This window comes from Paenibacillus sp. FSL M8-0212, from assembly GCF_038004645.1.
Taxonomy (GTDB): Bacteria; Bacillota; Bacilli; order Paenibacillales; family Paenibacillaceae; genus Paenibacillus.
The window spans coordinates 691,676-749,346 of the sequence record NZ_JBBORP010000001.1 but is presented as its reverse complement, the minus strand read 5'-3'; the positions used below and the strand labels follow the sequence as shown (position 1 = coordinate 749,346).

General features: G+C 44.2%; 59 protein-coding genes and 2 pseudogenes (1 of these 61 cut by a window edge). 40 read left to right on the top strand and 21 right to left on the bottom strand.

The window, feature by feature from the left end; translation table 11 throughout:
- The 5 genes from MKX68_RS03485 to MKX68_RS03465 all read left to right on the top strand — a co-directional run.
- On the top strand, nt 1-590 hold the 3' portion of the coding sequence (locus tag MKX68_RS03485; RefSeq protein WP_017689932.1) for a response regulator transcription factor. 145 nt of this gene lie to the left of the window's left edge; the window shows 590 of its 735 coding nt (coding positions 146-735); its start codon lies off the left edge, out of view; it ends in the stop codon at nt 588-590.
- Nucleotides 591-645: 55 nt separating this feature from the next.
- Nucleotides 646-1,779: a sensor histidine kinase gene (locus tag MKX68_RS03480; protein WP_338592375.1), complete on the top strand. Its 1,134-nt coding sequence runs from the start codon at nt 646-648 to the stop codon at nt 1,777-1,779.
- A gap of 98 nt (nt 1,780-1,877) precedes the next feature.
- Nucleotides 1,878-2,618: a hypothetical protein gene (locus MKX68_RS03475; RefSeq protein ID WP_340909147.1), complete on the top strand. Its 741-nt coding sequence runs from the start codon at nt 1,878-1,880 to the stop codon at nt 2,616-2,618.
- Nucleotides 2,612-4,480 carry a transglycosylase domain-containing protein gene (locus MKX68_RS03470; protein WP_340909145.1) on the top strand — a complete coding sequence of 623 codons (1,869 nt, stop codon included), beginning with the start codon at nt 2,612-2,614 and terminating at the stop codon, nt 4,478-4,480. The genes MKX68_RS03475 and MKX68_RS03470 overlap by 7 nt, the downstream gene beginning before the upstream one ends.
- Before the next feature lie 110 nt (nt 4,481-4,590).
- Nucleotides 4,591-5,136: a DUF2569 domain-containing protein gene (locus tag MKX68_RS03465; RefSeq protein ID WP_340909143.1), complete on the top strand. Its 546-nt coding sequence runs from the start codon at nt 4,591-4,593 to the stop codon at nt 5,134-5,136.
- Nucleotides 5,137-5,266: 130 nt separating this feature from the next.
- On the opposite strand, the gene MKX68_RS03460 is transcribed toward MKX68_RS03465, so the two are convergent.
- From MKX68_RS03460 to MKX68_RS03395, 14 genes and pseudogenes are all read right to left on the bottom strand, one after another.
- A complete protein-coding gene (locus MKX68_RS03460) occupies nt 5,267-5,725 on the bottom strand; it encodes a threonine/serine exporter family protein (protein WP_074094046.1) in 459 nt (152 codons plus the stop codon).
- 18 nt (nt 5,726-5,743) lie between these two features.
- Complete coding sequence (locus MKX68_RS03455) at nt 5,744-6,505, bottom strand: threonine/serine exporter family protein (RefSeq protein ID WP_338594877.1); 762 nt, start codon at nt 6,503-6,505, stop codon at nt 5,744-5,746.
- Nucleotides 6,506-6,740: 235 nt separating this feature from the next.
- Nucleotides 6,741-7,046 carry a hypothetical protein gene (locus MKX68_RS03450; protein ID WP_338592387.1) on the bottom strand — a complete coding sequence of 102 codons (306 nt, stop codon included), beginning with the start codon at nt 7,044-7,046 and terminating at the stop codon, nt 6,741-6,743.
- Between the two features lie 64 nt (nt 7,047-7,110).
- On the bottom strand, nt 7,111-8,154 hold the full coding sequence (locus MKX68_RS03445) for a S66 family peptidase (RefSeq protein ID WP_340909139.1): 1,044 nt from the start codon (nt 8,152-8,154) through the stop codon (nt 7,111-7,113).
- Nucleotides 8,155-8,248: 94 nt separating this feature from the next.
- Nucleotides 8,249-9,583 carry a DUF4179 domain-containing protein gene (locus MKX68_RS03440; protein ID WP_133386822.1) on the bottom strand — a complete coding sequence of 445 codons (1,335 nt, stop codon included), beginning with the start codon at nt 9,581-9,583 and terminating at the stop codon, nt 8,249-8,251.
- Nucleotides 9,580-10,095 carry a sigma-70 family RNA polymerase sigma factor gene (locus MKX68_RS03435; RefSeq protein ID WP_240768268.1) on the bottom strand — a complete coding sequence of 172 codons (516 nt, stop codon included), beginning with the start codon at nt 10,093-10,095 and terminating at the stop codon, nt 9,580-9,582. The genes MKX68_RS03440 and MKX68_RS03435 overlap by 4 nt, the downstream gene beginning before the upstream one ends.
- Before the next feature lie 216 nt (nt 10,096-10,311).
- The gene (locus MKX68_RS03430; protein ID WP_249911453.1) at nt 10,312-10,842 is read right to left on the bottom strand and encodes an ankyrin repeat domain-containing protein; all 531 of its coding nucleotides are present in this window, start codon (nt 10,840-10,842) and stop codon (nt 10,312-10,314) included.
- 69 nt (nt 10,843-10,911) lie between these two features.
- Nucleotides 10,912-11,775: a helix-turn-helix transcriptional regulator gene (locus MKX68_RS03425; RefSeq protein ID WP_340909133.1), complete on the bottom strand. Its 864-nt coding sequence runs from the start codon at nt 11,773-11,775 to the stop codon at nt 10,912-10,914.
- Between the two features lie 18 nt (nt 11,776-11,793).
- Nucleotides 11,794-12,195 carry an NUDIX domain-containing protein gene (locus MKX68_RS03420; protein WP_339790744.1) on the bottom strand — a complete coding sequence of 134 codons (402 nt, stop codon included), beginning with the start codon at nt 12,193-12,195 and terminating at the stop codon, nt 11,794-11,796.
- A 210-nt stretch (nt 12,196-12,405) separates the two neighbouring features.
- Nucleotides 12,406-12,894: pseudogene (locus MKX68_RS03415) on the bottom strand (GNAT family N-acetyltransferase); the annotation flags it as partial.
- 150 nt (nt 12,895-13,044) lie between these two features.
- Nucleotides 13,045-13,455: a flagellar basal body rod protein FlgB gene (flgB, locus tag MKX68_RS03410; protein WP_091033431.1), complete on the bottom strand. Its 411-nt coding sequence runs from the start codon at nt 13,453-13,455 to the stop codon at nt 13,045-13,047.
- Between the two features lie 184 nt (nt 13,456-13,639).
- Nucleotides 13,640-14,455 carry an adenosylmethionine decarboxylase gene (gene speD, locus MKX68_RS03405; protein WP_036610662.1) on the bottom strand — a complete coding sequence of 272 codons (816 nt, stop codon included), beginning with the start codon at nt 14,453-14,455 and terminating at the stop codon, nt 13,640-13,642.
- Nucleotides 14,456-14,612: 157 nt separating this feature from the next.
- Entirely contained in the window at nt 14,613-15,191 is a 579-nt protein-coding gene (locus tag MKX68_RS03400; RefSeq protein ID WP_091033429.1) for a DUF1273 domain-containing protein, read from the bottom strand.
- A gap of 36 nt (nt 15,192-15,227) precedes the next feature.
- Nucleotides 15,228-16,376 carry an RluA family pseudouridine synthase gene (locus MKX68_RS03395; protein ID WP_289391578.1) on the bottom strand — a complete coding sequence of 383 codons (1,149 nt, stop codon included), beginning with the start codon at nt 16,374-16,376 and terminating at the stop codon, nt 15,228-15,230.
- 190 nt (nt 16,377-16,566) lie between these two features.
- Here MKX68_RS03395 and MKX68_RS03390 point away from each other — a divergent pair, with 190 nt between their 5' ends.
- The gene (locus MKX68_RS03390) at nt 16,567-16,974 is read left to right on the top strand and encodes a hypothetical protein (protein WP_091033422.1); all 408 of its coding nucleotides are present in this window, start codon (nt 16,567-16,569) and stop codon (nt 16,972-16,974) included.
- A gap of 217 nt (nt 16,975-17,191) precedes the next feature.
- Here MKX68_RS03390 and MKX68_RS03385 read toward each other — a convergent pair whose 3' ends face one another.
- Entirely contained in the window at nt 17,192-17,902 is a 711-nt protein-coding gene (locus MKX68_RS03385; RefSeq protein ID WP_339785388.1) for a GT-D fold domain-containing glycosyltransferase, read from the bottom strand.
- 312 nt (nt 17,903-18,214) lie between these two features.
- On the opposite strand from MKX68_RS03385, the gene MKX68_RS03380 reads away from it, so the two are divergent.
- The 7 genes and pseudogenes from MKX68_RS03380 to MKX68_RS03350 all read left to right on the top strand — a co-directional run bounded on the left by MKX68_RS03380 (nt 18,215) and on the right by MKX68_RS03350 (nt 24,369).
- The gene (locus MKX68_RS03380) at nt 18,215-18,904 is read left to right on the top strand and encodes a glycosyltransferase (RefSeq protein ID WP_340909127.1); all 690 of its coding nucleotides are present in this window, start codon (nt 18,215-18,217) and stop codon (nt 18,902-18,904) included.
- 18 nt (nt 18,905-18,922) lie between these two features.
- Entirely contained in the window at nt 18,923-19,912 is a 990-nt protein-coding gene (locus tag MKX68_RS03375) for an SDR family NAD(P)-dependent oxidoreductase (protein ID WP_340909125.1), read from the top strand.
- Nucleotides 19,913-19,978: 66 nt separating this feature from the next.
- Nucleotides 19,979-21,508 carry a nucleotide sugar dehydrogenase gene (locus tag MKX68_RS03370; protein WP_340915263.1) on the top strand — a complete coding sequence of 510 codons (1,530 nt, stop codon included), beginning with the start codon at nt 19,979-19,981 and terminating at the stop codon, nt 21,506-21,508.
- Nucleotides 21,495-22,241 carry a class I SAM-dependent methyltransferase gene (locus MKX68_RS03365; protein ID WP_340909123.1) on the top strand — a complete coding sequence of 249 codons (747 nt, stop codon included), beginning with the start codon at nt 21,495-21,497 and terminating at the stop codon, nt 22,239-22,241. The genes MKX68_RS03370 and MKX68_RS03365 overlap by 14 nt, the downstream gene beginning before the upstream one ends.
- A 611-nt stretch (nt 22,242-22,852) precedes the next feature.
- A pseudogene (locus tag MKX68_RS03360) lies at nt 22,853-23,089 on the top strand (glycosyltransferase); the annotation flags it as partial.
- 276 nt (nt 23,090-23,365) lie between these two features.
- Nucleotides 23,366-23,962 (top strand): hypothetical protein, encoded by a 597-nt coding sequence (locus tag MKX68_RS03355; RefSeq protein ID WP_340915539.1) that lies wholly within the window; start codon nt 23,366-23,368, stop codon nt 23,960-23,962.
- A gap of 149 nt (nt 23,963-24,111) precedes the next feature.
- Nucleotides 24,112-24,369: a hypothetical protein gene (locus MKX68_RS03350; protein WP_340909121.1), complete on the top strand. Its 258-nt coding sequence runs from the start codon at nt 24,112-24,114 to the stop codon at nt 24,367-24,369.
- Between the two features lie 337 nt (nt 24,370-24,706).
- Here the strand turns inward: MKX68_RS03350 and MKX68_RS03345 are convergent, their stop codons facing one another.
- On the bottom strand, nt 24,707-25,231 hold the full coding sequence (locus tag MKX68_RS03345; RefSeq protein ID WP_340909120.1) for a DUF5412 family protein: 525 nt from the start codon (nt 25,229-25,231) through the stop codon (nt 24,707-24,709).
- A 17-nt stretch (nt 25,232-25,248) separates the two neighbouring features.
- Entirely contained in the window at nt 25,249-26,142 is an 894-nt protein-coding gene (locus MKX68_RS03340) for an AraC family transcriptional regulator (protein WP_289391585.1), read from the bottom strand.
- 114 nt (nt 26,143-26,256) lie between these two features.
- Between MKX68_RS03340 and MKX68_RS03335 the strand changes: the two genes are divergently transcribed.
- From MKX68_RS03335 to MKX68_RS03310, 6 genes are all read left to right on the top strand, one after another.
- Nucleotides 26,257-28,077: an ABC transporter ATP-binding protein gene (locus tag MKX68_RS03335; protein ID WP_340909117.1), complete on the top strand. Its 1,821-nt coding sequence runs from the start codon at nt 26,257-26,259 to the stop codon at nt 28,075-28,077.
- Complete coding sequence (locus MKX68_RS03330; RefSeq protein WP_340909115.1) at nt 28,070-30,130, top strand: ABC transporter ATP-binding protein; 2,061 nt, start codon at nt 28,070-28,072, stop codon at nt 30,128-30,130. Before MKX68_RS03335 ends, MKX68_RS03330 begins: the two co-directional genes overlap by 8 nt.
- 346 nt (nt 30,131-30,476) lie before the next feature.
- On the top strand, nt 30,477-32,357 hold the full coding sequence (gene recQ, locus MKX68_RS03325) for a DNA helicase RecQ (RefSeq protein WP_340909113.1): 1,881 nt from the start codon (nt 30,477-30,479) through the stop codon (nt 32,355-32,357).
- A gap of 1,069 nt (nt 32,358-33,426) precedes the next feature.
- Entirely contained in the window at nt 33,427-35,469 is a 2,043-nt protein-coding gene (locus tag MKX68_RS03320; RefSeq protein ID WP_340909111.1) for a B12-binding domain-containing radical SAM protein, read from the top strand.
- 153 nt (nt 35,470-35,622) lie between these two features.
- Nucleotides 35,623-36,267, top strand: coding sequence for a DUF3885 domain-containing protein (locus MKX68_RS03315; RefSeq protein ID WP_340909108.1), 645 nt, complete (start codon nt 35,623-35,625; stop codon nt 36,265-36,267).
- 115 nt (nt 36,268-36,382) lie between these two features.
- A complete protein-coding gene (locus MKX68_RS03310) occupies nt 36,383-36,862 on the top strand; it encodes a hypothetical protein (protein ID WP_340909106.1) in 480 nt (159 codons plus the stop codon).
- 50 nt (nt 36,863-36,912) lie between these two features.
- Here the strand turns inward: MKX68_RS03310 and MKX68_RS03305 are convergent, their stop codons facing one another.
- Nucleotides 36,913-37,518 carry a hypothetical protein gene (locus tag MKX68_RS03305; protein WP_340909104.1) on the bottom strand — a complete coding sequence of 202 codons (606 nt, stop codon included), beginning with the start codon at nt 37,516-37,518 and terminating at the stop codon, nt 36,913-36,915.
- Between the two features lie 238 nt (nt 37,519-37,756).
- On the opposite strand from MKX68_RS03305, the gene MKX68_RS03300 reads away from it, so the two are divergent.
- The 3 genes from MKX68_RS03300 (at nt 37,757) to MKX68_RS03290 (ending at nt 39,386) form a co-directional block, all read left to right on the top strand.
- The gene (locus tag MKX68_RS03300; RefSeq protein WP_340909102.1) at nt 37,757-38,320 is read left to right on the top strand and encodes a histidine phosphatase family protein; all 564 of its coding nucleotides are present in this window, start codon (nt 37,757-37,759) and stop codon (nt 38,318-38,320) included.
- An 84-nt stretch (nt 38,321-38,404) separates the two neighbouring features.
- On the top strand, nt 38,405-38,755 hold the full coding sequence (locus MKX68_RS03295; protein ID WP_340915261.1) for a hypothetical protein: 351 nt from the start codon (nt 38,405-38,407) through the stop codon (nt 38,753-38,755).
- A 46-nt stretch (nt 38,756-38,801) separates the two neighbouring features.
- The gene (locus MKX68_RS03290) at nt 38,802-39,386 is read left to right on the top strand and encodes a chloramphenicol phosphotransferase CPT family protein (RefSeq protein WP_340915259.1); all 585 of its coding nucleotides are present in this window, start codon (nt 38,802-38,804) and stop codon (nt 39,384-39,386) included.
- A gap of 42 nt (nt 39,387-39,428) precedes the next feature.
- Here the strand turns inward: MKX68_RS03290 and MKX68_RS03285 are convergent, their stop codons facing one another.
- Nucleotides 39,429-39,797, bottom strand: a complete 369-nt coding sequence (locus tag MKX68_RS03285) for a hypothetical protein (protein WP_340909099.1) — start codon at nt 39,795-39,797, stop codon at nt 39,429-39,431.
- 164 nt (nt 39,798-39,961) lie between these two features.
- Between MKX68_RS03285 and MKX68_RS03280 the strand changes: the two genes are divergently transcribed.
- The 4 genes from MKX68_RS03280 to MKX68_RS03265 all read left to right on the top strand — a co-directional run bounded on the left by MKX68_RS03280 (nt 39,962) and on the right by MKX68_RS03265 (nt 43,978).
- Nucleotides 39,962-40,255 carry a hypothetical protein gene (locus MKX68_RS03280; protein ID WP_340909098.1) on the top strand — a complete coding sequence of 98 codons (294 nt, stop codon included), beginning with the start codon at nt 39,962-39,964 and terminating at the stop codon, nt 40,253-40,255.
- Between the two features lie 137 nt (nt 40,256-40,392).
- Complete coding sequence (locus MKX68_RS03275) at nt 40,393-41,433, top strand: ABC transporter substrate-binding protein (RefSeq protein WP_340909095.1); 1,041 nt, start codon at nt 40,393-40,395, stop codon at nt 41,431-41,433.
- A gap of 1 nt (nt 41,434) precedes the next feature.
- A complete protein-coding gene (locus MKX68_RS03270; protein WP_340909092.1) occupies nt 41,435-42,211 on the top strand; it encodes a (2Fe-2S)-binding protein in 777 nt (258 codons plus the stop codon).
- A 45-nt stretch (nt 42,212-42,256) separates the two neighbouring features.
- A complete protein-coding gene (locus tag MKX68_RS03265; protein ID WP_340909088.1) occupies nt 42,257-43,978 on the top strand; it encodes a helix-turn-helix domain-containing protein in 1,722 nt (573 codons plus the stop codon).
- Between the two features lie 253 nt (nt 43,979-44,231).
- Here MKX68_RS03265 and MKX68_RS03260 read toward each other — a convergent pair whose 3' ends face one another.
- Nucleotides 44,232-44,552 (bottom strand): hypothetical protein, encoded by a 321-nt coding sequence (locus tag MKX68_RS03260; RefSeq protein ID WP_340909087.1) that lies wholly within the window; start codon nt 44,550-44,552, stop codon nt 44,232-44,234.
- 103 nt (nt 44,553-44,655) lie between these two features.
- On the opposite strand from MKX68_RS03260, the gene MKX68_RS03255 reads away from it, so the two are divergent.
- The 13 genes from MKX68_RS03255 (at nt 44,656) to MKX68_RS03195 (ending at nt 53,677) form a co-directional block, all read left to right on the top strand.
- Nucleotides 44,656-46,044 (top strand): lipase family protein, encoded by a 1,389-nt coding sequence (locus tag MKX68_RS03255; protein WP_340909084.1) that lies wholly within the window; start codon nt 44,656-44,658, stop codon nt 46,042-46,044.
- A gap of 1 nt (nt 46,045) precedes the next feature.
- Nucleotides 46,046-46,351, top strand: coding sequence for a WXG100 family type VII secretion target (locus tag MKX68_RS03250; RefSeq protein WP_024633865.1), 306 nt, complete (start codon nt 46,046-46,048; stop codon nt 46,349-46,351).
- 460 nt (nt 46,352-46,811) lie between these two features.
- The gene (locus tag MKX68_RS03245) at nt 46,812-47,033 is read left to right on the top strand and encodes a hypothetical protein (protein ID WP_017689873.1); all 222 of its coding nucleotides are present in this window, start codon (nt 46,812-46,814) and stop codon (nt 47,031-47,033) included.
- Between the two features lie 11 nt (nt 47,034-47,044).
- Nucleotides 47,045-47,455, top strand: a complete 411-nt coding sequence (locus tag MKX68_RS03240) for a hypothetical protein (protein ID WP_340909077.1) — start codon at nt 47,045-47,047, stop codon at nt 47,453-47,455.
- Between the two features lie 85 nt (nt 47,456-47,540).
- On the top strand, nt 47,541-47,849 hold the full coding sequence (locus MKX68_RS03235; protein WP_145146568.1) for a hypothetical protein: 309 nt from the start codon (nt 47,541-47,543) through the stop codon (nt 47,847-47,849).
- A gap of 26 nt (nt 47,850-47,875) precedes the next feature.
- On the top strand, nt 47,876-48,265 hold the full coding sequence (locus MKX68_RS03230) for a hypothetical protein (RefSeq protein WP_340909072.1): 390 nt from the start codon (nt 47,876-47,878) through the stop codon (nt 48,263-48,265).
- Nucleotides 48,266-48,369: 104 nt separating this feature from the next.
- Nucleotides 48,370-48,795: a DUF4279 domain-containing protein gene (locus tag MKX68_RS03225; protein ID WP_340909070.1), complete on the top strand. Its 426-nt coding sequence runs from the start codon at nt 48,370-48,372 to the stop codon at nt 48,793-48,795.
- A gap of 350 nt (nt 48,796-49,145) precedes the next feature.
- Nucleotides 49,146-49,820, top strand: a complete 675-nt coding sequence (locus MKX68_RS03220) for a hypothetical protein (protein WP_340909068.1) — start codon at nt 49,146-49,148, stop codon at nt 49,818-49,820.
- Between the two features lie 96 nt (nt 49,821-49,916).
- Nucleotides 49,917-50,297: a hypothetical protein gene (locus MKX68_RS03215; RefSeq protein ID WP_175623636.1), complete on the top strand. Its 381-nt coding sequence runs from the start codon at nt 49,917-49,919 to the stop codon at nt 50,295-50,297.
- Nucleotides 50,298-50,310: 13 nt separating this feature from the next.
- The gene (locus MKX68_RS03210) at nt 50,311-50,766 is read left to right on the top strand and encodes a hypothetical protein (RefSeq protein WP_340909066.1); all 456 of its coding nucleotides are present in this window, start codon (nt 50,311-50,313) and stop codon (nt 50,764-50,766) included.
- A 51-nt stretch (nt 50,767-50,817) separates the two neighbouring features.
- Complete coding sequence (locus MKX68_RS03205; RefSeq protein ID WP_340909065.1) at nt 50,818-51,273, top strand: hypothetical protein; 456 nt, start codon at nt 50,818-50,820, stop codon at nt 51,271-51,273.
- 112 nt (nt 51,274-51,385) lie between these two features.
- Nucleotides 51,386-51,760, top strand: a complete 375-nt coding sequence (locus tag MKX68_RS03200; protein ID WP_340909063.1) for a hypothetical protein — start codon at nt 51,386-51,388, stop codon at nt 51,758-51,760.
- 111 nt (nt 51,761-51,871) lie between these two features.
- Nucleotides 51,872-53,677: a serine hydrolase domain-containing protein gene (locus MKX68_RS03195; RefSeq protein ID WP_340909061.1), complete on the top strand. Its 1,806-nt coding sequence runs from the start codon at nt 51,872-51,874 to the stop codon at nt 53,675-53,677.
- Nucleotides 53,678-53,869: 192 nt separating this feature from the next.
- On the opposite strand, the gene MKX68_RS03190 is transcribed toward MKX68_RS03195, so the two are convergent.
- Nucleotides 53,870-54,283 carry a hypothetical protein gene (locus MKX68_RS03190; protein ID WP_340909059.1) on the bottom strand — a complete coding sequence of 138 codons (414 nt, stop codon included), beginning with the start codon at nt 54,281-54,283 and terminating at the stop codon, nt 53,870-53,872.
- A 661-nt stretch (nt 54,284-54,944) separates the two neighbouring features.
- Between MKX68_RS03190 and MKX68_RS03185 the strand changes: the two genes are divergently transcribed.
- Nucleotides 54,945-57,449, top strand: coding sequence for a toll/interleukin-1 receptor domain-containing protein (locus MKX68_RS03185; RefSeq protein WP_340909056.1), 2,505 nt, complete (start codon nt 54,945-54,947; stop codon nt 57,447-57,449).
- Nucleotides 57,450-57,671: the final 222 nt, after the last annotated feature.

Genomic DNA, 57,671 nt, shown 5'->3' with positions numbered 1-57,671 from the left:
AAGCACTGGAACAATTGAAAAAAGAGTCGATTGATCTTATTATTCTGGATGTTATGATGCCAAATATGGACGGAATCGAAGCTTGTATGAAAATTCGGGAAGAGCAGAAAATGCCGATTATTATGCTGTCCGCCAAAAGTATGGATATGGATAAAATTACAGGGCTAAGCATCGGTGCTGATGATTATGTGACCAAGCCATTTAACCCGCTTGAACTTGTGGCACGGGCCAAATCTCAGCTGCGCAGGTATCATACCTTCAATGAAGGTCGGGAGAACAAAGAGCACGAGTGGGTTATTGATGATCTGGTCATTAATACCGATACACATGAAGTTTGGGTGGATGAGCAGCCGGTTCGTCTGACTCCGCGTGAATTTGCTGTTCTTGAATTACTGGCTCGCCACCAAGGTTCAGTACTCAGTATGGAACAGATCTATCGTCAGGTCTGGAAGGAAGAATTCATGGAGTCGAATAATACTGTCATGGTACATATTCGCAAGATTCGTGAGAAGATTGAACTCGACAGCAAACATCCCAAGTTCATTCAGACCGTATGGGGTGTGGGTTACAAGATGATCAAACCGCAATAAACATGTACATCCACAGGATGTCATGTGACATGAACACATTCAGGGAGTTCCTATTATGAATTCAAAGTTGATTAATACAGTCCGATGGAAATTTATCTATGCATTTTTGCTGAGTGGCATATTAACTGCAGTTATTTTATACGGGGGCAGTCAGGTGGGGCAGACCATTCTGGAAGCTCAGACGTATCCGGATTATTCCATTCCGGCCCAAGGGATCAGGTGGTTGGTGAATAATATCGGTTCGGTGCCTTTGATGATTGTGGTAGGCGTGCTCAGTTTTGTGCTGTTTTTTTTCCTGTTTTCTCGCAAGGTGATGCGGGTTCTGGATGAAATTACGGCAGGGATTCAGGAAGTTGCCAAAGGAGAGCTGTCCCATCGCATCGAAGTGAAGACCTCGGATGAATTCGGAGTGGTTGCTGCAAGCATTAATCAGATGGCTGAACAATTGCAGTTATCGCTTCAGGAAGAGCGTAATGCAGTTGCTGCCAAAAACGACCTGATTACGGGGATATCACATGATCTGAGAACACCGCTCACTTCTATTCTGGGATTTCTGGAGTACATTGAGAAGGATCGCTACCAGGATGAGATTGAGATGCGCTATTACGTTAGCATCGCCTATGAGAAATCCCTGACTCTTCGCAAGTTGATTGATGACTTATTCGAATATACGCGTGTGAGTGGCGGGAGTCTTCCGTTATCTTTGCAAGCGTTGAACCTGAATTCGTTTCTAATGCAGCTGGCTGAAGAGTTTGCTCCCATGCTGGAGGATGCTGGCATGACCTACAAGATCATTGGCGGGCAAGAGCCACTATGGATACAAGCTGCTCCTGGGGAGCTTGTACGAGCATATGAGAATCTGTTCAGCAATGCCATTCGGTATGGTTCGCAAGGTAAACTAATGGAGATTGGGCTGGCCCTTGAAGGTGAAGAGGCTGTAGTCCGCATCAGTAATTATGGTGAACCGATTCCGGCACAAGATCTGCCACATCTGTTTGATCGATTCTATCGTGTGGATAAATCGCGTTCCCGTGAAACGGGAGGTACGGGTCTCGGCCTGGCGATTGCCAAATCGATGATTGAATTACATCGAGGAAGTATCGTTGCCTACAGTGAAAATGGCAGAACGGATTTTGTTACCCGATTCCCTGTAACTGCTGCTCCGCCAAGTAATTACGAAGAGCAGTAATAATTAAGAATTTGGTAAGAAGTTAACTACTTCCTTATTAAGAAATATTAGGTATGCTACCTCTATTACTTATTGTTGTATAGAGGAGGATACCGAATATGAAGACCCGATTCAGTACTGTAAGATTAAGATACATATACATTGGAGGAGCAAGCGCGTTACTGAGCGTAGCGCTCCTTTTTGTCGTTTATCATGTGCTGCGATTTGCGCATAACCATGTCCTTCCTGATACAGCATGGATAACGCGTATGATGAACTGGGGAATCAACCATATCGGAACAAAGCCGTTTTTCATCTTCATTGGTGGAGCCGTATTTGCGATCTTTTTCTGGATTCGATCCCAGAAGATTGCGGAAGATCTCAGTCAACTTGCGCGCGGAACAGCCGAACTTGCATTGGGCCACCATCCTGGAAGAATTGATGTTCTCAGTGGTGGTGAACTACGACAAATTGCTGCCAATCTGAATACGATTGCTATTCTCCTTCATGAGGATGGGCTGAGCATATCAGAACCGAAACAGGAGAGAAGAGAGATAGAGGGAGCGTCTATTAAGCATGAGCAACCCGGACTTCAGCAACATATTGCAGAAGACAAGGAGAATGCTGAAACTAGTTCTACACAGGTGGACTTACCGATAAAACTTACTCTCTACGGTATTCAATCTTCTCTGGATGAGATCATCCAAGGGCGGTGCCAGGACGAGGTGGAAGTTCAGCATTGGGTCAAGTTCGCGTATGAACAGACATTGTTGCTTCAACATGCTCTGGAGATTACACAGCGAGATAGACAGGAACACGAAGTTTCAATGGAACGGGTACACAAGGAGCCTGAATGTTGAAGCGCGGGAGCAAGCGATGGATTTATACCGTATTTGATACAGCAGTGGTTGTCGTTTTGATGTTGGCCTTTTTCTATCTCTATCTGATTACTTATGGCGAAGGAATGATTGGAAATCATCCAGAGGCCATGCAGGTGGCCTCTTCAACCTTTATTACGAATGCAGAGGGGACCGAAATTTCGAGGTTGCATACGCAGACCAAAGGGGTTTCCGAATATGCTGACCTGAGCGCCATGCCAGATTTATTAAAGATGGCTTTTTTGGCTACAGAAGATCGACGTTTCTACAACCATGATGGACTGGATTTCATCGGTCTCGGCAGGGCCATAGTGCAAGATATTATACATATGAATCTGAGTCAGGGAGGAAGCTCCATCACGCAGCAACTGGCAAGAAATCTGTACTTGAATGGGGATAAAACGTTGAGTCGAAAGGTGAATGAGATGTCGATTGCAATGGCTCTTGAGAAGAAATACAGCAAGGATGAACTTCTGGAAATGTATCTGAATCAGATCTACATGGGACGCCAGCAGTATGGTGTAAAAGCGGCAGCCTGGCGGTATTTCGGAATTAAGGATATGCATCAGTTGGAACTATGGCACATTGCTACATTGGCGGGAATGCCCAAAGGTCCATCCATATACAATCCAGTAGATCATCCTGAACTTTCCAAACAAAGACGTGCCGTTATCCTTGGACTCATGCATGAACAGGGACTAATTACACGAAAGCAGATGCTCGAAGCCCGTAGCGTCGATTACACGCCGCCTGAAACCGTGTTGAATGCAGCAACTTCACCGGGCCTGAGCGAGCCGAGATATGTGTCTGCCGTGGATGCTGTGATTCAGGAGGCTTCTCGGCTCACAGGTAAAAGTGAAGCAGAGATTCACTCGGCAGGTTGGGTTATTCAAACCGGGCTAGACCAGCAGGCACAACTGGCGATGGAAGAAACATTTGCAGACACTACCCGATTCTCCGATGATCGCCAAGACGAGCTGGTTCAGGCAAGTATGGTTATTATCGACCAGCATAACGGTGAAGTAAAAGCGATGATGGGTGGGCGTAATCCCTTTAAAGGGGGTGTCAACCGAGCGATTATGGATTCGCGGCAGCCAGGTTCTTCGTTTAAACCAATTATTGCATATGGCCCTGCTTTGGAGTCGGGGAAGTTCAAGCCAGAGAGCATACTACCGGATAAACCCATGAGTTATGGCAACTATCACCCCAGCAATCTGGGTGGGCGTTACAGTGGTTCAATATCCATGTCCCAAGCCCTGCAAAAGTCCATCAATGCCCCAGCCGTATGGCTGCTTCATGAGACAGGGCTAAACGATGCACATCAATTTGCGGCACGACTCGGTATTGAACTGGGGAAAGAAGATCTAAACCTCTCGATTGCTTTGGGAGGTGTGCATCAGGGGGTGTCACCAATGAAGATGGCACAGGCCTATACGGTGTTTGCGAATAATGGCAAGTTGAATACAGCCCATCTGATACGCCAGATTACAGATTCCCGTGGACGAACAATATATGCTCATAAGTCGGAAAATAAGCAGGTAATCTCCTCGAGCACGGCGAATGCCATGACCAGAATGCTGCAAAATGTAGTCAGTCAGGGGACAGGAAGTCGTGCACAGTTAGGTCAACACAAGGTAGCAGGTAAAACGGGAACAACACAGGCTGCATTACCTGGTGTGGGAAGAGAGGCCAATCGGGATCTGTGGTTTGTGGGCTATACGAGTAACTGGACTGCGGCGGTTTGGATGGGATTTGATCGTACAGATACAGAACATTATATGAGGTCAGGAAGTGGTGTTGCAGCGGAGTTGTTTGCAACGGTAATGAGACGTGCTACCCAATAGAATGCAAGAGAGAGAACGTAGTCCAGACGGTTCTTTCCTTCTCTTGGATAACACAGTATGTAGCCTCTAATGTATAATATGTATCTTATCTATCGTAAACGGAGGCTGAAATGAACTATAAATATAGGAAATCGGAACGGGATACAAGCTCGCTGCAGCCTAAAAGTGGTATCAGACCGGAACGGCCTGGCATCTCCGGATTAGGCGGATGGCTTATTTTAATTCAGATTGGCCTGTGGGTCTCACTGGCGCTTCTGATCGCGGATATGTCGCAGGTAAATGTCATTATGGATCCGGTAAGATGGGAGGGTGTCCGCGGTGTCGACTCGGAACTTTATACTGAGGGAATACGCCCGCTCCTTTGGTTCGGAGTCATAAGCAGCGTCATTTTACTAATGATTGTTATCGTGAATCTCGTATTGTTGTATAAGAAAAAGAAACAGTTTCCACGCATGATGATTGTGCTGTGCATTGTGAATTTATTCATTGGAATCATGACATGGATTATGATCGCACGAATTGAGACTCCGAGAGAACAGCATGTGCTCGATCCAACATCAGCATTTAATTTGACGATACGATCCATTCTGACGTGCTGTATCTTCATTCCATATTTCCTGAGGTCGGTACGTGTGAAGAATACGTTTGTGAAGTAAATAGACTTCTTTGATTGTTTCACTGCACTATAGTGCTCTATAGGATAGTGATACGTAAGGCCCGTTGGTATACAAGATCTCATCCTGTATGCTAACGGGCCTTAAGTGTGCTGATATGTGAAAAGAATAATCATTTCGATGATGATTTTGTCCGCAGTGAGGCGGGAATTCGGCGTATCATCTGGTTTAATACCTCGGATAACACTAGGCCTACGGCAATGGCGCCGGATAACATGAGTGCTTTGGCGGCCATCTCCATAGCGGCACTGTAGTCATTTTGCACAAAACTTCGCATCGCATTATACGCCAGTCCACCAGGAACCAGAGGAATGATGCCTGCAACGCTGAAGATGATGACGGGGGCGCGAAACATGCGAGAGAATATCTGGCTGATGACACCTACGGCTATGGTCGCTGCAAGTGTAGCAGGAACCGCATCCGCTGCATATTCAAGCACGATATAGATAATCCAGCCGATCATGCCGACAAATCCACCGTGGAGCAGCATGCGCCGTGGTGCGTTGAAGATGATCCCAAACGCGGCTGAAGCGACAAAACTGGTTAAGGCTTGTTCAATAAAATGGAGCATATCCTGCATTCCTCCGTCTTACATAAAAAGTGAAAATACAACTGCAATGCCGGTACCTATGGCAAAGGCAGTCAGAAATGCCTCGGCTCCCTTGGATAATCCGGATACGAGATGCCCGGCCATCAGGTCGCGTACAGCATTGGTAATCAACAGCCCCGGAACCAGCGGCATCACCGAACCAATGATGATTTTGTCCCGTTCATGACCCACTCCCATATAGATCAGGAGAAAAGCGAGTATGCCAATAACAAAGGATGCCGTAAGCTCGGCAAAGAATTTGACCCGTACCAACCGGTGAAAGGCAATAACGGCTGCATAACCTATGCCCCCACAGATCAGCGCCGGAAGAAAGTCCCTCCAGCCCCCGCCAAACATAATGGTAAAACAACCACTGGATAACGCTGCGGCCGTAAGCTGCACAGCCGTTGAATAGGAGGAGGGCTTACCTTCGATCTGTACCAACAGATCATGGGCTTCCTGAGCGGATAGCTCACCTTGTCCAATACGGCGGGAGACCGCATTCACCTCGGACACCTTGTCCAGATCCGTTGTACGCTCAGAGATGCGAATCAGCTTGGCGGGTTCGGTTGCATCAACAGAGAAGAAGATGCCTGTCGGGACAACGTAACTGTGCGAATGGGGTAAACCCAGCGCCGCCGCCATACGTTTCATCGTATCTTCCACACGGTAGGTCTCACCACCGCTTTGCAGCATGATTTTGCCTGCGAGCAGACAGATGGCAATCACGCGGGATTGTTCAGTAGGGTTGCTGCCAATCATACCCGTCTCGACTTGTGATACGGGTGATGAATCATGACGTATGTATTCCAACCGGATCAAGCTCCGTTTCATATGAGATATGGGGTGGTGCGACACCATTGTATCATATTTCACACGCTCGCAAGGAATCATACCGCACCATAGCCGAGACCATAAAAAAGCTTCGTTCCCAAGACTTGAAGATCTCAGGAGCGAAGCTTCTTGGAACAGGTTCGGATATAGAAGTACAATGCCACTACATCAACAGCGTGATAACCAACAGTTCATACAGCACAAGCGGCAAAATTGTTGGTCCAAACAAGGCACGCGGTTCAGGATATCCATGAATCGGGGTAACCTGGAGATACAAAATTCCCCGGTCCGCACTGATGATGACACCTTCCCACACTTGCCCATCGATATTCTGGACTTGTACCTTCTTGCCTATATGCTGCCGAGCTGTATGATGAAGCATATTCCGCACACTTTGCACGGATTGAAGCATCGGTTGATTGGCTTGATACACGACACGCGTGGATGGCGTGGATGTCGATTCAGACATGATGCACAACCCTTCCTCAAAATAAGTTCTTACTTCAAGGTATGCATCTGCCTATAAAAGGTGATTACACAAACGCCATCTCAAGGCTCCCGCGTCCATTTTCATAAGCGACTTTGCCTAATGCTCCATTCACAAAGGTGAGCTGGGGCGGAACATGGCCGAGATCCACATCGTACAGTACAGGGACATCCAGATCCCCAAGTGCAGAGGATAGGGCATCGGTAAAATTGAAATTGGCTGTATCAGAATACCCTGCAGGCCGGCCGAACATGAAGCCTTTCACGCCTGCAAACCAGCCAGCCTGTTTCATCTGCCATAGATGACGATAGATATCCCCCGCGTTCATCTCACAGCTCTCCAGATACCAGATCGTTCCTTCATCTGCACAGTACTGATCCAGATACGATTGGACGGGTGCATACGGGGTGCCGATTAGACAGGTGATTGTATCCATACAGCCGCCGATCAGCCGACCGGAGAACGCCACAGCTTTATCTTCATCTTCCGAGTGGCCGAGCTGTTTCCAGCGCGAAGGTGTGTCCAGATTAAATCCAGGCAGTTCCATTTTCCATTCAGACTGATAGTGTGTGGAAGACGATTGGGTGATCTGTCCGCCGTAATTGGTCTGTAAAACATCAATCCAGCGCGCAGTCACCGGATCGAGAGAGCTTGATCTTAGATCAACATAATTGGTGCCGTGCGCTGTCGCTGTGCCGGTGATCAGGGTATAGGCGAACAGGAAGGTACTGATATCCGAGTATCCCATGACCCATTTGGGCGGCAAGGTTTTCAAAGCTTCCCAATCCAGCAGGGGCAGGATATCCATAAGAAACTCTCCACCCCATGGAGGGATAATGGCCTGAATATTAGGATTGCGAAAAAATTCATTCATCTCTTCGGCGCGTAACTCTTTGGAGGCACTCACGCATTTGGTGTTATGACGTAGAGAGGGGCTTTCCATCACGCCAAAACCCAGGCGCTCCATATTGCGTTTGCTCTCCTCAAGATAATGGTGCAGGGATTCACCTACACCGCTGGAGGGGGCTGCCACACCGATGGTATTTCCCGGAGCGAGTGGCTGCGGATAACGGATCGAACGTTGATTCATTATGGAAACACCCTTTCTTGTGAATATTGCTCATCTTCATGAATATTTCCATTATATAGATTAATCCGATTATTGAAAGCACGTTGTGTTCAGATTAAGGATTCACAGGAATCTCCAATGAGAATGGTGACTTGATTTTCATCGGATAGGTGGATATGTTCATCTTCAATTCACCTTTTAACTTGGCTCCATTTTCGATAGTAGAAGAAACAATCGTATGACTATCATCCGTCCCTTCCCCACTACTCCAACTGGTTCCAGGAATCTCATATGACTTCCCTTCACTGTCTTTAACATTTTCGAAAGAGAGAACGAACCCACCTTGCATACTGCCAGCAACAGAGAAGTCAATAATTAAATCGTTGCCTTCAACCTTGCTGCCAACCATCTTCAATCCAGGAGGACCACCTGTAATCTGACGTGACTTCAGATCAAGTGAAAGATTCAGATCCTTTTTGTCCAATCCCGAGAAGCCAGATCCCTGTAAGGTCAGCTTTTTCGGTATGGAGAAGTACATGCTTTCGAAATAAATGGAACGTTCATCCCCACCTGTTGAGGTATCTGTTCTCCACGCGCGACCTTGCTCGTCGACCAGTTGAAGATCACTGAGGCCAAATACCTTCTTGGTATTTTTAGGATCAAAATTCACATCAAGCACAAGACGGGTTGGATACAGGGTAGCCTGTTTCACATCAATACGCTGCCCATCCACCGTTAATGTCTGATTCACGGGAATGACTTTTTTCATGCCTTTGGTAAGATTTTTGTCTACCGGGAATGTCAATTTCCACTCTTCAGCACTTGCTGTATCTCTGGACTTAAACACAACACTCAGCTCTTCAGGAGGAAGGGCTCCATCTGTGAAGATCACATCAATCATATCCTCATATACATTTTTGTCTGAAGCCGGTTTAGGTGAAGCGTAACTAAATGCAACAGGAAGATCTTTTCCGTTCTCATCCAGCAAATCAATGTCATAATTGAATTTCTCCGAATCTTTCATGCCCTTCATCGTGTAAAAAATGACCATACGTGACTCGTCTGTAATAATGCCTTCAACGGTCAAGGAAGCACCATCATGCTCGTCGGTGACACCGACCTGCTGTAAGAGGGACTTATCGATGGCCATCATTAATCCTTTGTCCTGGCGAATCATACTCACAATGCCTTCCATGCCGGGCAATTGCTCCACGAAGGACGCAAAAGCGGGAGAGACACGGATACATCCGGTAAACAGCAGGATGAAGGCCGCTACCGAGATGGAACTCATGTACCAGCGCAGCCGGGACTTGCGTTTGCGGGCAGCCTGGCGGATTCCGGACTGAACAGCCTGATAGGCAGCATCCGGTACAGGCATGGTTTCATATTCCGTCTTGCGAGCATTCAGCCGTTCTTCCAATGCGTCGAACGAGTTTTGTTCATCCGTCATGAGGATACATCTCCTTTCGTTTCAAGTTGATCACGGAGCCGTCCGAGCGCCCGATGTAATCGGGATTTTACGGTTCCGGTCGGGATGTCGAGAATATCGGCAACTTCAGTTAAGGAGAAGCCTTCGAAATAACTCAGGATAATAATCTGTTTGCAATCCCGGTCAAGAGTTGAGACGGCGGCAGCAAGATCGGGGTCCGCAGGACGATCCCAACTGCTGGATTCATGAATCTCGGTGACGGGACTGAACCGACTTTTGCGTTTGCGTTCGTCCGCACAGTAGTTGAGCAGAATGCGGATGAGCCAAGTGCCAAAGTAGGAGGGCTCTTTTAATTTTTTGAGTTGACGGAACGCCCTGAACGTTGATTCCTGAATAGCTTCGAGGGCATCGCCTTCATTGTGCAGGTAGGCATAGGCGATACGGTACAGTCGGCTCTGATGTAATTCCATTAAGGCTGCAAAAGCCTCGGCATCCCCTTTTTGTGCGGCGATGGTGAGCTGGGTAGGGGTCACATGGCTCCTCCTTTCATGGATATGTTGAGTATTAGACCGCGTAAGGCTCCAAACGGTTCTTATTTTCTAAAAAAATATGATGTATTGCGATTTCTATAGAAGTTGAACTACGTATGTATACGAGAACGTAGAGGACAACAAATAACCGTCGGACCTTCTCTTTGTACTCCAAAAAGAGTCCTGACGGTTATTCACGGTATTGCTCACGTTATCTAATCATTGTTGCTGCTGTGCTGCCAAGGCTGCTCGCAGACATGAAGCTGTAGACGTGTTGCCACGTTCAAGTGAAATCTCCAGTGCGGTCTGGCCCGCTGAGTTTAGCGCGTTTGGATCAGCTCCATGCTGAAGTAACATCTCGATAAGTTCAATCTGATCCGTATGAAATGCTGCCGAGTGCAGCGCATTTTGTCCATCGCTGTCCAGAATGCTCGTTGATGCCCCATGTTCGAGCAAAAGGTGGATAACTTCTGGCGAGCGTTCTCCCGCAAGTGCGGCATGCAGTGCAGTATTGGACGGAATAAAGGAAATCTTGGAATGAGAAAGGGCGTTAACATCGGCTCCATACTCCAGAAGAAGACGAACTACTCCAGCTTGTCCATAATGAGAGGCATACCCCAGCGGAGTTAACCCATCCTGATTTTCAGTATTGGTGAGTTCCGGGTGAGAAGCGAGCAATAATTGCAGGTTGGCCACATCTCCAGCCTGTGCAGCCTGAAATAGTTGATTAATCTGTTCTGCATGATTCATAAAGGAATACCTCCATCTGATGAGATAATGTAATTATAGATGTTCCTCTTCAGAGGTTCTTCTTCATAATCACCTTTTTGCCCGCAGCTGGGAAGGAGAGCTATGGAAGCGTCTAGTGAATAATGAACTGAACGAACCGAGGCTTTCGAAGCCCACATCATAACAGATATTGGTGACCGACCTGTCCGAATCTAGCAAAAGCCGCTTTGCAGCCAATAGCCTGCATTCAGTCAGATAACGATGGGGTGAAGTACCAAACAACTTTTTATAACTGCGTAGAAAATGATTCACGGATAGTTGTGCAGCCGATGCTGTCTGTTCTAGCGTTAACGGCTGATCATAGTAGGCGGAGATATACTCATGCCCGATATACACTCTTCGGTACAACTCTTCTCGGGTTGAACGTCTGATCATATCCAGTTCGTTGATCTCTTGCTGAACGTTACGGTGTAGATCCAGCATGTGAACAGCAAGCTGATGAAGCTGCTCCGCTATTGCCCAGGAATCCAGCGTGTCTTGACTGTAGAAATTACGCAAATGATTCAGGGCTGCGCCAAGCCGATTATCCATCGCGTATGTACGTTCTACCCACTCCATCTTGTTTGAGGATGAATAACTATACGGCTCATCAAGTAGCTGAAGATCACTGGTAATTAGATTCCGGCCGATCTCTTCCACATAACCAGGAGGGAAGAAGATACAGAAGGATTCAACTGGAGTAGATGAATCAATGTGAAGACTATATTCCTGGCCCTCATTCAGAAGCAGATAGTTCTCATTATTGACTGCGAAGTGACCGCGCCCCGCTTCATAGAGCGTTTTTCCGTTATGGAATGTTTTCAGTGATAGCGAGCCGCTGCCTTTCCAATCGAATTGGGAACTCGATTCATGCAGAATGAAGGGTACAGGTCGAGGAAGAGGAATCTCCAACACTTGCAAGCACCTCCAAGCTTAATTCTGGTTATATAACTTCTTCACAGCTTCCAGCCCAGGTATGGCAAAGCAGGCGAGTGGAGAGGGCAGATCATGGAGTGGGAACCAGCCGATCTCACCAATGGCTCCGCCTTCTTCCAGATTACGAGCATGGCCGCCAATCACCTTGGTGGAATAGAGCACGGATATCCAATGTTCCTTCTGCTCTGGCTGGATCGTCTCCGCCGTACAGAGCAGACTGTCGATGGCGATATCCAGATTCACTTCCTCCTTGATTTCACGGATGACGGCAGTCTCCAGTGATTCATAGGGATCTACTTTCCCGCCGGGAATACTCCAAGTGTGCTGTTCGGGTTGACGATTCCGCCAGGCGAGGAGCACTTCGCCCCGTTCATTCAGGATAACCGCACCTACGCCGATGCGAGGTGAAATGTCAGATTCAGCTTTTGGATCTGAACTTAATTCCGACAGGGACAGCGGAGTTTGTTCGTCCGCATAACGCTGTGAGAAACGATCCGCGGCAACTTTCCCAGATTCAGGAGTACGATTAGACCGGAATGATAAAGGAAGCCCAGACTGTGCCGACCATTCTTCGGCAAGGATACTCATCGAGATCAGGTCATAATGCATGCCATCCCGCAAAACTGCAGAACGCTGGCGACCCTCTTCCCGGAATCCGGCTTTTAGGTACGCACGTCTCGCGGCTTCATTGTATTCGATGACTTCCAGCGCAATCCGGTTCAGGTTCAATTCGTGGAATCCATATCGAAGAATTAGAGCAAGGGCATCACTGCCGTAACCTTTACCCCGATCATTTTCTTCGCCGATACCAATGGCCAGACGAGCAGACCGATTGTTCCATTCAATTCGGTATAGGGCTGTGAATCCAATGAATCGGTTACCCTCCAGTGTACGTAATGCAAATTCAAATCCGTTATCGCGGCGGACGGAGGAGGACCCTGTCTCATCCGGCGTTAACGGGATCGCGATATCGGTATCCATGTTGCGCAAATATTCATAATCGTCTGTGAAGCGGGAGAGACGCATGCAATCTTCCGGGCATGGGGCCGCTAATCTGACTTTGGAACCTTGAAAACCATTTAAATGACGTGGAGACATGTTGCACCTCTTTTATTCGATATGAATTCATTCGTTTCTCCCCATTATACTACGAACAGGAGAGGATACCGAAAAATGGAACCAAACGAGCTACACTCAGGGAAAAAGATCACAAAAAAAAGCAGCCATTTCGGGCTGCTTGTACATTCATTATTTCAGATCATTCAATAAATTCTTCATTTTTTTGTAATGTCCACTGACCCGATCAACCATGTAGTTATACATGAGCTGGTTCTCTGAAAGGTCCGCCATTTCCTTGTCAATGTCAACGTTATTGTTGTTATTGTTCATCGTTGTTTCGTTGTTCTCGACAATTCGGTACTGTACGATGGAAGAATTGGGATCACTGACAGGGAAGTGTTTGGTATGAGTCCGCTTCATGGCGAGCTGATCGGTTTTGCCATTTTCAACGATACGTCGCAACTCTTCCTGAAATTCTACCGTTTTCTTTTTGTAGTTGGGTGTGTCTGCATTGGCAATGTTATTGGTAATCGCATTGTGTTGTGCAGTCAGTGCTTGTAACAGTGATTCGTTACGTCTTGTTGTATTCGTTTCGATCACGGGCTCAGTCTCCTTCACTGTAGATTGTACAGTTACTTCTATAATAAGAAATAAAGTTGCACACTGTCAACAAAACAAAGAAAAAGACAAGCACGTGCCGGAGGTCCCCCCGAAAAGAAGAACCCTACCTTCATGAAATCTTGTCTTAGACCTTGCCCTTATGGATCAGCGTTGAACAACCTCTTTAAGAGGGACGATTAATATTTTTGCCGTAATAGATCTCGTCCATCTCCAGCTTCAGCCATTCTGTAATCTCCTGTTGTTCCTTCTTGCTGAGCTTATCTTTGGTGTACCCAAACAGATAATTGTCGAGATCGAACTCCCTCAGTTTACACTTGGTGTGAAAAATATTCTCCTGATAGACGTTCACGTCAATCATGTCAAAGCTGCTCTTAATCTCGTCCGGAATATAATTCTGAATCGAGCCGATCTCATGGTCAATGAACAGCTTGCGCCCGCTTGTATCCCGCGTAAAACCACGCACCCGGTAATCCATCGTCATAATGTCCGTATCAAATGAGTGGATCAGATAATTCAGTGCCTTAAGCGGTGAGATCTCACCGCAGGTGGAGACATCAATGTCCGCACGGAAGGTACTGATACCTTCACTAGGATGAAATTCAGGGTAGGTGTGCACAGTGATATGGCTTTTATCCAGCTGCATGACAACGTTATCGGGCAGAGGGCCGGGAGATTCATCAAGTGATTCTTCAGGGATCTCCACGATTGGACCTTCGGAGACAAGCATCGTCACACTTGCACCTTGAGGCACGTAATCCTGCTGCGCAACATTCAGGACATGAGCCCCAATGATATCGGAGACGTTGTTTAGAATTTTACTCAGCCGGGCGGCGTTATACTGTTCATCAATATATTCAATGTAAGCTTCACGTTCGTCTTTGGTTTTGGTATAACAAATATCGTACATATTAAAGCTGAGCGACTTGGTCAGGTTGTTAAATCCATGCAGTTGAATGCGCTGCTCTGGCGTAATTGTCATGGTTGCAGTTCCCCTTATCCCATACGACATATCATCGCAGTTATAATACTACTTATACCCAACCTGCCTCGAAAAAAAACATATGTACGTCATTCAAAATACGATTCCCTTCTGATGAAAGCTATGCATGAATGGACTTCAGATGATTTACATTTTTTCAGAATGAAGAATCGTCAAAGTCTATAACATCGTTCATGCGCTCATCCTCAGCTACAGATTGAATATCCTCTGAAGTGACACTGATGATTGTATAATCCTCGTTCTGCTGTTTCTTCACGGCTTTTTCCTTCACAAAACGGGGGCTGCCTTCTCCAGCATCTTCGTCATAGACGAGCAGAAGACCGTCGCTTTTGCGCAGCAACAGGTCATCCCGTGCAGTGAACTGCCACGGCCCGATATAAGGTTGATTGCTAATCGCACCGTAATAGTCCACACCCGAGAGGATGGAACGGTAATACTCCTGCTTGTCTTCTTTCCATTGCTCTTCCGGGTTTTGAAAGGCAGTAATGATCGACAGCTTCAGATGCGGATACGTCTTCTTTAGATCAATCACCACTTCGCAGGCCCACAGGTCCACACCGTATTGTCCCGGCGTCAGCACCCATTCCAGACCGTCCTCGACAAGGGGAGTGAGGCGGGAGGAGATGGCTTTTTTGATATAAGGAATACCTTCATGTTTCTGTCCAAAAATTTGCAATTCATGTGCCCGGTAACCGGTGATCAACAGGTTTTTCAGTGTCCGTTCCTCCTTTCAGGCATGATCAAGGTGCAGTTATTTCGAAGGTGGAGCATCTGCACGGAACGGATACAGGAATGGCTTCGGAATATCCGTTTCAAATGACATCAGCTCATCCGTTGTGGGATGAATAAACGAGAGTATACGTGCATGAAGTCCGAGACGGCCAAGGTCTCTTGTGCGTGCACCATATTTTCTGTCACCGGCAATCGGATGTCCGAGATCTTCCATATGCACACGAATCTGATTTTTACGCCCTGTCTCCAGACGCACTTCCAGCAAGGAGAACTCACGGTTCGACTTCAGACGTTTGTAATGTGTAATGGCGTGTTGTCCATCATTCGGACGAGAGCTGGAGTACATTTTCAGCGTTTTGGTTTCCTTCAGCCAGGAAGAGATGGTACCTTCTTCTTTGGCTACTGCACCTTCAACAAGGGCAACGTAGACGCGGTCCTGCACATTTTCCTTCCAGTTGTTTTGCAGCTTCTGCTGTACCTCTTCACTTTTGGCAAACATCATGACACCCGACGTATCCCGATCCAGACGATGGACAACAAAGATCCGGTTGAGCGGATTAGTGCGGCGTACATGCTCTGTCAGTTGGCGGTATGCCGTCAGGTCATCCGTCTTGTCAGCGGCAATGGACAGCAGTCCAGCTTCCTTACGGATCACAATGATATCATCGTCTTCATGCAAAATGTTAATACCCGTCAAGGACGGAGCAGCGACTGCACCTTCTTTTCGAATATAGACAATCTGACCTGGCGTCAGCGCTTCATTAAACTTGGTTACGACCTTCTGATCCACGGATACCTGTCCACGACCCAGAATGGATTTTACTGCATTCCGTCCCGATTTCAGATGTTGCAACAGGAAGTTCAACAGTTCATCCGGTTCGGTCACTTTGTACTGGCGTGGTGGTTCCTGCTTGCGATAATAGGAATTGCCTGGTCGTTTGGATGCGCTGGCATTTTTGGGTTTGTTGCCTCCAGCTTTCTTGGGTGCACCCGATGATTTCGCGGCTATTGGCTTCTTATTCTCCTCCGTATTGCGTGATGCGGAAGCACCTGATGTTTTGGCAGATGAGAAGTTGGACTTGCCGGAACGTGCTGAGGATGAACCTGCATAAGATTTCCCCTTGGCCGAGGCCGATGTCTTGCCTGTTGGACGTTTGCGTTTATTCATGAATAGTAATCTCCTTCTGAACAGCCTGTACCGCTTGTGTGCATACGATCCGTTCATTTTCGTTATGCAGTTCAATATACCATTAACAGTCGACAAATAAAAATAGGTTCATGCAATCTGCTATACATCCAATCATAAGAGTAGTGAGATTCATAGGATAGGGTATCCCATAGCATTGGAGGTGTTACTCATGGGCGTGTTTCTCGATATGAGAACTTCGATGAACTCGGCAACCGTAGGACAGCCCGGTTTGTCACTGTCAGAATCCCCGGCAGCCTTCGGCACCATTGGTCTACAGACGCAGGGTGTGGTGAATCCCATTATTACGTTGAACGGGACAGTAGGTGTTACGGGAGAACTGGGAGATACCTTTGTTGTGGAGCTTGTGCGGGGTTTTTTATATGATCCTTTCTATATCATCTACCGTGCTGAAGGTACGATTGGACAGAACGGAGGTGCCGAATTCCATTCGTTCACAGCTCAGGATCTGTCTGCACCACCAGCATTGGAAAGTGTGTATACTTCGTTCATCTCGGGGGTGTCCACAGCAGTAAGAACCGGGCCGGAGATGTTATACGGTATTGCAGCCACCGGTTAGTAGTGAAAGGCGAAATATAACAAGCAGAGTGCTTCGTCATCACTTCTGTTGACGGCAGAGTTCGCTTCATACCCCAGAAACGCAAGACAATACTGCGATAGGTTTCGCCTAGCGCTCAGCAAGAAACCCCCGGCTTAAGAAGTCGGGGGTTTTTGCCGTACAAGTATCTGCGCGACTCAATACAACTCACGAATCTAAAGTTTGGAACTGTCCAGGATCAGTTGGCACGGCCTTTCAGAATGATGTTGTTGGCTTTGCCAAAGTCGATAGCAACTTTGCCTGCGAGTGCAGCTGTTCGCTCCGCAAGGATAACCGCGTTGACGCCACAGGAGAAGAGAGCAACATCGAAGGTATGTTGATTATTCTGAATCCAGTGCAGCGTTTCATCCATCTGATCATAACTGTCGAAGGGCAGGGCAGTCACAATGTTCAGATTATACGGCTCACGTTCGAGCATGACACGCAGAGCCTCAATCTCACGAGTAACGAGTAACACACGCTTGCCTGCAAGCATCTGCCAGAAACGTGGGTTCTGCGCCAGTTCCCGATTAACACAGGCATGACAAGTCATCGGAGGAGAGATGCCAAAGTGTGCAAATACCATATCGGTCAGGGGTCTTTTGAGATAATCCGGAGCATTAATAGTGTTGTCACCACGAGGAAGAATGCCCACGATATCGGCACGTTGCAAGGAAGCGGCGACTTCATCCCGGAGTTTCGGGTTGGGCAGACGAAGTCCCTTTTGCCCTAAGTTGGCTTTCTTGGCCCAACGCTCCTGAAGGACCTGTTCCGTGGGCCATACGGTTTCTTGAGACATGACGATATTCTCGCCATCACCGACTCTTACAAGAGACAGCGGTCGGTGTTCCAGGAGTGCCACTTCGAGCTGATCAAGCACACCTTCCATTTCAAGATAGATCGAATTCATTCGATGGGTTGCCTCCTTTGAAAATTGAACTGTTCTATTCTATGTTGCGACTACAGTTACGATATGTACGTTCGACCCGAAGGGCGCCATCTTTGGTTGTATATCAATCTATTTATAGGAAAGTTAGTACATCTGTCGGTACCGCTTCTATCAACGTTTCATACGTTATAGAGTGCTGGATTCACAAGCGAGATGTGGCTTGTAAACGATCAGATAGATAGAAGATGGTCTTCGTAGGAAGACGGCATCAAAACTATGAAAACAGTCTGTATCCGACAAACGGAACATGCAGCGTACATGAGGAGGAGTGTTATGTCCAGGAAAATTGTGATTGAGATTAACTTTAACAATTACGGAATGGACCCGCAGCGATTGACGCGAGAGTGGCTGGAGCGTCGGATGAGCATCTTCCGCACGTTCACATTGCATTGCCTGAAGGCACAGACGAATCAGGATTTCCTCACAGTGGTGAAGTTGTCCAAGGAATCGGGGGAATTAATGCAGGAGATTCTGGCGGATCAGGAGCCGCTTCCTTCCAATATTCGTTTTGGAACCAATATCGAGAGTGTGCGTGCCATTTTGGCGTTTGCCAAAGGTACGGAGCGGCTATATATTGCCCGTCTGGATTCGGATGATCTGTATCATAAAACCTTTGTTCAACAGCTCTACGATATTCAACCACAGCCGCAGACGATGGCACTGATCAACCAGAACGGATATCTGTGGGACAGTGTGAATAACGAGATGGCCCCGGCGTTTCACCGTTCTCCGCAATTCTATGTCTACTTATATCAGACAGCCGAATACGCAGCAGGATACCGGGTCAAGCTTCCGGGCAGAGGTACACATGGCAATGTCATTGAACTGCCGCACGAGCTGCTTGCTCCGCGCAATTATGTCAACATTGTACATTCGAGCAATACTTCAACCAAAAAGGTACCGCCCAAAGACCGGTTAAGCCGGGATGAGATGGCACAGGTACTACGCGAATTCATGATCTGATCAGGGAGGGATTCATCCATGATTCAAGGACAAACGATTCTGATCACCGGAGGAACGGGCTCCTGGGGTCAAAAGCTGACTGAGGTACTGCTGGAGCAGAACCCGGCTGAGATTCGCCTTCTGTCACGTAATGAATACGCCCAGATTGCGATGCAGCGAGAGTTCAACCATGATCCGCGTCTGCGATTCATCATTGGGGATATCCGCGATTTTCGGGCAGTGGAAGATGCATGCAGAGGTGTGGATGTGCTCTTCCATCTGGCTGCGCTGAAGCATGTTCCGGTCTGCGAGGACCAGCCGGATGAAGCGTTCAAGACCAATGTGATCGGGACCCAGAATATTATTCGGGCTGCGATACGTATGCAGGTTGCCAAAGTCATCGATGTATCCACCGATAAGGCGGTAGATCCGATTAACGTATACGGCATGACGAAGGCATTGGGTGAAAAAATGATGATCCGTGCCAACTGGCTAAGTGAAGGTACCCGGTTTGTCTGCATCCGTGGGGGCAATGTGCTTGGAACCAGCGGCAGTGTCGTGCCCCTGTTCCGTCGTCAGATCGATGAAGGCAAAAGCCCGACCATTACGGATATAGGCATGACCCGTTTTTTCCTGACACGTACCGAAGCTATACATTTACTGCTTAAGGCGGCTGAGGCGGCCGTGGGTGGAGAGACTTTTGTGATGAAAATGAAAGCTTGCAAGATGACGGAACTTGCATCCGTCATGTTGGAACAGGCAGGCCGTCCATCCTTCGATTATAAGGTGACGGGAATACGTCCAGGCGAGAAACTACATGAAGTGCTGATCTCGCCCTATGAAGCGCCGCGTACGTACCAATACGATGCACAGTATTATGTCATCCTGCCGGAGCATAAGGACAAGAGCCTGACGGATCAGTACAGCAGTCTGCCTCGTGTGAACTTCTCCGAGTATCGCTCGGACAGTGCCATGATGAACAAACCAGCGATTGCCCGGTTTTTACGTGCAGGGGGCTATATCGATTAGGGTGTGTCTCAAAACTCGTTCGGAGTTCTCAGATACGCCCACCGAAGGGAGGCGGAGCGTTTGGAGGTGGAAGGAATGGAAGGAAATTATCAGCACAACCAGCACGAAGGAAATGAAGAGTTACAGCAACGTAGCCTAATACAACATATTAATGACCGCTCCCTAAAAGCTGTTGTCATTGGTCTAGGCTATGTGGGTTTACCCATGGCTGTAGAAATGGCACAGGCAGGTTATCAAGTCCACGGGATTGACATCGATACCTCCAAGGTAGCCAAGCTGAACGCCGGGAAGTCGTATGTCATCGGTATAGAAGATGATGTTGTGCAGTCGCTTATGCAGGCTGGGTTATTCACGGCAAGCACCGATTATGCAGCGGTGGCACAGGCGAATGTCATCGTGATCTGTGTGCCCACCCCGCTGACTGCCGAGCATCAACCGGATATCTCGTATATCTCGGCGGCGGTGGATGGCATGACTCCGTATTTGCAGGAAGGCAGCCTTGTTATATTGGAAAGTACGACCTATCCGGGCACAACGGAGGAACGCGTGAAACAACCGATTGAAGCGGCAAAAGGCTGGCGAGCCGGAGAACAGTTCTACGTCTGTTATTCTCCAGAGCGGGTAGATCCGGGCAGTGTACATTATGGTGTGAAAAATACCCCGAAAATCATTGGCGGCTCCACACCCGCTTGTCTGAATTATGGTAAACAGTTCTATGGCTCGTTCCTCAACGAAGTTGTTCCGGTTAGTTCAACAACGGTAGCGGAGACGGCAAAGCTGTTCGAAAATACATTTCGCAGTGTCAATATTGCACTCGTGAATGAGCTGACCCCGGCCTGTGAACAGATGGGGGTAAACATCTGGGAAGTACTGAATGCGGCGGCAACCAAGCCATTTGGTTATATGCCGTTCTATCCAGGTCCTGGCATCGGCGGACATTGTATTCCAATCGATCCGCTCTATCTGTCCTGGGCTGCAAATCGTCAGGGATCGGAGCTGCAATTCATTCAGCTGGCGGATGCAACCAATCGGCAAATGCCAGAGAGAGTGGTGAAGCGTGCTACGGAGCTACTGGAGCAGAATGGTGTATCTGTGCGGGGAGCACGTGTTGTACTCGCAGGTATGGCTTACAAAAAAGACATTGACGACCTGCGCGAATCGCCAGCATTGGATGTCTTCCGGCTGCTGAGTGTAGCGGGCGCAGATGTGGTTTTCACCGATCCGATGGTGCCTGTCTTCCGTAAGGATGATGGTACAGTGTTGCACGCTAGTCCGGCGGTGCCGGAATTGTGGACAGGAGCTGATCTGGTGATCATCACCACGGATCATTCGGGATTCGATTATCAGGAGATGGCAGATCATGCAAAGCTAATTTTTGATACACGCAATGCAACGGCCGGATGCCACGGGGGAAATATTGTGGTACTGGGTCAGCCTGTACGGCATGAGGCCAAGAGAGTTTACGAGCAACAGGAACCAGTAGAAGGGTCCGGGCAAAAAGAGGAAGTCAAGGTGGCAGTCGAGGGCGCCGTAATTCGTCGTGAAGCTGCGATCGATCCAGACGAGGATCAGGGAGATGCCCATGGCAAATCATGATCGTGTAAGCGAACGCTATTACGGCGAGATTAATTCGGAAGATTCTCATGAAGCGACGAGAACGCGTATCCACTGGATGTGCCGTGAGGCAACAGGCAAACGCATCCTGGATGTCGGGTGCAGTCAGGGCATTACGTCCATTCTGCTGGCACGTGAAGGATTTCGTGTCACTGGCATTGATTTGGAAGAGGAAAGTGTCCGGTATGCGCAAGCTGAGCTTGCAAAAGAATCTAGGCCAGTTCGAAACAATGTGGATTTTCGAATGCTGGATATTACGCAATGGAAAGTAAGAACTACTTTTGACACGGTGCTGCTTGGAGAAGTGCTGGAGCATTTTGCTCATCCGGAGACGTTATTGATCCAGATTCATCGGCTGTTGCAGGAAGATGGGACACTGGTTGTAACCGTGCCGTATGGGTATCACCCGTTCTATGACCATAAGCAGACCTTCTATGCGGGAAGTCTGGCGATAACCCTGATGCCGTATTTTGAAGTCTTGAAACTCGAAGTTCATCATAAATATCTATGTTGCGTGGCCCGCAAACGTCGGAGTACACAACTGCATATGTCACCGACTTTGGATCAACTGTTGGAGTGGATGGAGCTGGATCATGTCCATTTTGCCGAGGTGGAACATCAGCACCTCCGTGTAATGAAGCAGCGCAAGAAGGCACTGGACAGTGCAGTGGAGCAGGTGAAACGGCTTCGCAGTCAGGGGAGTAGTGAAGGGTAGCAGTGTTGTTTAGTATGACGACAGAACTATTCTATGTTCTAACGAATCTCACACGCCTTATTTTGATGATTTTGGAGAGATGAGAAATTTAACGAATCTCAGCGACGTTATTTCATCCCAAAGCTGCGCTAAACGACGAATGGATGCCTAAAATGTGAAAATAGCGGGTCTCAGATTCGTTATATTTTTCAAGTGGCTGAAATGCACTGAATAGCGTAAGCTCAGTTCGTTAGCCACGGTGAAAATGAAATGAATTCCGTGACCAATACCACATACCAAATAAATTGGAATAAACATTTACACGAAACGGAGAAGCCCGAATGAATTTCAAGAAGCGGAGCTAAAACCGTTCTGAATGAAAGCTGTATCGGAAGCATATGCTTCGCCTTTATCCCCGGATTTACCCTTTATAAAAGGAATTAAAAAAATGGGGATAACAACGATCGGAAAGTTTCTGTCATCGGAGTGTCCAGTGTAAATATCTTTTAGTTCAACTTACGATAGTACTTTGTTCGAAGTATTTAACCAACGAAAGAACAAATCCGTTATGAAATTTCGCAATACGCGTACGACAGGAAGGGGCTCAAAACGTGATCACCATCAGTCTGTGCATGATTGTGAAGAACGAGGAACGCACGCTTGCGCGCTGTCTGGATTCGGTTGCCGGCATCGCGGACGAGATCGTTATAGTGGATACCGGTTCATCGGATCGCACGATGGACATCGCTGCGCAGTATACCAACCAGATCTACACGTATGAATGGAAGGAAGACTTTGCCGCAGCGCGGAATGAGTCATTCGCCAAGGCCACTCAGGAGTATATCCTGTGGCTGGATGCGGATGATGTGCTGCTGCCCGCGGAACGGGCAAAGCTAGAGGTGTTGAAGCAACAGCTTCCGTCTGAGGGGGAGACGGAAGCTGTAATCTTGAACTATACGCTGGCCGAGGGGGCGGAGGGGAGTCCACTTGTGACGGACCGACGCCTTCGCCTGGTCAAGCGGGATGCCGGGTGCCGCTGGCATGGCCGGCTGCACGAGCAGCTCAGCTTTCCGCGGGGCGAGGTCATTACGGCAGACATTGCCGTCACGCACCGCCGCGAAGCGGGACATCATTCGGCGCGAAACGTGCGCATTCTGCGCAAATGGATCGCCGAAGAGGGCGTAGCCCAAGGTCGTCTGCTGTTCTATTATGCAGGCGAATGTTATGACCGCCAGCGTTATGCGGCGGCGGCACGCGGGTACGCGAAGCTGCTGGAACAGCCAAGCGGTTACCGCGAGGATCGCCTGATTGCTTGCGCGCGGTTGGCGGAATGTTATGAACGACTGGGCAAGCAGGGCCATAAGCTCGGCGCATTGCTGCAGTCGTTCCAGTATGATCTGCCACATGCCGACTTCTGCTGTGCCATTGCGGCCTGTTTCCATGAGCGGCAGGAACCCGTCTCGGCGATCTACTGGTATATGCAGGCGGTAGACGTGAGCAGCCGTGATCCGGGACTGCGCCCGGTACCTGTGGCCTGTCGCACTTGGCTACCACATGCCCGTTTATCCCTTTGTTATGCCCATCTGGGCAACTGGGAGCACGCATTGATGCATAACACCAAAGCCCGTGAGTATTTGCCCAACGATCCCGGATTGCTTGCCAATCGGCAGAAGCTCGAAGTGGTGGTACGCAAAGAGATGAAAGAGCGGGAAGAACGTGGTGAAGTGTCACCTCGTAAGTAGGTAGATGAAGTGGGACAGATGAGGACAAAAGAGTTTGAAGCGGGAGTAGAGATAGAGAAGATAGATTGAAGCAGAAGTGAAACAACAACAAAAACTAACCGTTGCTGGTAGCATGCGATAGGGCGGATCAGTGTGAAAATAAGGGTTGAGTGGAAATAGAGTGTAAGGCACAATTGCGAGCAGAAGCAGAAGCAGAAGCAGAAGCAGAAGCAGAAGCAGAAGCAGAAGCAGAAGCAGAAGCAGAAGCAGAAGCAGAAGCAGAAGCAGAAGCAGAAGCAGAAGCAGAAGCAGAAGCAGAAGCAGAAGCAGAAGCAGAAGCAGAAGCAGAAGCAGAAGCAGAAGCAGAAGCAGAAGCAGAAGCAGAAGCAGAAGCAGAAGCAGAAGCAGAAGCAGATGAGGTAGAATAGATGTGATAGATAAGTTATGTGCTGCCATATATTTAAAGTTCCATAGCTACGAAGTTGTTAATAAACAAGCATATTAGATCACAATGAAGTATAAGTAATTACACGATAACATGTAGAACAAGCGTAGCCCCGCTTAACCGAAAGAGTCGGTGAGTGGGGCTTTTAACGCTTCTCATGCCTCGTGTATCTCCTGCCATGGTGTAATGAAAGTAGCATTTGGTGAAATTCTCACAAGGCATACAGAGCGTTGGAACTTCTGATATGCGGTGCAGTGAGGATAACTCATCAAGATAAGTCGTCGAGTGTTCAGAGCCGTCATATTATCTGCTAAGATGTTTTACTTTTCGGGTGCCAGGCATCGCACAGACCGGTCCTTCATTCGTAAGCTTTTGCATGCCCAGCCCCATCCATCATATATTTCGTCATCGATATTGAGGGTAATGGTCTCATCCGTGTATTCATTCCAGTTTTCAATCCGGAGTGTGTTTTCACTTTCCCATTCGAGATGGTTATTTCCGTGGTGCTCGGCACGATAGATCGTTTTTACCGTGGCGTTCTCGGGGGCATTTGTCTTCTTAACATCGACCCAGATCGTAATCCCGCCTGCGGCACCACCATAGGGCACACCATAAATCTCGGCAGTATACTCACCATTCCGTGAAGGCATGGAATAGCTCAATTCCCCCCGCTCGGAACGGTCAAATGTGGAGAAGTATGGACGGAGCCAGAAATACAGGAATAAGGCAGTAAATAGGATAAGAATCAATAATGTAAATGTAGTGATAAACGGGTGTCTACGTATCCAAGGTTTGCGAGAATCTGTATGAGATGAACTTGAATTAGCTTGAGTATTTGAGTCCATAAGCATCTAACCTCCACCTACAGTGAAATTTGCTTTGCAGGAATATATATGTCCATCTCTCCGTAGTGGTCCTGAGCCAGACTGCCATCAATTCTTTCAAAATAGTATGGATCACTCTTCTCGTACCCCGAATGGCTCTGCCAATATTCATCGATAAATGTCCAGACACTGTCCAGATGATCAATGTTAATTAGACTTGGATGGAAATCACAGACGAATTTGAATACGGCATACTGGTTGGCCGGGACCTCAATTCCGTCCAGTTCTTCAGGGATATGATCCAGAGTGGTCACTTCTACAGACGGCTGATATGTACTGTAATCCTCATTAATTTCATTGGTAAATCCAATATACACGTTAGGCTGCAACACATTAGGAATCGAATGAAAGTGTTTTTCAAAAAAATCGTTGCCTGCTGAATTGGCTTCATAGTGCTCTTCATTATCTGTATACCGAATGTGGGATCGTTGCCCAATGAGTTTCATAGCCGGTTTTCGTACATACGTTGGTGTAAAAATATAACCGTACGGAAGCATCGTGATCATGGATGAAGTCATGCGGGCTGTGAATTCAAGGTCTCCAGCTCCCTGTTTGCGATACTGCAGGGGTGTAATGCCGAAGGCTTGTTTGAAAGCACGTATGTAGGATTGTTCATGTTCGAACCCGTAATGTCCGCTGATATCGATGATTTTCCAATTCAGGTTCACCAATTGTTCCAGGCTGCGTGCCAGTTTGCGTGAGCGAATGTATTCTCCAGGCAATTGTCCGCTTACATGTTTGAACATGCGATGCAGGTGGAACTTCGATATATGAGTCACAGATGCCAGATGATCCAGCGTTAACTTGTCTTGGATATGGTCTTCTATGTAATCGAACAGCTTATCCAATGTGCCTAGCAAATCGTGTTGCATATCAATCTCCCTACTTCTAATTGTACTTACAGCAATAAATGTTCATTTTTTCCTTATCACCGATGATATCATAACCAAGTACATAATTTAATGACAAGATTGGAGAAACCATCCATGTTTGCTGACAAAAGAACTTATACAACGTTAGGCATGTTAACTCGATTATGGACATTAACGGGCAAGTACCGTATGTTCATCATTCTGTTACTTTTCGCCGCATGTATGGTCTCCCTGATTGAGGTCGGTTATTTGGAATCGATCCGAAGACTGGTCAAAGGCGCGACTGAAGCACAGTTTTCATTACTTTACTCAGGTTTGATCATAGGCGTTAGCATTGTCGTATTACGATTGATTGTAACCGCATTCATGACGAGGGTCGAGACGTTATTCCAGCAAAAAACATTAATGTCTGTGCAGTCTCTACTGCTCTCCTCCCTTGGTAATACAGAGACACGGGATCTGGCACATTATCATACGGGTGACCTAACCTCCAGGATCTGGACTTCAGCCAAGGAAGCACAGAAGGGGATCAACCAACATGGCATTGAACTCGCCAAAAATATCATTCAGCTGATTCTTGCCTTTGCTTACTTCAGCTGGGTGAACTTGCCGCTGTCGTTAGCTATCATTGCATTCACATTGATCTATCCTCTTGTAACGGTAGGACTTGGTAAACGTCTACAAAGACGGCATGATCAGTTGAATGCCAGCGCAGCGTCAAGAGATGAGATACTAACTGAAATCATCCAAGCCCCAGTTGAGATCCGAAGTTACGGACTCGCGGGTTATGTACACCATCATTTTAAAGATCGAATGGATCAAGTGTTCAGACATACAATGTCTGTATCTGTGTTACAACGACTTTCGGAAGCAGCCGGACGGGTCTCGACGTATGGTGGCATAATTCTGATTCTCTATCTAGGCGGCATGCAGGTCCTGAATGGACATATGGATGTAGGCGGACTGGCAGCTTTCCTGGTAGCAAGCAGTCAGTTAACTCGTCCGATTGAGTCGTTATCTGGGCTGTGGAATAATTTTATTGGTTCGGCTTCTCATGCGTCCAGAATCTTTGAAGTGTTGGATTTGGAGAAAAAGAACACGGTTGCTAATCCCAGTACAAATACATATGTACAGTCCGATACGCATTTAGGGCAGCTTGAAAAGCAATCTAAACCAGCTGGCATCAACGTGCAGCATGTGTCTTACAGGTATGCGGAGCAAGAAGAAGTGTTAACAGATATCTCTTTTGAGGCCAAGAAAGGAAAGCTTACTGTGATCACGGGGCCAAGTGGGTGCGGGAAAACCACGTTATTGAAATTAATAGCTGGATTAGATACACCGGTTACTGGTTCGATTAAGGTCATAGATCAGAAGAATTCACTGAAGGATATGCATGAAGTTCAGCCAGCGCATGTTAATCAGGTGTATGTTCCGCAACAAGCCTTTATTTTCACAGGTTCAGTGGAAGAGAATATTGTTTTTGGACAAGAGGGGGTATCTGCCGATCAAGTAGGGGTTGCGGCCCATATGACGCATGCACATGAAGCGATTATGCGTCAATCGCTCGGCTATGGGACAGAGCTTCAGCCGCAAGGCGGGACGATGTCGGGTGGTGAGCTTCAGCGTATTAGTTTAGCCAGAGCGATGCTGAGGAACCCGGATATTTTATTGTTGGATGAACCGACGTCATCTCAAGACCCGTGGCATGAGCAACGATTGAATGATCTCTTTGCCCGAATCACTGCTGACAAAGGTACAACGGTTATTGCAGTTACTCATCGATTATCGCTGATCGAACGGGCAGATCAGGTCATCTATATTCAGAAGGGACGCGTCGAAGATACGGGGACTCATCGTGAATTGCTGGATCGTGCAAACGGATATCGAAGTTATATTGCGGAGCAGGATACGGAAGTGGAGGAACAGCATGAGTAACAAGATCGAAGATGCAGCATATACCGATGACGTTGAAATGAAGAGCAGTCATGAGAAAAGTGGAGCATATGAAAATGAAATAAATGAAAATGAAAAGTCTGAAATAGAAGCTCATCATCAGATGAACAAAAGTGATGTTCCAGATGACCCAAAGCAAGCTGTATCATTGGCAACGGTATGGCCCGTTATTTTTCGCTGGATGAAACCTTATGGATTAGCTGTAGCGATCTTGCTCATTTTTATCGCAGCAGATGCGGTCTTTGATTGGGGACTTGCCTTTGTACAGGGATTCTTCGTGGATGCCATTCATGATGGGGGACAGGAACAGCTTAATGCCACCGCAATGATCTTTATCGCCATTCTGGCAGGATTTATTGTATTACTCGCGATGCATCGTTATGTGCTGGTATGGCTCAAGGAATCGATGCAACGGGATATGTCCATGGATCTGTTGAAACTGTTAAACCGGATGCCTTATTCCTGGGTGCGCAGACAGAAGTCCGGAGATGTGATGCTTCGCCTCAAAGAAGACACCAAGCATGGTGCAGAAGTTGTGGAGGCTATTGCAGAGGGTGTTACGGTTGTATTCATCATTGCTTTATCGCTGGGTTACTTGTACAGAGCAGATGCATGGGTTGCGGTTATTGCCTTGGTAAGTGCAGGGGCAATCTGGTTCACGGCGAGGTTGTATGATCAGCGAATTGTACATCTGTCCGATGAGGTCGAATCCAGGGAAGGCGAGTCCCAAGAACAGATCCAACAGTATGTTGAAGGGATACCGGTGATTCGGATGTATAATGCTTCACCGTGGTTTCTCGCTCGTTTTCGAACACAACAGCAATCACTGAATCGTGTTCAGGCCAAGTTACAGATGACCCTGAGTATGTCGGATAACGTGGCGATGGCGGTGTTTGGTCTGGCTCAATTGGCAGCGTTGTTCCTTATTGCTTTGTCAGCGGCTAGGGGGACTTTGTCTCCGGGCATGGTTGTTGCAAGTAGTCTGCTGTTTGAACTGGTGGTGTGGCCAGTACTCGGCTTGTCCAGCCAGTGGAGTCAGATGCAAGCCAGCGTGGGTGCATTTGGACGTATCTCTGCATGGTTGAAATTGGCGGAGAACAAGAAGACAGACGCATCTAATACGAAGCACGAGGAGCTTGCACAGGGAATGTGTAACCAAGATCAAGGGAATACACAAAAAGGGGCACATAAAGAGTACGAAGTTGCTATGCTACGTCTTCAACAGGTAACAGTAACCGATGAAGACAGTGGTCGGAAGATTTTGGATCACATTACGCTTAATCTAGTTCCTGGTGAACTGGTTGCGGTAGTTGGCGCCAGCGGTGCTGGCAAATCTACACTGTGCCAAGTGTGTGCAGGGCTGATCGAGCCAACACACGGAAGCATATTGCTGGATGATAAACATGTTGCAGAGTATGTAGAGATGGATGACCAGTCCAGACTGACGTATATGCCGCAGACACCAACTTTTTTCACAGGAAGTATTGAAGACAATATCCGTCTGGGTTCAGACGTTACATTGGACAAGGTAAAGCTTGCGGCAGGGCAGGCAGGTTTGCATGAATACATTGAGGCACAGGAAGGACAATACGCAGCAATGTTGCAAGAGAAGGGGGCCAATTTATCTGGAGGCCAACAGCAGCGACTGTCGCTTGCTAGACTCTTTATGAGGTCATCGGATCTGTATATTCTGGACGAACCAACGTCATCACTGGATATTCAGACAGAACAGAAGGTGATGAATCACTTGTTGAACTTTATGAAAGGCAGAATAGGATTGCTCGTCACACATCGCATGGAGGTTGCCCGTCAGTGCTCTCGTATCTTTGTGATGGAGCATGGCCGAATTGCCGAGGATGGAACGCATGAACAGTTGATGGACCGGAAAGGATTGTATTATCGCATGAATGCAAAAGGCGAACAAAAGAAGGCTATAGAAATTGCGAAAAACATGCTCTCATTAGGGATCGAAGTTTCTGTTATTGCAAAGGCCAGTGGCTTGCCGGAGTCTGAGGTAGAGTCGTTAAAAGATTAAAGTGAAGTTATAAGGTGTGGTAGGTTCACCAGATGAATAGGCACGGGGACACAAGCTTGATATGAGAGTGGTTCGTGAACAAAAGTTTACAGCAATCGTTTTGTCCAACTAGGGCAGGACGGTTGTTTTTATTTTCATGAAGAAGGTTCAAACGTTTTACAGTAAAACGCGGTTGCTCATTCGGGGCTGGGCCGTTAAACTAAAGGGAGCGGCGTTTGCTTGACGGACAAGTCATGAGAACGCCATTTTGTTGTCAAGGATGCGGGATATGAGCCGCTTTCGGATGTCAGAATCGGATCGGACCAAGCTGGTGGAGAAACACCGGTGATAAGTAAGGAGTCTTTACATGAGTGTGCAAACACCTACATTAGAAGAAGCGCAGGGTCTCCTGCAAAAATATTATGGCTACCCCGACTTCCGTGAGGGACAGAAAAAGATTGTAGCCAGTCTACTCGAACGTGAAGATACGTTGGGTATTATGCCAACCGGGGGCGGTAAGTCCATCTGTTATCAGATCCCCGCCCTGTTATATTCGGGTCTGACACTTGTTGTCTCCCCGTTGATCTCATTGATGAAGGACCAGGTCGATGCGTTGACGACCGCCGGAATTGCTGCCGCGTATATTAATAGTACACTTAGCGGCAAAGAAGTGAATGATCGCATCCGCGCGGCGCAGCGCGGTGAGCTGAAGTTGCTCTATGTCGCGCCTGAGCGACTGGAGCTGGATTGGTTCCGCGAGGAGATGGGCTATTTGCCGATCTCGTGCGTTGCTGTTGATGAGGCTCACTGTGTGTCACAGTGGGGGCATGATTTTCGGACAAGCTACCTGGCGGTAGCGCCGTTTGTGGACAGTTTGCCGGAGCGGCCGGTGGTTGCGGCCTTTACGGCGACAGCGACGCCAGAGGTCATGGGCGATATTCTGCGGCTGCTGCGTTTGCAGGACCCGCAGACGTATGTGACCGGACTGGGGCGGGATAATCTGGCGTTTAGCGTGCTGCGCGGCGAGAGCAAGAAGGACTTTGTCCTGAATTATGCGCGCGAGCATGCCAGCGAGCCAGGGATTGTATACGCCGCGACCCGTAAGGACGTGGACGATCTGCATCAGCGTTTGTTGCAGGCGGGATTGCCCGCAGGACGTTATCATGCCGGCATGACAGACGATGAACGGGCCCAGAGCCAGGAAGCTTTTTTGTACGATGATATCCGAGTGATGGTGGCGACCAATGCGTTCGGGATGGGGATTGATAAATCGAACGTGCGTTACGTCATTCATAACAGCATGCCGAAGAACATGGAGGCATATGTACAGGAAGCCGGACGTGCGGGCCGGGACGGAGAGCCAAGCCAGTGTATTCTGTTATTCGGGGCACAGGACATTATCACCCAGAAGTTCCTGATTGAGCAGAATCCGATGGAGGGCGACCGCAAACAGAACGATTACCGGAAGCTGCAACAGATGGTGGATTACTGTTACACAACGCGTTGTCTGCGCAGTGCGCAGCTCGATTATTTTGGTGAGGTGCATGACGATACATCTTGCGGTATTTGCAGTTCCTGTACGGACGACCGCGAGCTGGTAGACATGACGATTGATGCGCAGAAAATCTTTAGCTGCATTCACCGCATGCGTGAACGGTATGGTGTATCGCTGGTTGCTTCGGTGCTCAAAGGCTCCCGTGCCAAAAAAGTGCTCGATTATGGCTTCAACTCTCTGCCAACCTACGGCGTGATGGGCAATCGGACAGAGCGCGAGATATCGGAGATCATCAACGTGATGGTATCCGAAGGATACCTGATGTTGTCCGAGGGACAGTATCCGGTGGTACGTTTACAACCACTAGCAGTGGAAGTGCTCAAAGGCCAGCGTGAAGTGATGCAGCGTGTCGTCCGCAAAACAGCGGCAACGGCTTCGGGTACAAATTATGGCGGACGTCGCGGACGCGATGCGATGCCATCTGCGGTTAATGAGACGGTATTTGAACAACTTCGTCTGATCCGGCGCGACTTGGCGGCGAAAGAGCATGTGCCATCGTACATTATCTTCAATGATGCGACCCTGCGTGAGATGAGTGTGGTATGTCCACAGACAGAACGTGACATGCTGGATATCAAAGGGGTCGGTGAGGTCAAGTACCGCAAGTATGGACTGCCGTTCCTGGAGTTTTTCCAGAAGCAATCGGGCGAAGAAGTGGATACGGATGATGATGCGTTTTACGAGTATGAGTGAGTGTGAAATGAGTATAAATTGTTAAATTTCACTTTCCAATCTTTGAAGTTCATGTGCTTAAAGCTCAATGTATGAAAAGATGATAGATATGTATCTAGAGGGTATCTTGAAATCTGCCGAAAGCCGAAGCACAATTGAGTGTCAGGGGCGGAACATGGAGCGGAAGTGCTAACGAACCTGTGACGTCTTATTCAGGGATTTGAAGCGCCCACAGCAATCTAAGGAATCTGAAACTCGCTATATTAGGATAAACAGCCGTTTACTGCAGGTTTGTCAGGTGATTTTGGTCAATAACGTGTCTGATGTTCCTTACAAAATAAAAGGAGGACCGGATGGCCAAATAAGTCGTCCTCGGTTCCTTAGAAAATCGTCTGGACAATTCGCCAGGATTAGCAAGCCTGTGTTCTCATTCACAGCATCTTCCTGCTCCGTGCAATCCTTTTGTTCCACAATCCGTTGGACAGTTCCATCTTCTCCGGTGCAAGGAATGATCGATCTTTTGGCCGAGTTTAAAGCTACAGTTGCTGGGATAGGGGGTGGACCTTGGGAATCCTTTCAACGTATCTCTTGCCTGAGTTTGAAGACACGCTCAAGAAGAATTCGATGGCTTCTCCATGATATGGGTGAAGTGTCCAGTAGAGGTTCGAGATTAAAGGCTCAAGGCAGTATTATGGGGATAACGAATTGTGGATGGAACACGATTGAGGTCTTTAACAGGTGAAGTTGAGTTTGAATTTGATTTTTGTGTCTCTGGGATGCGGACAAAAGATGGTGAATTGTCTTTCAAAAGGTGGACATTGGCGTTAGAAATGGATAACCGCATCGTATACAATATGTAGTTTTATTATGTATTGTTCAAACTATATGTTGTGTTTTTCGTTTGGCGAGGTGTGTATGTCTTTTTGAAAAGAGTGTCCACTCTTTGAAAGACAAAAGTTGGATATGTCCATGAGACATGGAATGGCTAGTTCAAAAGGGTTAGATGAACAGCATCCGGGGAAGGATGGCTGTGCAGCTTTCTTTTTACCAAAAAAATATGGTCTGGGTGTCCAGGCAAAGGTTGTGAACCATGAAGGTTATTCTTTCTACATTAAATGCAAAGTACATCCATACCTCCTTGGCCTTGCGGTGTCTGAAGGCATACAGTGAGAAGGATTTTGATATTGACCTGGCGGAGTATACGATCAAGGATCCGGTGATGAATATTGTATCTGATCTGTACCAGCGCGGTGCGGACGTGATTGGTTTCTCTTGTTACATCTGGAACATCGAAGAGACGATTAAGGTCATTGATAATCTGAAAAAGGTTATGCCGAACGTGAAAATTCTGCTGGGCGGGCCGGAAGTGTCCTACGACACGGAATATTGGATGAACCGGATTCCCAATGTTGATTTCATCGTGATGGGTGAAGGGGAAGAGACGCTGCATCAGCTTTTGACGGAGCTGGAAGGAAGTAAGAAGTTCCACTTTGTCTATGGACTGGCGTATCGCAAAGGGGAAGAGGTCATTCTCATGCCAGGACGCCCGAAAGCGGATCTGAACGATCTGCCGTCACCGCATCGATTTGAAGAGGATATTCCGGAGCTTGGGAAACGGGTTGTTTATTTTGAGACCAGTCGGGGCTGTCCGTTCAGTTGTCAGTTCTGTCTGTCCAGTATTGAGGTCGGCGTGCGGTATTACGATATTGAGCGGACAAAGTCGGACATTCTGTACCTGATCGAGAAGGGCGCGAAGCTGATCAAGTTTGTGGACCGGACGTTTAACATCAAGCGGGATTATGCGCTCGAAATGTTCAAATTCTTGATTGAGAATCATCAGGGGACGGTGTTTCAGTTTGAAATCACGGCGGATATTATGCGTCCCGAGGTACTGGACTATCTGGCAGAGAATGCGCCGCCGGGCACATTCCGGTTCGAGATCGGGGTTCAGTCTACGAACGATCCGACAAATGAACTGGTGAAACGCCGTCAGAACTTTACCAAGCTGAGCCGTACGGTCAACAAGGTCAAAGCTAGTGGCAAAATCGATCAGCATCTGGATCTCATCGCCGGACTGCCGGAGGAAGATTACAATACGTTCCGCAAGACGTTTAACGATGTATTTGCACTGGGGCCGGAAGAACTTCAACTCGGATTCCTCAAAATGCTGCGTGGTACGGGTCTGCGTCTGGATGCGGAGAAGTATAACTATACGTATATGGATCACGCGCCATATGAGATTCTGGGCAGTGATGTGCTCCCGTTCAGCGACATCGTGCGCCTGAAGCGGCTGGAGGATGTGTTGGAGAAATACTGGAACGCACACCGGATGGACCATACGCTGAAGTATCTGATGGAGCAGGAGTTCAACTCGCCGTTTGATTTCTTCCAGGCGTTTGGGGATTACTGGGAAGGTCAGGGGTGGCAGAAGATTGGTCACCAACTGGAGGATCTGTTCACTCGTCTGCACAGCTTCCTGGAGTCGCGGAACACGCCGCATATGGACATCGTGCTCGGCCTGATGAAGCTGGATTATTTCCTTGGGCACAAATACAAACCACGCAAAATCTGGTGGGAAGATCCGCTTCAGAAAGATCAGTGGGCGGGTTATATGAAAACGTTGGCTGAACGTCCGGAAGACGTTCGTCTGCCACGTGTTGCCGGTGCCGCAGGCACGGCATGGCTCGAAAGCAGCGGCACAGGTCCGAGTGCCGCTGTGGCAAGTTCGGCTGCTGCCGGAGAAGACTCTGCCGCAGATGCGGCGGGTGTGATCGGCAGCGAAGCCGGGGATGCAGCGTCGCTCACTTCGGGCGACGCTGCAGGGTCCGCCGCGGATGGAGCGGCGGACATGGTGGACGGCAACGCTTCGCGTGCGTTGCCGATGACCTCGGCCATGACCGCACAGACGGTCATGGGTGCCCGTGCTTTCGCCGACCTTGGTCTCGGCGAAAAGGAACTGCAGAAGCACACCGTATTGGATGTGCTTCCGTTCCGGCTTGAGCGTGTGCTTGCTGGCGCCAGCCCGCTTGCCGCGAAAGGCCGGACGCTGCTGGTCGTTGTGTACCAGCAGCATGAAGGGCAGCAGGCGCAGTATTACACGCTGCCGCTGGGAGAAGAAGCCGCTGCCATGTAGGTGCAGCGGCTTGAGATAAGCTGCATGGGCTAATTGGTGCCATGTAGCAAGAGGAAGCGCCACGACGATGAGGTCGGGGCGCTTTTTTTTACAACAGCAAAGCTCTCATATTAAGGTACTGTAAAAAAAACTAGAAGACACGGAGGCCACAGAATGGATCTGAAGACGTATCTGGCAGAGCATTTTCCAAACCTGACCTTAGAGCCACCTCTTTTTTATAATTGGGATGTTGCAATACGATTCGAACTTGGCAATCCGCTGATGTTTGGAATGAATACGGAGCATTACATGGAACAAGTTTATCATCGATCACTTGAACTATTTAAGGCTCTTCATGATCAAGAAGATGAAGTCCTATTAATAACTCAAGCTTATTTTGCAGATAAGCCTAAACACAAAGTGAAAAAATTGAACCTGTACAGAAAATATATCAAGAAGAAAGGGCCGATTAGAGCCTTGAGCCTTGAGATATTTCCAGGTTTGGATTGTGAACCAGATGACATCCAAGACACAAGAAACAACATGTATAGATACTGGACTAAATGTAGAGTTGAGGATTTGAAATATACTCAGTTAATCAAAGCTATATGTAATCATGATGTTGGAATTAAGCCAAAGATATATCATAGGGTGTATTTCATTAATATAAGTAAGAAAACGATATTTCATATCTATGATGATAGAGGTTGCGATGTTATTTCAGCATCAAGACAAGCACTAACGGATATCTATACAGAATATAACGATTGGATTTTAGATTATGATAGAGACAGAATTAACAATATATTTATAGGATAATGGGGTGGATGATCCAAGACAATTTTCTGATGTTGATCGCGCAGGGATAATGTATTATTTGAAACACAGGTTTGGAAAGAACTTCAAGAGTGTTCAGATGTAAGGAGTAAGGATTATGGATAAAAAAGAAAAGAAGTTTATCATTGCTATGATTGTACTTGCTGTAGTTGTATTAGGAGCTATATGGTACCTAAAAGTAGGATATTTATTAAAGAAACCAGAGATGCCCGAGGCAAATATTGCAATTCAGACCCAAATGGTCGATGGTGGTGCGATTAGTTTACGAAATGCTGATTACACGGGAAATCAAATCAAGGTTGGATATGAAGTGAAAGGGTTTAGTTTAACGGAATATAATATTGCTTGTGAGCTTTATCATGACGGACATTTGATTTCAACTTCTGGCTCAACAGGTGGCGGTTTGATAGAACTAGACGAGAAGCATTATTACTTCATTGGTTATGAGAATATAACTGAAATGAATCTGCCTGAATCTATACATTTAAACGTGGAGATTAAAGTGATACCCAATGATTTTAGACAAAAATCGATAACTTCATCATTTGACGTAAGCCTTGATAAAAAAGTGCAATAGATTGAAGGGGCAGCTATGCCCGCAAAGTTCACGGTTGTTTGATGAAAACCTTAATTCAAATGGTACTTCTCCATAACGGAGTCACGGAAAGTTTCGTATTCTGATAACGCTTGTGCAGTGGAGGATTGAGGTAAACTATATTGAGTTATCCCTTCAAGGCTGAATTTGCCTAGGTTATAGTTGATTAATCCATAATCACCAAAGGTGTTTTTCATCAAGAAAAGCACACTTTTATCACCCTTCTGTAGTTCTACATAGTCATCAACTGTATATTTGACATCTCCTTCGAGGCTGACGGGTTCAATGATCTTCAATTCGTTCTGATTTGAAGGGAAATCTTCGGGTTTCTTCAATATCTTTTCAATCTTAATATTTGTATTGGTGTGAAAGGATTGCATGGTCCCATCATCAAATGCAGTAATAACATGCTCTCGATCTCTAAAATCTGCTGTGGCATAACCAATAACGATCAGATCAGCGAACGCATCCAGCTTATCTATTTCATGAAATATTAAAGAGTTGGCCGAAAGGTTGACGACTTTATGAATGGGCTCCCCTTGTTTCGATTGACCATTCATATATGCTAATGTACCAATGGAGACAGCTAGGAATATCAATACAGAGGATAGTACAATTTTATTTTTGAAAAAAGACATGATCTCATCCTCTCATTGAATTTGAGTTCCTTGCAAGAATTTTGCTTCATTTCTACTATACACATATCTGAAAATTATTGTAAATTAAAATGTCTAGCAAATTATCAATCCTGAATTAATTCAGTATCTAAAATAAGATGGCACTATGTAATTGATTTTTGGAACGGAAAGACAAAATAAGTTGAAGGACCTAATGCTTGATCATAAATTTTAATAGAAGAAACTCAAGGAGGGTCCTATGAAGACCATCGTTTATATGGTAAGGCATGCCGAGTCACCGTATACGGAAGGAACGGAAAGAACGAGGGGGCTTACCCGGGAGGGCAAGATGAATGCAGAACGAATAACGGAAATATTAACGAATGAAGGAATACATTCCATTGTCTCAAGTCCTTATGCCAGGGCTATTCTGACCTTAGAGGGTGCTGCAGCAGCGTTAGAATTAGATATTCAGATCATGGAGGATCTGCGGGAAAGACATTTTTCAGATGATATGATTGCGGATGAAGAGTTCGAGCCTGCTTCGAAGAAGATGTTTGATGACCCGGATTATGCATTGCCAGGAGGGGAGTCGAACACGGTTTGCCAGAATAGAGCAGTGTGCGTGTTGAAACAGATTTTAGAAGAGTACAAGGGTAAAAAAGTGGCGATTGGCACACACGGACATGTAATGACGTTGATGATGAATTACTTTGATTCGAGTTACGGATTGGATTTTATGAACCAAACCAAGAAACCGGACATCTATCAATTAGAATTCAACGAGATGGAGTTGGAGAATGTGACAAGGCTCTGGAAATGATATATAAGAACACTTGTACGCATTCGTGGATACAGCTAGAATATAGATATCTTTGATTATGGAAATATGGAAGGGAAGATTCCAATGACATTACATAACTTAGTTCATGAGAAACCAACCCAATTATGGAACGAAAGAATGATTGAAGGCGGAGATGAGCTTTTTACAGAAGAGAGATTACTCATGTCTGATAAAGCTTTGGATCACTTTATAAACCAATTAATTGCATTACAAGAAAAGAAAGATTCCGAGCAGATAATAAAGGCTGTAGAAGAAGTGGTGGTTGCTTTTAATGAAATGAATGAGGCCAATGATTATTTCATTGAAACGATGGAACGTGAAGAATTGGCTGATTTTATCGACAAGGCGGCTAGACTGGCTGGATTAGACATCCAGGAGGATGAAGATATTACGGAAGAATGGAGAGAGTGGTAATTCGGCTGTACAGTGTTTTCCAATTTTAATGATAAGGGTGATCAATATGGAACGAGGACTCATTATATTTTTGAACGGAACGTCAAGTTCGGGGAAGACGAGCATTGCGATGGAAATGAAAAATCAGGGAGATGTTCCGTTTCATCATCTATCTGTAGATCAATTTCTACATAATTATGATCAGTTTATCGACAATACATATCCAGATATGAAACCAACAAGAGAAGTAGAGCACCATGTGATGACAGATATCCTGTTCGACCCGATCAATTCGATGTACTGTGCAACCATTAAACTGTTTTCGGAAATGGGTTTGAATGTCATCGTGGATACGGTCATCAGCAATGACAAGTGGTTTAACGATTTTTATAATTTGCTTTCGGATTATCCGATATTGTTTGTAGGTGTGCATTGCTCAAAAGAAGAACTCACCAGAAGAGAGCAGAGCAGGGGAGATCGTGAGATTGGACTTGCCCATTCCCAGTTCGACTACATCTACTCCTATGATGAATATGATCTGGAAGTGAATACGGAAGAGCTTAGCTCAGTTGCATGTGCGGATAAGATATTAAGTTATATGAAGTCCCATCAGGAATACTCGGCATTTAAGAAGTTAAGCAGAAGAGGCTGAAGCTGATTGTGTCAGATCATATGATATCCATTCCAATGAAAGTTAGGGATTCGGCCAAATCTTTTTCTTAGAGTTGCTGCCAGGACCTAATAAGTAGATTTCATCAACATTCCCATAAGTATTAGAAAATGAAATTGTGAAGTCTTTACTACCACCGATAGGAAGTTTACTGCCTTTAATCTGAATGAAAAGTGAATTGTTATGATGTGAGAGGTAGTAGCCGTGATATCTGCTAATACTGTCTGCAAATCCACCTTTTACCGTAATAAGCTCAGGAGAAACTTCAGTTCTCGTAACCATTGTCTCGTCAGGATCGACAATCTTGTTCAACATATACAATCCAATGATAATAGGAACAACGACAATAATAACTGCGCTAACAATAAAGCTATACTTCATTTTTGGTCGCATACTCAGGTTTCACCTCATAATTAGATGATATGAATCGATGTCTCAATACTCATTGGGCATCGATTTATTGTATTTAATCAGAACAGAATTCGATGTTTAGAAATATTAGGCTCATTTAAATAATATACTAATTTATTTTTTGTAGAGATAGGGGGGAGTAATTGATGGAAATTAACGCTATGAATCCAGAAGATCATATTCAACACATGTTACAGGTAATCATTGAAAAAACACAATCCATCATCAACGATACTGGTAAACAATCTTTCGGCTCTTTGGAGTATTTCTTGGAGCACATTATAGCGTACCGGGATGAACAGCAATTCCTGACAGATGAGTGGCATATCCGTACACCGCGCTGGCTAGGGGAGTATGGAAATACGCCGGAGGAAGAAGAGCTTCTTTCGAACATCTACCGACTACAAGCCTATATTACTGAAACATTAAAAGGCGGATAAGTGATTCGCGATGTCGCATTAGTCCGGCTGAAATGTCGCAAAAGTACATGGTAACACGATACGGAGATCGTATATACTCTCTTTATGTTTCGATAATGAAAATCATTATCAGTATTATACATAAGGGGGATTCACAAATGAAACAAGGAACAAAGGGGCAAGCGGCTGGTAAGAAGGCCTATACTGCTCACAAATCACGATTATTTATGGGCTTGATGATGGCCCTTATTCTAGTCCTGACGGCTTGCGGTGCCGCAACAGGTACAGATAGCGGTAAGCAATCTGCGGCAACGCCAGCGGAGACACCTGCGAATGCGGAAACGCAGACGGACGGAGCTTTTCCCGTAACGATAAAGGGTATGAAGGGAGACATCACTCTAAACGAAAAACCAAAGAAAATTGCAGTGCTGGATGTTAAGTTTCTGGATCAAATGTTAGCCGTTGGCGAGAAGCCGGCAGGTAGTGTTATCGCTGGGGGTAATACGGATTTTCCAGAATATTTAGGAGACCAGCCGAATGGCGTAGAAGTTCTGGGTACACGGGACGAGCCGAACCTGGAAGCGATTGTTGCACTCGACCCGGATCTGATCATCATGACCGACTTCCAGGAGAAACAGTATGAGAGTGTAAGCAAAATTGCACCTACCCTCGTACTCGATTTCTACGAAGACTGGCGTGATACGTTAGCTACGGTTGCCCAAGTTACAGACAAGCAGGACGAGGCAGAGAAAGTGCGCACAGCGTATGAAGACAAAATTGCCGGGCTGAAGACAAAATTGTCAGAGAAGCTGGGCGATGAAACAGTGGCGATCATTCGTCCACGAAAAGAAGGAATTCGTGTTCACGGTATTGAGCATCGCATCGGCGGTATTATGTACAATGACTTGGGGCTGAAGATGCCTGCTTTGGTACAGGAGATTAATGAAGATGGTTCCGTAGAAATCTCGATGGAAAAAGTGCCTGAGATCGGGGCAGATCGTTATTTTGTACTGTCGGATGAGCTGTTTGCGGCAGAAGCAGAGGCTATGTTGACTAATCCCGTGTGGAAGTCCCTTGATGCTGTGAAAAATAACCGCACGTATGACGTAAACTCAACACTGTGGATTGCATACTACGGACCTCTTGCGATTAATCTGATTGTAGATCAGGCATCGGAAGCCCTGCTCGGATCGAACTAATATGAACCCATATCTCTCGACAGACTTATGGAAAGAGACGGTAGAGGATCATTCGATTTTGCTTGGTGAGCCGCCTGAACATAGTGTCCGTACCATTGCTTTGAGTGAGTTGCATGACGTAGAGGCGTGTCGAGAGTATATCCGCTGGTTTCAGAACTATATCGATGCGCCTGACATGAAAGTCGCAGCCTCCATGTTAGCCAAGCGGCTTGGCTTTCTATGGACGACTCCGCTCGTGACCGCGATGACGTTTCATCATCAGTATGTAACCTTTCAGCTGGAGAACAGCTTTCTCTATCATCCGAAGCTCGAAGAATATGAAGAGGGGACACGATTTCCTTTTCTGGCGGTGAACGGGCTACAGGCTGAAGAACTCACTGGAGACAGGAGCGTATGGCGGGAAAAGGCAGTCCAGGAGATGTTTGCAGTACAGCTGACACCGTTGTTAAAGACACTTGCTGCGATTGCACCTCTTTCGATGAGCATTCTCTGGGAGAATATCATGGTACGGATTGGCAGACTATTCGCTCCTGATGAAGCCGAGACAGAGCAGGAAAGTAAGATCATTCAAGAGGACTTTTCATATCTGACGCAGGTGGCATCCGGGGAAGTGTTTGGTGAGAGGAAGAATCCGTTAACCCGCTTCACCGATTGTAAGGACAATGTGCATGTTGCCAAAAGTGAGCGGATCACCTGCTGTTTTTATTACCAGATGTCAGGTGAATATTGTCTCAAATGTCCGAAAATTGACAATGAGAAAGAATCTCAACTAAAATGACAACAGCAACAACTTTACCTTTGCTATTGTCAGGAGATGAGAGAAATGCCGCTGCAAGAACAGACAAGTCTATGGAGTGATACAACGATCAAGATGCTTGACGGGTATAGCGGTACTTTGCAGACAGGCAGCGTTTTACACGAAACGGATTTAACTTCAAATGTGTTGCTACTGGCATATGGAGGGGAAGGGGAGCTTGCAATGGATGGCGAGGGTTGCCACATTGGAGCTTCTTTTGCCTGTCATGTGGTGAAGGGAGCATCCTTTACGCTGACGGCCAGATCAGACGAACTTTATTATATCGTAATCATGTACGAGGCTTTTTCCATGGAAGGAGCCTCCCATGCCATGCCCTCGTATCGCAAACATCCGCTGCAAAATTCGTTTATTCAGAACCCTGTGACTCAGGCAGAATGGATCCAGAATGCGGAAAAAATCGTTGCCAAATGGCGTCGTGGCGAAGGACTGGAACGGTTTCATGCCCATGCGTTGCTTCAGGGGATGATCTATGAACTGATCATGGAGTATGAACGTGGTCAAGGCGGAGCAGAGTCCGACATGGTGGATGTAGTCGTGTCATATATATCATCGCATTATCGCCAGAATCTGGAGCTTAAGGAGCTGGCAGCCCTTGCCGGATGCAGCGTAAGGCAGTTACAGCGACGATTCAAACAAGAGAAGCAGCTTGGACCGATGGAGTACGTCATCCAGCTACGGATGGAAAATGCATCGCGGATGCTGCATCATACAGATGCGTCCATTGGGGAAATTGCTGACAAGATGGGCTACCGCGACATGTATTATTTTAGTAGGGCCTTTAAGAAATATTATGGCGTTCCTCCGCTGCGTTATCGGCTTGATGCCGCTAAGGAAACAGATGCAAATTATGCTCAATCCTTGCTGCGGAATCGTATGGCTTCTTCGTACGAGTCGGACCAAGGTCCAGTGATATGCCATATGCGAGGTGAATATCCTGTCACCCGTTCTCCACATCGTATCGCCGTACTCGATGTGCAATATGCGGATCATTTGCTTGCGCTTGGATTGTCTCCAGCAGGAAGTGTGGGATTGGGAAGTGGAACGTTCCATTTCCCACAATATATCAGGGCAGGACTTCAGGGTACCGAATTACTCGGAACGTATGAGTACCCTGATCTGCTTGCTGTCGAACGACTGTCCCCGGATCTGATTATTTGCACCGAGGTGCATAATCAGTACTATGAACGGTTAAGCCGGATCGCTCCAGTTCTTATGTTTAAGCGCAATGAGAGTTGGCAGACCATTCTTGGCCTGTTCGGTGAATTAACTGGTAAGCGAGCAGAGGCCAGACGTATACTTGCGGATTATCACCGACGAACCACATTGCTTTCTGAAGAACTTGCTCCAGTACTGGCAGGTAAGAGCGTGGCACTGATTCGTCCACTGGATTCTCTGGTTCGCGTACATTCTGCCTCGCATCGTACAGGCGCTGTGCTGTACCGTGATCTGGGTCTGCCTGTCCCGTTATTTGTAGCAGATACCACCGACACGGCCTATCATATTTCTGTTGATAGACTACCGGCTGTACAAGCGAGCCACTACTTTTTGCTTAGCAATGAGATCATGCAGGAGGGTATATCCTCAACAGAGCAACGTGTCTGGGGGATGCTTGATACGGATGAGAGACAGCAAATACACTCCGTAGATGCCGCGACATGGATCGGTTGTTATGGACCAACAGGCATCAATGGCATTGTGGATCAGATTGAACAGGCGTTGTTGGGATGAGAGGGAGTTCTGATGTGACTCCCTCTATTTCTTTATATTCAGAATTCATCAAATTAGTGGATAACTTCTTTAAACAGAGGTTTATCTTAAATTCAGAACACAATCATTCTATTATGTAGATCGCATTTGTTTCTTCATTTTATTGTTGCGGAGAACGTTGACAGAAGTAATTGACGAAAGATACAATCCATATATTCCCTATAGATTCAAATTGTTTATATAGATTGATCGTTTTAAAAATAACTTCAACTCTCTATTTGGAAGTTGGTTTCTTGGATATACCTTCAGGAAGCGATAGTGTCTCAATACTTAAAGGATCGTAGTTAACGAAAACAAATACCTTCTTTTTCTTATCGCCTTCAATGTAGCCATGGAGGCCTAACGAATTGGATAGATCGGGAGGAGAGAATTTATACTCCGTAAAACGAACGGTTACACCGTATTTTTCGAGAACATAATTTGCAGCGAACTTCTCGGCGGAGGATACAATCTCCTTTTCCTCTTGGGAGGCACATGCTCCAAGCAAGAGAGATGAGATGATTAATAGTACGAATAGGAAGAAGGGTTTTCTCAAGAGGGACACCTCTACTTTCATAGACTGGTATTAATATACTATAAAGATTGAATTATCACTAGTTTACATAATCATATCGGAATGTTCAATTCAGGAGGTATTTATGCAAAAGAATTACATAAGCGACGAGTTGTATCAGAAAATATCTAACCTTGCCTACCAGGACAACGTTTCTGCCGGAGCACCCCTTAAAGATGAGGGAGATTATGCACAATGGAAGGTCATTGAACCTGAAGGTGCTGAGCTCCACAATAAAGTGTCGGGTTTCGATTCCGTCATCCTCCACAACAATCAGACGAATCAGATTGTCATAGGATACCGCGGAACAGAGCCAGGTGGGAGCTGGCTTGGGAGAGCAGCCGATTACGAAACAGACGTGTTTGATGTTTTAGGTGGACGCACCAGAGAACTGGAGGATGCCGTAACTGACCCTAATCATCATAACATTTTCAAGAAAAGTTTTATTCAATCCATTAAGGACGATATCGATTGGGAGAACAACCAATTTCATCAGGCGGAAGTACTTTATGAACAAGTCAAAGCAAAATATCCTGACGCAAGTATCTCTCTTACGGGACATTCGCTTGGAGGTGGTTTAGCGCAATATGTGGCAGCGCGACAGGATTTGTCGGCCATGACATACAGTGCTCCGAGTGTAACCAATCTGCTGGACGATGCAAGCTTGGCGAAAGTGAACGAAGGTTATTATGATAAAAAAGTGGTAAACATCGTTCAGCCAAACGATTCAGTAGGTGCAGGAGGACTTTTTGAATATGACAGACATGTTGGCAGCACGTACTACAAAGGCCAGGATTTTGACTCGGCCAATGCGATGTACCAAAACTGGAGGCTGCAATTCCAGCTCATGGTGCCGATTAGTCCGATGGGGCCTAGCGGCCCGTTAGTAACATACAATTTCCCAATTGATATCGACCTGGACAAGTTTCAGGTCGGTAATATTGTTCGATTGATGGACTCGTTTTCCAAGGAAGAAGGCAAAGGATATCACTCGATGAACCAGTATCAGTTTGATGAACAGGGAAACTTGGTCGGTCCACTTATCGATCGTGCCACGGGGAAACAAATTGACATCTCACCACGCTGGAATGCTTATCAGGAATCACGGATGGCTTTGTCAAACCTCGTTGGCGGGTTGGTGGCTCCCTTGATTGCGGCTGTATCCAATGGAAAGTCAGGTCAAGGTGGTGGGACAATCCGACTAACGCCGGAGGAATTGGCACAGGCAGCCAAGGAAATGCGCCTTAGTCTGAGCGGGTTTTCCAATGATGCACAAGCTTCCATCCGAATGTTCGAGGCTTATACTTCCACAAGTGAAAGCCATTCCTTCACGTCAATCGCTTACGAAGCTACGGCGACACTGGAACGAATTAACCGTTGGTATCAGGAATCCATCAGCGAGATTGCCGAGTACATTGAACGCAAGCATGAAGATTTCGTTCAAGCAGACCAGTTCTTAACGGGAGGTAATTGACATGGGAAGAATATCGGTATCTTTATCCGATCTGAGAAGAGCCGTTCAGCAATGTGAGCAGTTGCAGGAGCGCTTAGTGCAGCAGGAGCAGAAGATGCGTTCAATACATAGTAGACTGGAGCAAGATTGGGCAGGAAATGCTGCCACAACGCTAGGATTCAAAATGCAATCTTTCCTGAACGGGACATCCAGCCGAATGGATGAATTGGAGGCGCATAAAGAAGCATTGCGACGATATATTCACAGGATGGAGGAAGCTGACCGTGAGGACTTCAGAGACCGGAGGGAGCACAGCATGCTGAGCTGAGATATTCGAACAGTGGTATGCAGATTCTGCTGCAACAAAGATCGGCACAGGGTTGTAAGGTAGAAAGCCTGAATGTCAATCCACGAAGTTATGACATAAAGATGATATGGCGGAGCAATCAAAATGCTATTGTGGGCGTTTGCTCCTTCGCATAGCATCGGTACCTTGCCTTTAATATAGCGGTGGTAGTTGTTGAAGCTATTGATGTGTTAAGTCGTAATGAGAAGGAACAGATCCTTTCTTAAAATTCCAAAAAACAGAAGAAACCGTTCCGTAGTAAATGGGGAAGTGAGAGCAACCATATACCAAAGGAGACGGTTTCTTTGTACATTTTACATACTTGAATGAGGACACATTGGACTAGGCCGAGTGTTAATAATGCAGGAACGATATACGAGTCAGGGGGATATGTTAAAATGATAGAAAGTTGAACCAATACGAATAACAGGAGGTATAACACATGAAATGGCAGGAGGTTAGAGAACTGTTCCCTGACCAATTTGTTCTGGTTTCTATCATTCAATATCATGAGGAAGATAACAAAAAAATTGTAGATGAAGTTGCACCAATTCGCACCGTATCAGAACAAGATGCAAATAAAGAGTTTTTTCGAGTAGAGCCTGGTAACGTTGTATATCATACGTCGAATCAAGACTTTGTGATTCATCTCCGTAAAGATTAGAAGGAGAGACTATGAACGAAAAAGCTAAAGGGAAATTAAAAAAGCAATTCCTACTCATCGTTTTATTTGTTTTTATAATTGGAATTCAATTAGCTACCAGATACTTTGTATATCATCCTCCTGCATGGACAACTGCATTATCAACATGTAGCTTTATTATATTTTGTATACTGGGCCTTGTAACTTATCTTGATCTCAAGAAACAAGAGCAGTTCATAACGATCGGACAAATTGTAGATGTGAAGAAGAATAAAAATATCATTATAGTCAAAGGATTGGGACGAGGTAATAGCAAAGTTTTAATCAAAGATAGTCCTATTCTGAATATGATGCAGCCAAATGACCTGATTGAAATCACGAGATTAAAATATACAAAAATGATAACGAAAAAAGTGTATAAGGACCAAGAGATACAATGTTGAGCAAGTGGTGGAAGAGTTGTAGTACTTTACATAAAAATAGAGTATGAATTTTGAGATACTTCTAAGGTAGAAGGAGAGAATGTAAATGAACAACATAAACTCTCATAATTGTAACCTAAATATAAGGTATGACCTGCCTGATGAGGTGTGGGCTAAAGTTTCTAAAGTATATGAGCGGATGCCAGGGTGGATTGGTTATAAAAGTGGAATTCCATATTGGTTTGGAACTGAAGAGGATGATGTATTCATTGAAGCATCCGTTGAGCCTAGTGGGTTATCATTTTATGCACAGATGAATAGCGATGTATGGATATCTTGGATAGAAACATTTAAGTTGGAAGCGACAAAAGTGTTGGGTTTTGATGTTGGTGAACCTGAAGATGGATATGTGTGATGAAAGAAGGAGGATAAAAAGAAAAAGTGATAAATTCTATTAGCATTGATGAACGGAATGGGACCACATTTAATGAAGAGATCATTATGAACCCTACATGGGCAGACAGTTTACGTTTTTTGAGAAAACTCGATGGAGATAAATTTACATTAGTTTTTTTTGAGGTATCAGACACAGGTTCAGCATTAGTTGGAGGCGGACCGGAATATTTTGTAGTGTCTATTACAATGGATGAACATATATATACGCTTCTGAACGATAAGCAGGGAAATAGTGAAATTTCTCTAGTTATCGGTGGTCAGTTAGGAAATTATTGCGATAACATTTGTATAGAATTAATACCCATGCTTGAAGTGCTAAAGTATTTTTATGAAACTGGTAAACTACACGAATCACATCAATGGAAGAAAGAATAATTAATGGTCAGTTAGGGTTCTCGGACTCGTAAACACCAAATGTTATGTGAAATTGTATTAAAAGAGTTGGAGTATCAGAGGTCCATACATCCATTTTTAAAGAGGTGAAACTCCTGAAAGACAAAACCGAAGTAATGGCCTATTTTTGTTTGTTTGGAGATGAATTCGATCCGAATCATGTAACTTCAATACTTAAAATTGAACCTACGAATACGGCTTATAAAGGAGATATAATTAACGAAAAGCTTCGAGTAAAAGAAACATCATGGACATTGGATACAGAGTATGAAGAATCATTAGATGTAAATCACCAATTAAGAAAAGTAGTCGATACATTAAGAAACAAAGTAAAAGAGATCAATTCGATTCGGATTGAACATCAATTAAGAATAAAATTTTTCATTGTAATAAGAATAGAAGAGGGGAAAACGCCTGCTCTTTATTTCGATTCTGATTTTATTGAATTTGTTAATATGATTCATGCTGAAATCGATGTTGATTTATATGCAAATCCATATAATGATGAATAAGAATAAGAAATAGTTTTTAAAACACGCTTCGAAGGAATGGACATCAGTTAACATTATATTCACTCTGCGGACATTCGTCCTGTGTCCGCATGAGCCAGACACTCAGCATACATTGGGCGTGAATGCAGGAACGTATATAAAACTTCCTGATGAAGTGATAATTGATAAATGTATAAAATACATAATTTCCAGTGAAAATAGCTATACTTTGACTTAATTAAATTTAAGCAAAAAACTGTATTTAGATGAGAGCATTTTAAAAGATACTAGAAAGATAAAAGTTATGTTGCTTTACTAGGATGAAATAATAATTAATTTATAGCAGGGATGCGGGAAATCTGAGAATATTTTTGAAGTCAATCTATTTATTATCTGCTGTAGGAGTCGGCGTTGGATGTTTGTATTCATTCATATTTTTTATTTTTAATATTGGCGGTGGTTTTATTAGTAATGATAACAAGACTGCCGCTTTCGGGGTTGCTGCTTTGTCGATAGTAGGAACAATCGTTTTTTTACTGCTTGGCAGACTCATTTACAATTCCAACTCCTATATTGGCCCAAGTATTTTAATCATTGTTGTTACCGCTATTCTGACTTTGCCAGTTGTTGATGTCACTAGTAATCTAATTGGTACTTATCAAACATACCGTGCGAAGCCTCATGTGGAAAGTTATATGAATGAGTTAAGAACAGGTTTTGTTGAAACAATAGCACCATTGGAATTTGATTATAACGAAAGCAAGACTGAAACTCTACGTTATTGGAGTAATAATGGACATGATATTTGGATTAAATTAAGAAAGAAAAATGAAACACTGACATCAGAGGATTTAAATAACGTAATTAATGCCTTACCTTCAGCTAAGTATGAAGTAAGAGTATTCATATATTATAAGAGCTTTAAAGAGTATCCAAACGATCAGTATTCTATTGATTTTACGATTCGAAATAGCCCAACTGTTCAACCATATTGTAATTCAGATGACTTCGAACATAATCTATGTGATTTTGTAAAAGGAAAATAAACAATGTCGAAAAAATATAAAATTGAAATGTAGAACAATGGTAACAGTAAATCTAAAGCATTGTATACAGATTCTGTGCCATTCTTGCGAGGCATTATGAAATTAATAAAATTAAAGGGCACTAAAACTGAAGAAGATATAAGAAGAGAATTAGTAGGATCGCATGAGTCATTATTTAATGATGAAATAAGATCAGGTTTGCTTTCAGTTATTAAGAGGTTTTTTCCACAAATGAAAACTGCCTATATTTTGTTCTGGATACCTGAACAAGGGGAAGATATTTTTTCGTTGCTGATTAATAACGATAGAATTGCAAAAGTAGAAATCGATCGCTACGACCCAGATATTGAACCTATAATTGAAAGCAAACAACTAGACAATACCTATTTAAAAGGACTTAGGAAATATACACGGATTAGACTAGCGATCGCACTTGAACTTGCAAACACGGATCTTAAAAATGAAGAAAAAAATTAAAGGAGTTTCCGAATTGAAGAATCAAAAGCGTTTAATGATTTTACTATTCCTTTTAACAATACTCGCCCTAAGTGGATGTATTTCATACAGTGTGAAGACAGATAAAATTGTTGAGGACGGGTTGATAATAAACTCAAGTTCATTTGGACTGGGAGAGAGCGAAGAAGATGCAGGTATTACAGTTGTAACATACAATTTCACTCTTCGAAATAGAACCAATAAATCAATAATGTTAGAAACAGTTGAACCGATCTTGAGTAAGGATATTCAGGAGCGATTAATTGATAGGAATATTAAATTGGACATAAATATGAAAATTGATGGTAATAGCTCGGAAGAACTGACAGGTACTTTTAAATTAGATACTAAAGGGCTTGATAAAGAAGGGATAATCAAGTTAAACATTAATGTTAAAGAATTTAATATAGCATTTGAACAAGTCATAGGAATGAATGAAGTAAATAATTAATTAATATGAAAAAAGTCCAATAAAACATATCTAACAAAGAGGTGTATCTTTATGGAAAGAAAAAAAGATGATAACAATCAGCTGGGTGTAATTCCAGAGCACCATAGCCCTGTACGACATATCCTTAATGAAGCAAACGGACTACCGAACAACCAATTTGTAGATAGTTTTAAGAAAGCTGTGGATACTCCAGATACATATGTAATTATGGAGGGTGATTATGGAGGACAAATCTATTTGTCTTGCCCTATGAAGTTAGTAAACTGCAGTGAAGAGACATTACATACTCTATTAAAAGATTTAGATACCATTGCATGGGACTGTAATGATGGAGAAGGCCGAGGACTATATTACGAAAAACACTTTCCTGGTGATGGGATTGGTGGAGGTATGGGGGGAGGAGATATTGAGGAAGGACTATGGATTCATAACGAATTTATAGATTTACAATTATATGATGAAATTCATGAAGTCTTACTAGGTAATAAAGAAAGATTAACAAAGTAATAAAATGAATAAATCTTAAGGCCCATCAACATCGGATAACAAAGTGTTCATGTGGATGGGTAAACTGTTGAAGTACTGCATACAAAGAAAAAAGAAATATGCGAGGTGCGTTATGGGCGTAAGAAAAAAATATAAACGTAAAATCGTTCGCTCTAATCGATTATTTTATTGGTATGTTGAACCGAATATTGACGATGAAGGGATAATCAAATTACATATCGTTTCTGAGGATAAGAAGTTAATCGTCACTTATGAAGTGGGACAACACAGTAATAAGAATAAGATCCCATTCATAGTCATCATCGGAGAAGAATTCGAAGGATGGACAACAGAATATATAGGATACAGAAGAGTATTAACACCGAAATGGAGCGATGAGATCATCACGCCAAAATGGATAGGTGAAATCATTGATTGGTGCCTCTTGAAAGATAAAGAAATAAACATCGTTAATTGGAAAGGTGAACTTCTCCGACCTATCTCTTAAATGGAGTGTAATTGCATTTGAAAATAATTTAGAGTCACGTGGATTCTTTTGAAAACGCATACTCGAAAACAAGAGATGTAATTAACATTTAATATAAAAGGAGAGAAGCTAATGCAGATGAATCGTGGATATCACACGGTTAACAAAGTAATCGCTTGTGTTCTGTCATTCATATTTATCATTATGGCAATAGCGATACCTGCCCACGCTGATGAGAAACAGGTTGAGACTACACCATCCAGGATTCCTTTATCCAAGTTAGAGGAAACGATTGATGCTTATGTTGCCTCGTATGAGAAGTATACCGCTGCCGTTTCGGTTGTGGCTATTAAAGATGGTGAAACCATTGTGAATAAAGCATATGGTTACGCAGATATTGAGAATCAGCGAAAGGCGGATACCTCTACGGTTTTTGAATGGGCTTCCATCTCGAAACTGTTGGTCTATACGAGTGTGATGCAGCTTGTCGAACAAGGAAAGCTTGATTTGGAGACGGATATCCAAGAGTATCTGCCAGAGGGATTTTTCAAAAAGCTGAGATACGATGAACCGATTACCCTAATGAACCTGATGCATCACAATGCGGGTTGGGAAGATCAAACAGCGGCCGAAGTGTTTTATTACTCCGAGGATGAAACGTTAGAATTAGGAGAAACGTTGCGTAGAAATGAGCCGAAACAGATATATAAACCGAATAGCATAGTGGGTTATTCGAACTATGGCGTTGGTCTAGCTGGTTACATCGTGGAAGAGATAAGTGGCCAACCTTTTTATGAATATGTTGATCAACATATTTTCGAACCACTTCATATGAACGACACTTCAATTCATCCAACGGGGCAAGATCATCCAGACCTAGTACAAAGAAGAAATGAGATTGAAGGGTATACAAAAGATTTAAAACTGATCCCTGAGAACAGAGTATACGTAACGTTTTATCCTACAGGGGCAGCGATTGGGACAGCAGAAGATTTAGGGAAATTCCTTGCAGCATTGATGCCTGTAGATGATAGCAATGTATTATTTAAGAACAGGGATACGTTGAACGAAATGTTGTCAACAAGTCTATATTATGAAGGCACTTCTACTCCGCGATTTGCGCATGGGTTCGTTGAGATGGAATACTGGGTGCCTACACTGATGCACGAAGGGAATTTTAAAGCATTCTCCAGCAAAGTTGTCTTTGATCCGGAATCTAAATTTGGAATGGTCGTCATGACAAACCAGTCTTTTGAAGAGATTTATTATTATGGGCTTACTAAAGAGATTTTCGGTGATAACGTCAATTCTAATAGAGTTACTTCGGAGGGGGGAGGATATTTTCAACCCGCAAGACGTGCAACCGCTAGATTCACTAATTTATTTACTGCCCTTGATATAACGAAATATACAAAAGCTGATTTAGCAAAATCTTATAATGTTGTCGAGCATAATAGTGTTGTTGAGAAAATTTCAGTCACTCCTTACATTGATTATTTGTCTGTATCGAATGTAAAGGTAAACTTACTTAAGATATCTCTTATTCCTGTTGCGCTAGCCATCATTTTCAGTTTAATTGCTTTGATCGGCTATGTAATCCGGATACTCATTAACAAACTACATAAACGAGTAAATCCTCCAACCAATTTTGATAAATATCATCTTGCAATTAACTTTGCAGGTGTGGCACTCCTTCTTAATCTTTTCATCCTACAAACGAAATTGAGGTTTCCCAGTTATCCTTCTTATTCTTCGTTACGGATCAATTTAATGTTTAACCTACTTTATGTGGTTCTAGCAGTGGTGTATCTTGGTTTGCTTATGTACAAACTGCGGAAGAGCAGTTACAGCAAAAAGCAAAAAGTGATGTACATCATGTCTGGCATCTCGGCTTTCATCTTGGCTGCTTTTGTTGTGGGATGGAATTTGTATGTTTAGAAGATTAAACGCTGAATATAGATATATCAAACATTACAAAGGCTAACCGATGATTCCATACATAAGTGATATTAAGTTTGGTCAATTAAAAGGAGTAAAGGCAGCAGTTCCTTATTGGGGACTGCTGTCTTTGTGTTAGTATGCCCTTTGGCAACTTGTGCCTCGGCATATTGAAGGGGGATCAAGATTATCCTATTTTTTGTCTCTCAAAATAAATATTTTAATGAAACTGTAAATGACCACTAAAATATTCAATAATAATAGACCTATATATCCATCCGTTAATTTTGTTCTTTCAATCCACTTATTCACTAACTCTCCAGAAAGAGCTTGTTTTCCTAAATACTTATCTATATCATTTTGATTTATTTCATCCCTATATATAAGTGGAAACTCCATGCTGTTGGAAGAAGCAGCTAGCGGCGGATAGAACTCTACCCATTTCTGACCTGCCCAACGATCATACTTATAATGAAAGTCTGCGCTGGATTCAAGATTGTCCCACCTGAGAAAACCCAAAATGAGTAGAATACAAAGTGTGAAAACGCTAAATATTAGCTTCTTGTTAATCAAATAAACACCATCCTTATGTTGTACTACTAACAATATCACTGTGTGAAAACAACTTTATCATCCATATATTCTATCAGTATTTTCCGTTATCTGTAAGTAGATTGTTTCAATGACATGCTAGTAAGTAAAAAAATAATCGATCAAAGAATCGTTACAGCAGGTTTTCGAAGAAGCTAGACAGCGTGCAGTGATTGCAAAAAAGGTGAGTATTCATGCGCTTCGCCACTCATTTACTGGAAAACAGGAAAGATCTACGGTACATCCAGGTGCTACTCGGTTATACGTGTGCACGAACAAACTCAGCGCTATACGCATGTTAGTATGAAAAATATTCATCGTATTCAAAGCCAATAGGATCATATGGATACGGGAATTGAACATCCCAGTAATTCTCCCTTTTTCTCCAAATTTTTCTTCGCAAATATCACCGTATAGGTTATCATATACGTAGTTCAGATATCAGGCAGTATGTGTGGTATTTACGAAGTACATAGATTAGATGTTAAGCGTAACTTCTGTAGTGATGATAAAATGAGTAATACCATTATTTTTTTTAGTAAAACTATATTTTTCTTGCTCACATAATTGTACCAGGAAAATTACAAGTAGTATTCTAAACAGCAAGCAGTTTAGAATTAATTTATTGATAGGGATTCAAATATAAAAAACTACGTTTAAATTGGAGGCTGACTTAATGACTAGAGTGTTTCTCTCACATAGTAGTAAAGATAAGGACTTTTACATCAATATTGTTGTAAGGAATCTTCAAAAATATGTGACAAGTGATAACTTTGTATATGATGCCATTACATTTGAAAAAGGGGAAGAAACAAATCAAGAAATTATCAAATGGTTAGAAAAAACTGATTTGTTTGTGCTGTTCCTATCTAGTACCGCATTAGATTCCACATGGGTGAAAAAAGAAATAACAAAAGCAAAAAAACTGTTAGATAATAATAATATAGCGAAATTATTTCCGATTATAATTGACGAAAATATTACTCATGAAGACGAAAGAATTCCTAAGTGGATGAAAGATAGATATAATATTCGTTTTTTTTCCAAGCCAGCGGTAGCTGCTAGAACAATACACAATAAGCTCATTGAAGTAAGCTGGATTAAAAATCCAAGATTAAAAAATGAGAGTACATTGTTTGTTGGCAGAAATGAATATATCGAAAATATCGAATCAAGAATAGATTCTTTTGAGAAAGAAATTCCAACCGCATTAATTGCCTCAGGGATGGATTATATAGGACGCAGGTCTATACTAAGGAACGGTTTAGTGAAATCAGACATAATAAATGAGAGTTACAATATGCCTACTGTTATATTGGATGAACATCAAAGTATTGAGGACTTTATCTTACTACTTTTAGATTTAGGGTATGGAGATAGTAAAGATAGATTTAGTCTTATTAATAAAAATCAAGAGACTAAAGTGAATATGATAGTAAGTATGTTGCAAGAAATGAAAACAAATAAAGAAATTTTATTGATTGTCGATAGAGGTGCAATAATCACTTCTCACACAGGAATGAGTCTATGGTTTTTAAAAGTTAACCAAGAGCTTTCTTCAAAAAACAATGGCATAACTTTATGTGTTGTTAGTAGACATAAGGCAAGATTTGAAGATTTGAATAAATGTAAATCTCTTTATGCTACTCATGTTTCTCAACTAACTGATCCTGAACGAAGTAGATTACTTACAAGATATTCAAGAGTCATAGACTTAGATTTAGATGTAGAAGATATAAAATTTGTTAATTCCTTTTTTTCAGGAATGCCAAAAGAAATTATATACACAGCTGACTATATAAAACACAATTCAATTACAAATTTCAAAAGAAATACTAACATTGTTTCTGACTTTACTGACGATCAGATATCGCAAGTGTACAAAAAATATGAAAATGATGAGTGTGCTAAAGACTTATTGGTACTAGTGGCTACATTTGATTTTGTTAGTTTTTCATTATTGTATGAAATAATTGATAATGAAGAAAAGTATTCCAGATTTATTGATGAGTTTATTTCACGAGGACTGTGTGAGGAATTCGGAAATGATGGAGAATATTTATCTTTAAATTCAGCAGTTAAAAATTATGTTTTAAGACAGAAGAACTCAATGAATTTAAATTTTACTAAAAAAATAAAAAAACATATGGAAGATTTTGTGGGAAATTATACAGGAAAAGATGAGAAAGATGAAAAAGATGTTTCGGATATATTTTTCTCTCTGCGCCGTGCAATGACTGATGGAGTAGAGGTTGACTTGAATTTTCTTATACCGTCGCATTATTTGAAATCAATGAAAGAATTATATGATAGACGTGATAAAGACTTAGAAGTAGTAAGATTAGCGAAACGAATTTTATATAATGAAGAATTTCTTGATCCCAAAATCAGCCATGAAATTCGTTATTTCTTGTGTTCTGCACTAGCTCGTTTAAAAAAGGAAGAATTTAAAGAAGAAGTACAAAGAATCAAAGGGCCTGATCATAACTTTTTGTTTGGTTTTTATTATCGGCATGTAGGAAGAGATGAAGAAGCTATTAAAAGTTTGCTTGAAGCGTTAAGAGTAAGACCAAAATTTGCAAGAGCTAAAAGAGAATTAGTGCGAGTTTATAATAATAATAAAGAATACGACAAGGCTTTAAAGTTAGCTGAAGATAATTACAACGAAAATAAAACAAATGAGTATCATATACATGCTTATTTTCAATGTCTCTCTTATGTTAAAAGAGATACTTTAAGTACAGAACAAAGGATTATGAAGGGAGCCGATTTATTAGAAGATATAAAAAAAATCGATTCGGAAAAAGCTAAAAGTATGGCTAAAATGATGGAAATACAATATGCTATTTATTTTAAAGATGATTTATGCGAAGCGGAAAAATTAGTTGATAAATATGGACATTTAAGTAAAAAAGATATTTTCTTATCATTGTGCATTTTTGATTTTTATGAGAAAAAAGAAAATAAAATTCAACTAAAAAAAATAATTGATGAAATGCAAAGTAAGCATAGTAATACGAACAGTAGTTTTTACCGTGATTATTTAAAATGTGTAGCAATTTATACAGCTATAGAAGGTAACTTTCAAAAAGCAGAAAAAATGATAGACGAAATTAATTTTTCTGTTGCATATAAGGTTGATTTAAAAAATAAAATTGTTAAATATAAAAATAATAAGTAAGCTTATTGAATAATATTTTATAGAACATAGTTATTGAAGGTTAGTATAATTTAATCTGTTTAGAGGAATGCGCTAACTCGGGAATCATCAACCGAAACTATCGCATTCCCTTTTTTTAGAATATGGAAATAATGCTTTGTGAAGTGTTTTTCTAAATATATCTTTTGTTTGATATTAAGAAATTGACGTTAATGGAGGTGACTCAAGAAGACAGAAGCAACG

Excerpts from the sequence above, each read along its gene's own strand:
- MKX68_RS03455 (WP_338594877.1), bottom strand. The coding sequence starts at position 6,505 with ATGATTGGCAGCAACCCTACTGAACAATCCCGCGTGATTGCCATCTGT.
- MKX68_RS03475 (WP_340909147.1), top strand. The coding sequence starts at position 1,878 with ATGAAGACCCGATTCAGTACTGTAAGATTAAGATACATATACATTGGA.
- MKX68_RS03185 (WP_340909056.1), top strand. The coding sequence starts at position 54,945 with ATGACTAGAGTGTTTCTCTCACATAGTAGTAAAGATAAGGACTTTTAC.
- MKX68_RS03250 (WP_024633865.1), top strand. The coding sequence starts at position 46,046 with ATGGGAAGAATATCGGTATCTTTATCCGATCTGAGAAGAGCCGTTCAG.
- MKX68_RS03310 (WP_340909106.1), top strand. The coding sequence starts at position 36,383 with ATGGATAAAAAAGAAAAGAAGTTTATCATTGCTATGATTGTACTTGCT.
- MKX68_RS03320 (WP_340909111.1), top strand. The coding sequence starts at position 33,427 with ATGAAGGTTATTCTTTCTACATTAAATGCAAAGTACATCCATACCTCC.
- MKX68_RS03345 (WP_340909120.1), bottom strand. The coding sequence starts at position 25,231 with ATGGACTCAAATACTCAAGCTAATTCAAGTTCATCTCATACAGATTCT.
- MKX68_RS03430 (WP_249911453.1), bottom strand. The coding sequence starts at position 10,842 with ATGAATCATGCAGAACAGATTAATCAACTATTTCAGGCTGCACAGGCT.
- MKX68_RS03450 (WP_338592387.1), bottom strand. The coding sequence starts at position 7,046 with ATGTCTGAATCGACATCCACGCCATCCACGCGTGTCGTGTATCAAGCC.
- MKX68_RS03215 (WP_175623636.1), top strand. The coding sequence starts at position 49,917 with ATGAAATTAATAAAATTAAAGGGCACTAAAACTGAAGAAGATATAAGA.
- MKX68_RS03330 (WP_340909115.1), top strand. The coding sequence starts at position 28,070 with ATGAGTAACAAGATCGAAGATGCAGCATATACCGATGACGTTGAAATG.
- MKX68_RS03440 (WP_133386822.1), bottom strand. The coding sequence starts at position 9,583 with ATGACGGATGAACAAAACTCGTTCGACGCATTGGAAGAACGGCTGAAT.
- MKX68_RS03465 (WP_340909143.1), top strand. The coding sequence starts at position 4,591 with ATGAACTATAAATATAGGAAATCGGAACGGGATACAAGCTCGCTGCAG.
- MKX68_RS03460 (WP_074094046.1), bottom strand. The coding sequence starts at position 5,725 with ATGCTCCATTTTATTGAACAAGCCTTAACCAGTTTTGTCGCTTCAGCC.
- MKX68_RS03365 (WP_340909123.1), top strand. The coding sequence starts at position 21,495 with ATGGCAAATCATGATCGTGTAAGCGAACGCTATTACGGCGAGATTAAT.
- MKX68_RS03200 (WP_340909063.1), top strand. The coding sequence starts at position 51,386 with ATGGGCGTAAGAAAAAAATATAAACGTAAAATCGTTCGCTCTAATCGA.
- MKX68_RS03295 (WP_340915261.1), top strand. The coding sequence starts at position 38,405 with ATGACATTACATAACTTAGTTCATGAGAAACCAACCCAATTATGGAAC.
- MKX68_RS03480 (WP_338592375.1), top strand. The coding sequence starts at position 646 with ATGAATTCAAAGTTGATTAATACAGTCCGATGGAAATTTATCTATGCA.
- recQ (WP_340909113.1), top strand. The coding sequence starts at position 30,477 with ATGAGTGTGCAAACACCTACATTAGAAGAAGCGCAGGGTCTCCTGCAA.
- MKX68_RS03390 (WP_091033422.1), top strand. The coding sequence starts at position 16,567 with ATGGGCGTGTTTCTCGATATGAGAACTTCGATGAACTCGGCAACCGTA.
- speD (WP_036610662.1), bottom strand. The coding sequence starts at position 14,455 with ATGACAATTACGCCAGAGCAGCGCATTCAACTGCATGGATTTAACAAC.
- MKX68_RS03290 (WP_340915259.1), top strand. The coding sequence starts at position 38,802 with ATGGAACGAGGACTCATTATATTTTTGAACGGAACGTCAAGTTCGGGG.
- MKX68_RS03245 (WP_017689873.1), top strand. The coding sequence starts at position 46,812 with ATGAAATGGCAGGAGGTTAGAGAACTGTTCCCTGACCAATTTGTTCTG.
- MKX68_RS03305 (WP_340909104.1), bottom strand. The coding sequence starts at position 37,518 with ATGTCTTTTTTCAAAAATAAAATTGTACTATCCTCTGTATTGATATTC.
- MKX68_RS03280 (WP_340909098.1), top strand. The coding sequence starts at position 39,962 with ATGGAAATTAACGCTATGAATCCAGAAGATCATATTCAACACATGTTA.
- MKX68_RS03340 (WP_289391585.1), bottom strand. The coding sequence starts at position 26,142 with ATGCAACACGATTTGCTAGGCACATTGGATAAGCTGTTCGATTACATA.
- MKX68_RS03255 (WP_340909084.1), top strand. The coding sequence starts at position 44,656 with ATGCAAAAGAATTACATAAGCGACGAGTTGTATCAGAAAATATCTAAC.
- MKX68_RS03240 (WP_340909077.1), top strand. The coding sequence starts at position 47,045 with ATGAACGAAAAAGCTAAAGGGAAATTAAAAAAGCAATTCCTACTCATC.
- MKX68_RS03285 (WP_340909099.1), bottom strand. The coding sequence starts at position 39,797 with ATGCGACCAAAAATGAAGTATAGCTTTATTGTTAGCGCAGTTATTATT.
- MKX68_RS03380 (WP_340909127.1), top strand. The coding sequence starts at position 18,215 with ATGTCCAGGAAAATTGTGATTGAGATTAACTTTAACAATTACGGAATG.
- MKX68_RS03300 (WP_340909102.1), top strand. The coding sequence starts at position 37,757 with ATGAAGACCATCGTTTATATGGTAAGGCATGCCGAGTCACCGTATACG.
- MKX68_RS03270 (WP_340909092.1), top strand. The coding sequence starts at position 41,435 with ATGAACCCATATCTCTCGACAGACTTATGGAAAGAGACGGTAGAGGAT.
- MKX68_RS03335 (WP_340909117.1), top strand. The coding sequence starts at position 26,257 with ATGTTTGCTGACAAAAGAACTTATACAACGTTAGGCATGTTAACTCGA.
- MKX68_RS03315 (WP_340909108.1), top strand. The coding sequence starts at position 35,623 with ATGGATCTGAAGACGTATCTGGCAGAGCATTTTCCAAACCTGACCTTA.
- MKX68_RS03395 (WP_289391578.1), bottom strand. The coding sequence starts at position 16,376 with ATGAATAAACGCAAACGTCCAACAGGCAAGACATCGGCCTCGGCCAAG.
- MKX68_RS03205 (WP_340909065.1), top strand. The coding sequence starts at position 50,818 with ATGGAAAGAAAAAAAGATGATAACAATCAGCTGGGTGTAATTCCAGAG.
- MKX68_RS03265 (WP_340909088.1), top strand. The coding sequence starts at position 42,257 with ATGCCGCTGCAAGAACAGACAAGTCTATGGAGTGATACAACGATCAAG.
- MKX68_RS03235 (WP_145146568.1), top strand. The coding sequence starts at position 47,541 with ATGAACAACATAAACTCTCATAATTGTAACCTAAATATAAGGTATGAC.
- MKX68_RS03470 (WP_340909145.1), top strand. The coding sequence starts at position 2,612 with ATGTTGAAGCGCGGGAGCAAGCGATGGATTTATACCGTATTTGATACA.
- MKX68_RS03195 (WP_340909061.1), top strand. The coding sequence starts at position 51,872 with ATGCAGATGAATCGTGGATATCACACGGTTAACAAAGTAATCGCTTGT.
- MKX68_RS03385 (WP_339785388.1), bottom strand. The coding sequence starts at position 17,902 with ATGAATTCGATCTATCTTGAAATGGAAGGTGTGCTTGATCAGCTCGAA.
- MKX68_RS03275 (WP_340909095.1), top strand. The coding sequence starts at position 40,393 with ATGAAACAAGGAACAAAGGGGCAAGCGGCTGGTAAGAAGGCCTATACT.
- MKX68_RS03375 (WP_340909125.1), top strand. The coding sequence starts at position 18,923 with ATGATTCAAGGACAAACGATTCTGATCACCGGAGGAACGGGCTCCTGG.
- MKX68_RS03445 (WP_340909139.1), bottom strand. The coding sequence starts at position 8,154 with ATGAATCAACGTTCGATCCGTTATCCGCAGCCACTCGCTCCGGGAAAT.